The sequence below is a fragment of the Pedobacter nototheniae genome (assembly GCF_004335085.1).
GTDB classification, from domain to species: Bacteria; Bacteroidota; Bacteroidia; order Sphingobacteriales; family Sphingobacteriaceae; genus Pedobacter; species Pedobacter nototheniae.
In genome coordinates, this window is record NZ_RQRS01000025.1 from 1 (window position 1) to 57,671 (window position 57,671).

56 protein-coding genes (1 of these 56 running past the window's edge) are annotated in these 57,671 nt (G+C 35.0%); 37 read left to right on the forward strand and 19 right to left on the reverse strand.

Going from position 1 to position 57,671, the window contains the following annotated elements:
• The first annotated feature begins 177 nt into the window (after window positions 1–177).
• On the forward strand, window positions 178–1,221 hold the full coding sequence (locus EHC72_RS18720; RefSeq protein ID WP_131539240.1) for a ferredoxin--NADP reductase: 1,044 nt from the start codon (window positions 178–180) through the stop codon (window positions 1,219–1,221).
• A 55-nt stretch (window positions 1,222–1,276) separates the two neighbouring features.
• On the opposite strand, the gene EHC72_RS18725 is transcribed toward EHC72_RS18720, so the two are convergent.
• Entirely contained in the window at window positions 1,277–1,480 is a 204-nt protein-coding gene (locus tag EHC72_RS18725) for a hypothetical protein (protein WP_131539241.1), read from the reverse strand.
• Window positions 1,481–1,972: 492 nt separating this feature from the next.
• Between EHC72_RS18725 and uvrA the strand changes: the two genes are divergently transcribed.
• From uvrA to EHC72_RS18755, 6 genes are all read left to right on the forward strand, one after another.
• Complete coding sequence (gene uvrA, locus EHC72_RS18730) at window positions 1,973–4,897, forward strand: excinuclease ABC subunit UvrA (RefSeq protein ID WP_131539242.1); 2,925 nt, start codon at window positions 1,973–1,975, stop codon at window positions 4,895–4,897.
• Between the two features lie 111 nt (window positions 4,898–5,008).
• Window positions 5,009–5,776, forward strand: a complete 768-nt coding sequence (locus tag EHC72_RS18735; protein WP_131539243.1) for a TatD family hydrolase — start codon at window positions 5,009–5,011, stop codon at window positions 5,774–5,776.
• 237 nt (window positions 5,777–6,013) lie between these two features.
• Window positions 6,014–7,030, forward strand: coding sequence for an asparaginase (locus EHC72_RS18740; protein WP_131539244.1), 1,017 nt, complete (start codon window positions 6,014–6,016; stop codon window positions 7,028–7,030).
• 178 nt (window positions 7,031–7,208) lie between these two features.
• Window positions 7,209–8,621: an MBL fold metallo-hydrolase gene (locus EHC72_RS18745; protein ID WP_131539245.1), complete on the forward strand. Its 1,413-nt coding sequence runs from the start codon at window positions 7,209–7,211 to the stop codon at window positions 8,619–8,621.
• Window positions 8,622–8,681: 60 nt separating this feature from the next.
• Window positions 8,682–9,677, forward strand: a complete 996-nt coding sequence (locus EHC72_RS18750; RefSeq protein WP_131539246.1) for a YpdA family putative bacillithiol disulfide reductase — start codon at window positions 8,682–8,684, stop codon at window positions 9,675–9,677.
• Between the two features lie 898 nt (window positions 9,678–10,575).
• A complete protein-coding gene (locus EHC72_RS18755) occupies window positions 10,576–11,877 on the forward strand; it encodes an esterase-like activity of phytase family protein (RefSeq protein WP_211660335.1) in 1,302 nt (433 codons plus the stop codon).
• Window positions 11,878–12,264: 387 nt separating this feature from the next.
• Here EHC72_RS18755 and EHC72_RS18760 read toward each other — a convergent pair whose 3' ends face one another.
• Window positions 12,265–13,257 (reverse strand): alpha/beta hydrolase, encoded by a 993-nt coding sequence (locus EHC72_RS18760; protein ID WP_131539247.1) that lies wholly within the window; start codon window positions 13,255–13,257, stop codon window positions 12,265–12,267.
• A gap of 155 nt (window positions 13,258–13,412) precedes the next feature.
• On the opposite strand from EHC72_RS18760, the gene EHC72_RS18765 reads away from it, so the two are divergent.
• The 3 genes from EHC72_RS18765 to EHC72_RS18775 all read left to right on the forward strand — a co-directional run bounded on the left by EHC72_RS18765 (window position 13,413) and on the right by EHC72_RS18775 (window position 16,977).
• On the forward strand, window positions 13,413–14,384 hold the full coding sequence (locus EHC72_RS18765) for a polyprenyl synthetase family protein (protein ID WP_131539248.1): 972 nt from the start codon (window positions 13,413–13,415) through the stop codon (window positions 14,382–14,384).
• Between the two features lie 2 nt (window positions 14,385–14,386).
• Window positions 14,387–15,442, forward strand: coding sequence for a TerC/Alx family metal homeostasis membrane protein (locus EHC72_RS18770; protein WP_131539249.1), 1,056 nt, complete (start codon window positions 14,387–14,389; stop codon window positions 15,440–15,442).
• A gap of 86 nt (window positions 15,443–15,528) precedes the next feature.
• Entirely contained in the window at window positions 15,529–16,977 is a 1,449-nt protein-coding gene (locus EHC72_RS18775) for a M20/M25/M40 family metallo-hydrolase (RefSeq protein WP_131539250.1), read from the forward strand.
• Here the strand turns inward: EHC72_RS18775 and EHC72_RS18780 are convergent, their stop codons facing one another.
• Both EHC72_RS18780 and EHC72_RS18785 read right to left on the reverse strand, forming a co-directional pair.
• On the reverse strand, window positions 16,978–17,406 hold the full coding sequence (locus tag EHC72_RS18780) for a CBS domain-containing protein (protein ID WP_131539251.1): 429 nt from the start codon (window positions 17,404–17,406) through the stop codon (window positions 16,978–16,980). It abuts the gene before it with no gap.
• A gap of 303 nt (window positions 17,407–17,709) precedes the next feature.
• The gene (locus tag EHC72_RS18785; protein ID WP_131539252.1) at window positions 17,710–18,162 is read right to left on the reverse strand and encodes a hypothetical protein; all 453 of its coding nucleotides are present in this window, start codon (window positions 18,160–18,162) and stop codon (window positions 17,710–17,712) included.
• Between the two features lie 222 nt (window positions 18,163–18,384).
• On the opposite strand from EHC72_RS18785, the gene EHC72_RS18790 reads away from it, so the two are divergent.
• The 3 genes from EHC72_RS18790 (at window position 18,385) to EHC72_RS18800 (ending at window position 21,860) form a co-directional block, all read left to right on the forward strand.
• Complete coding sequence (locus tag EHC72_RS18790) at window positions 18,385–19,215, forward strand: hypothetical protein (protein WP_131539253.1); 831 nt, start codon at window positions 18,385–18,387, stop codon at window positions 19,213–19,215.
• 680 nt (window positions 19,216–19,895) lie between these two features.
• On the forward strand, window positions 19,896–21,212 hold the full coding sequence (gene ahcY, locus EHC72_RS18795; RefSeq protein ID WP_131539254.1) for an adenosylhomocysteinase: 1,317 nt from the start codon (window positions 19,896–19,898) through the stop codon (window positions 21,210–21,212).
• Between the two features lie 306 nt (window positions 21,213–21,518).
• Window positions 21,519–21,860 carry a DUF6370 family protein gene (locus tag EHC72_RS18800; protein ID WP_131539255.1) on the forward strand — a complete coding sequence of 114 codons (342 nt, stop codon included), beginning with the start codon at window positions 21,519–21,521 and terminating at the stop codon, window positions 21,858–21,860.
• Between the two features lie 123 nt (window positions 21,861–21,983).
• On the opposite strand, the gene EHC72_RS18805 is transcribed toward EHC72_RS18800, so the two are convergent.
• The 3 genes from EHC72_RS18805 to EHC72_RS18815 all read right to left on the reverse strand — a co-directional run bounded on the left by EHC72_RS18805 (window position 21,984) and on the right by EHC72_RS18815 (window position 25,163).
• Window positions 21,984–22,964 carry a polysaccharide deacetylase family protein gene (locus tag EHC72_RS18805; protein ID WP_131539256.1) on the reverse strand — a complete coding sequence of 327 codons (981 nt, stop codon included), beginning with the start codon at window positions 22,962–22,964 and terminating at the stop codon, window positions 21,984–21,986.
• A 175-nt stretch (window positions 22,965–23,139) separates the two neighbouring features.
• Window positions 23,140–23,520: a GtrA family protein gene (locus EHC72_RS18810; protein WP_131539257.1), complete on the reverse strand. Its 381-nt coding sequence runs from the start codon at window positions 23,518–23,520 to the stop codon at window positions 23,140–23,142.
• 2 nt (window positions 23,521–23,522) lie between these two features.
• A complete protein-coding gene (locus EHC72_RS18815) occupies window positions 23,523–25,163 on the reverse strand; it encodes an ArnT family glycosyltransferase (RefSeq protein ID WP_131539258.1) in 1,641 nt (546 codons plus the stop codon).
• 82 nt (window positions 25,164–25,245) lie between these two features.
• Between EHC72_RS18815 and EHC72_RS18820 the strand changes: the two genes are divergently transcribed.
• The 3 genes from EHC72_RS18820 to EHC72_RS18830 all read left to right on the forward strand — a co-directional run bounded on the left by EHC72_RS18820 (window position 25,246) and on the right by EHC72_RS18830 (window position 28,132).
• Window positions 25,246–25,962, forward strand: coding sequence for a pyridoxine 5'-phosphate synthase (locus EHC72_RS18820; protein ID WP_131539259.1), 717 nt, complete (start codon window positions 25,246–25,248; stop codon window positions 25,960–25,962).
• 533 nt (window positions 25,963–26,495) lie between these two features.
• Entirely contained in the window at window positions 26,496–27,386 is an 891-nt protein-coding gene (locus tag EHC72_RS18825; RefSeq protein ID WP_131539260.1) for an EamA family transporter, read from the forward strand.
• Between the two features lie 182 nt (window positions 27,387–27,568).
• Window positions 27,569–28,132, forward strand: coding sequence for a hypothetical protein (locus tag EHC72_RS18830; RefSeq protein ID WP_131539261.1), 564 nt, complete (start codon window positions 27,569–27,571; stop codon window positions 28,130–28,132).
• A gap of 49 nt (window positions 28,133–28,181) precedes the next feature.
• Here the strand turns inward: EHC72_RS18830 and EHC72_RS18835 are convergent, their stop codons facing one another.
• On the reverse strand, window positions 28,182–29,033 hold the full coding sequence (locus EHC72_RS18835; RefSeq protein ID WP_131539262.1) for a hypothetical protein: 852 nt from the start codon (window positions 29,031–29,033) through the stop codon (window positions 28,182–28,184).
• A gap of 302 nt (window positions 29,034–29,335) precedes the next feature.
• Between EHC72_RS18835 and gcvP the strand changes: the two genes are divergently transcribed.
• The gene (gene gcvP / locus EHC72_RS18840; RefSeq protein ID WP_131539263.1) at window positions 29,336–32,212 is read left to right on the forward strand and encodes an aminomethyl-transferring glycine dehydrogenase; all 2,877 of its coding nucleotides are present in this window, start codon (window positions 29,336–29,338) and stop codon (window positions 32,210–32,212) included.
• A gap of 89 nt (window positions 32,213–32,301) precedes the next feature.
• On the opposite strand, the gene EHC72_RS18845 is transcribed toward gcvP, so the two are convergent.
• The 4 genes from EHC72_RS18845 to EHC72_RS18860 form a co-directional block, all read right to left on the reverse strand.
• Complete coding sequence (locus EHC72_RS18845) at window positions 32,302–32,757, reverse strand: hypothetical protein (RefSeq protein WP_165585876.1); 456 nt, start codon at window positions 32,755–32,757, stop codon at window positions 32,302–32,304.
• Window positions 32,726–33,223 carry a DUF6585 family protein gene (locus tag EHC72_RS18850; RefSeq protein WP_317126360.1) on the reverse strand — a complete coding sequence of 166 codons (498 nt, stop codon included), beginning with the start codon at window positions 33,221–33,223 and terminating at the stop codon, window positions 32,726–32,728. The genes EHC72_RS18845 and EHC72_RS18850 overlap by 32 nt, the downstream gene beginning before the upstream one ends.
• Before the next feature lie 157 nt (window positions 33,224–33,380).
• Window positions 33,381–33,731: an eCIS core domain-containing protein gene (locus EHC72_RS18855; RefSeq protein ID WP_131539266.1), complete on the reverse strand. Its 351-nt coding sequence runs from the start codon at window positions 33,729–33,731 to the stop codon at window positions 33,381–33,383.
• Window positions 33,732–33,738: 7 nt separating this feature from the next.
• Window positions 33,739–34,338, reverse strand: coding sequence for a CDP-alcohol phosphatidyltransferase family protein (locus tag EHC72_RS18860; protein ID WP_131539267.1), 600 nt, complete (start codon window positions 34,336–34,338; stop codon window positions 33,739–33,741).
• A gap of 246 nt (window positions 34,339–34,584) precedes the next feature.
• Between EHC72_RS18860 and EHC72_RS18865 the strand changes: the two genes are divergently transcribed.
• Window positions 34,585–35,172 carry a YceI family protein gene (locus EHC72_RS18865; RefSeq protein ID WP_131539268.1) on the forward strand — a complete coding sequence of 196 codons (588 nt, stop codon included), beginning with the start codon at window positions 34,585–34,587 and terminating at the stop codon, window positions 35,170–35,172.
• A 352-nt stretch (window positions 35,173–35,524) separates the two neighbouring features.
• On the opposite strand, the gene EHC72_RS18870 is transcribed toward EHC72_RS18865, so the two are convergent.
• Window positions 35,525–36,289, reverse strand: coding sequence for an MBL fold metallo-hydrolase (locus EHC72_RS18870; protein ID WP_170311738.1), 765 nt, complete (start codon window positions 36,287–36,289; stop codon window positions 35,525–35,527).
• A 123-nt stretch (window positions 36,290–36,412) separates the two neighbouring features.
• On the opposite strand from EHC72_RS18870, the gene EHC72_RS18875 reads away from it, so the two are divergent.
• The 11 genes from EHC72_RS18875 to EHC72_RS18925 all read left to right on the forward strand — a co-directional run bounded on the left by EHC72_RS18875 (window position 36,413) and on the right by EHC72_RS18925 (window position 45,620).
• Complete coding sequence (locus EHC72_RS18875) at window positions 36,413–37,738, forward strand: sulfatase-like hydrolase/transferase (RefSeq protein ID WP_131539270.1); 1,326 nt, start codon at window positions 36,413–36,415, stop codon at window positions 37,736–37,738.
• Between the two features lie 113 nt (window positions 37,739–37,851).
• Window positions 37,852–39,552 (forward strand): single-stranded-DNA-specific exonuclease RecJ, encoded by a 1,701-nt coding sequence (gene recJ, locus EHC72_RS18880; protein WP_131539271.1) that lies wholly within the window; start codon window positions 37,852–37,854, stop codon window positions 39,550–39,552.
• 78 nt (window positions 39,553–39,630) lie between these two features.
• Window positions 39,631–40,365, forward strand: coding sequence for an LPS export ABC transporter ATP-binding protein (gene lptB, locus EHC72_RS18885; protein WP_131539272.1), 735 nt, complete (start codon window positions 39,631–39,633; stop codon window positions 40,363–40,365).
• A gap of 15 nt (window positions 40,366–40,380) precedes the next feature.
• The gene (locus tag EHC72_RS18890; protein ID WP_131539273.1) at window positions 40,381–41,901 is read left to right on the forward strand and encodes a GH3 auxin-responsive promoter family protein; all 1,521 of its coding nucleotides are present in this window, start codon (window positions 40,381–40,383) and stop codon (window positions 41,899–41,901) included.
• Between the two features lie 4 nt (window positions 41,902–41,905).
• Window positions 41,906–42,316, forward strand: coding sequence for a hypothetical protein (locus EHC72_RS18895; RefSeq protein ID WP_131539274.1), 411 nt, complete (start codon window positions 41,906–41,908; stop codon window positions 42,314–42,316).
• Between the two features lie 9 nt (window positions 42,317–42,325).
• On the forward strand, window positions 42,326–42,955 hold the full coding sequence (locus EHC72_RS18900; RefSeq protein ID WP_246029466.1) for a DUF2306 domain-containing protein: 630 nt from the start codon (window positions 42,326–42,328) through the stop codon (window positions 42,953–42,955).
• A 36-nt stretch (window positions 42,956–42,991) separates the two neighbouring features.
• Complete coding sequence (locus tag EHC72_RS18905; RefSeq protein WP_131539275.1) at window positions 42,992–43,873, forward strand: YARHG domain-containing protein; 882 nt, start codon at window positions 42,992–42,994, stop codon at window positions 43,871–43,873.
• Window positions 43,874–43,890: 17 nt separating this feature from the next.
• Window positions 43,891–44,319, forward strand: coding sequence for a YkvA family protein (locus EHC72_RS18910; protein ID WP_131539276.1), 429 nt, complete (start codon window positions 43,891–43,893; stop codon window positions 44,317–44,319).
• Window positions 44,303–44,626 carry a DUF2752 domain-containing protein gene (locus EHC72_RS23325; protein WP_131539277.1) on the forward strand — a complete coding sequence of 108 codons (324 nt, stop codon included), beginning with the start codon at window positions 44,303–44,305 and terminating at the stop codon, window positions 44,624–44,626. Before EHC72_RS18910 ends, EHC72_RS23325 begins: the two co-directional genes overlap by 17 nt.
• 2 nt (window positions 44,627–44,628) lie before the next feature.
• Window positions 44,629–45,099: a CCC motif membrane protein gene (locus EHC72_RS18920; RefSeq protein ID WP_199158096.1), complete on the forward strand. Its 471-nt coding sequence runs from the start codon at window positions 44,629–44,631 to the stop codon at window positions 45,097–45,099.
• Between the two features lie 110 nt (window positions 45,100–45,209).
• Window positions 45,210–45,620, forward strand: coding sequence for a BrxA/BrxB family bacilliredoxin (locus tag EHC72_RS18925; protein WP_056871840.1), 411 nt, complete (start codon window positions 45,210–45,212; stop codon window positions 45,618–45,620).
• Between the two features lie 42 nt (window positions 45,621–45,662).
• Here EHC72_RS18925 and cdaA read toward each other — a convergent pair whose 3' ends face one another.
• The gene (cdaA, locus tag EHC72_RS18930) at window positions 45,663–46,457 is read right to left on the reverse strand and encodes a diadenylate cyclase CdaA (RefSeq protein ID WP_131539278.1); all 795 of its coding nucleotides are present in this window, start codon (window positions 46,455–46,457) and stop codon (window positions 45,663–45,665) included.
• A gap of 106 nt (window positions 46,458–46,563) precedes the next feature.
• Window positions 46,564–47,415 carry a dihydropteroate synthase gene (gene folP / locus EHC72_RS18935; RefSeq protein WP_131539279.1) on the reverse strand — a complete coding sequence of 284 codons (852 nt, stop codon included), beginning with the start codon at window positions 47,413–47,415 and terminating at the stop codon, window positions 46,564–46,566.
• A 99-nt stretch (window positions 47,416–47,514) separates the two neighbouring features.
• Here folP and EHC72_RS18940 point away from each other — a divergent pair, with 99 nt between their 5' ends.
• The 5 genes from EHC72_RS18940 to EHC72_RS18960 all read left to right on the forward strand — a co-directional run bounded on the left by EHC72_RS18940 (window position 47,515) and on the right by EHC72_RS18960 (window position 51,305).
• Entirely contained in the window at window positions 47,515–48,060 is a 546-nt protein-coding gene (locus EHC72_RS18940; protein ID WP_131539280.1) for a DUF1599 domain-containing protein, read from the forward strand.
• Between the two features lie 79 nt (window positions 48,061–48,139).
• Window positions 48,140–49,291, forward strand: coding sequence for a BT_3928 family protein (locus EHC72_RS18945; RefSeq protein ID WP_131539281.1), 1,152 nt, complete (start codon window positions 48,140–48,142; stop codon window positions 49,289–49,291).
• 2 nt (window positions 49,292–49,293) lie between these two features.
• Entirely contained in the window at window positions 49,294–50,349 is a 1,056-nt protein-coding gene (locus tag EHC72_RS18950) for an ABC transporter permease (RefSeq protein ID WP_131539329.1), read from the forward strand.
• A gap of 3 nt (window positions 50,350–50,352) precedes the next feature.
• The gene (locus EHC72_RS18955; RefSeq protein ID WP_131539282.1) at window positions 50,353–50,796 is read left to right on the forward strand and encodes a DinB family protein; all 444 of its coding nucleotides are present in this window, start codon (window positions 50,353–50,355) and stop codon (window positions 50,794–50,796) included.
• Window positions 50,793–51,305 carry a shikimate kinase gene (locus EHC72_RS18960; protein WP_131539283.1) on the forward strand — a complete coding sequence of 171 codons (513 nt, stop codon included), beginning with the start codon at window positions 50,793–50,795 and terminating at the stop codon, window positions 51,303–51,305. Before EHC72_RS18955 ends, EHC72_RS18960 begins: the two co-directional genes overlap by 4 nt.
• A gap of 15 nt (window positions 51,306–51,320) precedes the next feature.
• Here the strand turns inward: EHC72_RS18960 and EHC72_RS18965 are convergent, their stop codons facing one another.
• The 4 genes from EHC72_RS18965 to EHC72_RS18980 form a co-directional block, all read right to left on the reverse strand.
• The gene (locus tag EHC72_RS18965) at window positions 51,321–51,728 is read right to left on the reverse strand and encodes an acyl-CoA thioesterase (RefSeq protein ID WP_131539284.1); all 408 of its coding nucleotides are present in this window, start codon (window positions 51,726–51,728) and stop codon (window positions 51,321–51,323) included.
• 177 nt (window positions 51,729–51,905) lie between these two features.
• The gene (crtD, locus tag EHC72_RS18970) at window positions 51,906–53,387 is read right to left on the reverse strand and encodes a 1-hydroxycarotenoid 3,4-desaturase CrtD (RefSeq protein WP_131539285.1); all 1,482 of its coding nucleotides are present in this window, start codon (window positions 53,385–53,387) and stop codon (window positions 51,906–51,908) included.
• 99 nt (window positions 53,388–53,486) lie between these two features.
• Window positions 53,487–55,190 (reverse strand): M28 family peptidase, encoded by a 1,704-nt coding sequence (locus EHC72_RS18975; protein WP_131539286.1) that lies wholly within the window; start codon window positions 55,188–55,190, stop codon window positions 53,487–53,489.
• A gap of 55 nt (window positions 55,191–55,245) precedes the next feature.
• Window positions 55,246–55,704 (reverse strand): DoxX family protein, encoded by a 459-nt coding sequence (locus EHC72_RS18980; RefSeq protein ID WP_131539287.1) that lies wholly within the window; start codon window positions 55,702–55,704, stop codon window positions 55,246–55,248.
• A 213-nt stretch (window positions 55,705–55,917) separates the two neighbouring features.
• On the opposite strand from EHC72_RS18980, the gene EHC72_RS18985 reads away from it, so the two are divergent.
• The 3 genes from EHC72_RS18985 to EHC72_RS18995 form a co-directional block, all read left to right on the forward strand.
• On the forward strand, window positions 55,918–56,028 hold the full coding sequence (locus EHC72_RS18985; RefSeq protein ID WP_131539288.1) for a phenylalanyl-tRNA synthetase subunit alpha: 111 nt from the start codon (window positions 55,918–55,920) through the stop codon (window positions 56,026–56,028).
• Window positions 56,029–56,163: 135 nt separating this feature from the next.
• Window positions 56,164–57,573 carry a 23S rRNA (uracil(1939)-C(5))-methyltransferase RlmD gene (rlmD, locus tag EHC72_RS18990; protein WP_131539289.1) on the forward strand — a complete coding sequence of 470 codons (1,410 nt, stop codon included), beginning with the start codon at window positions 56,164–56,166 and terminating at the stop codon, window positions 57,571–57,573.
• Window positions 57,574–57,668: 95 nt separating this feature from the next.
• Window positions 57,669–57,671, forward strand: partial view of a hypothetical protein gene (locus EHC72_RS18995; protein ID WP_131539290.1) — the start only. It continues 405 nt past the right edge of the window; 3 of the gene's 408 nt are visible here — the first part of the coding sequence; it begins with the start codon at window positions 57,669–57,671; the stop codon falls past the right edge of the window.

Genomic DNA, 57,671 nt, shown 5'->3' on the forward strand with positions numbered 1-57,671 from the left:
TGGACTGGCATAAATCTCAATTATTTATACTTAAATATCTGAAATTCAATACAATAAAACAAATTTTAAAACTTGAAAATTGAATCTTTTATCAACAAAAAGAGGTTGCCTTTTTGAGACAACCTCTTTTTTTATGATTCATATTTTGCGTTGCTAATTTTTTTTATTTTTGAAAAGATGTACAAACTGAAAATAGATAAAATCATTAATCAACCGGGAGAGAACATAACTTTTCAATTAAAACCTGTAGAAAAAGAGTATCCAAAATATTTAGCTGGTCAGTTTATTTCATTAATTTTTCAAGGGAAGCATAAAGAAATCAGGCGTTCTTATTCCTTTAATAGTTCTCCTGATGCTGATGAACCATTATCAATTACTGTTAAAAGAGTAGAAAATGGTGAAATATCCAGGCTTTTGCACCATAAAACTGCGGTAGGTGATGTGCTTTTGGCGCAAGAGCCACAAGGTATGTTTAGTTATGTGCCTGATGATTTAGAAAAAGATGTTTTTTTATTTGCAGCAGGTGTCGGGATTACTCCATTATTTTCCATCTTAAAAACAGCATTAGTTACCGAAAAAAAATCGCTTATTACTTTAATATATAGCAACAAATCAAAAGAAGATACCTTATTTTTTGATGAACTAAATGATTGGCAACTAAAATATCCTGAAAGATTAAAAATTATCTACGTTTTTAGCAATAGCAAAAATTTAATGACTGCTAGGTTAAATAAATTTTATATTGAGCGTTTGCTGAAAGAAAATTTAAAGTTTAATCGCAATAATGCCCTTTTTTATACCTGCGGACCAATTATTTATATGGATTTGTGTAGGATTACTTTATTGGGAATGGGCTACGATATTAAACAAATTAAAAGAGAAACTTTTGTGCTGCCAGAAGATGAAATAGATGAAGACGACGGCTCTGCAGAAAAGGTGGTCGATAAAAATACTTATTCAGTTATTTTAAAGTTTCAGGGCGAAAAATACCATTTGGATATTCCGTGGCCTAAAAGGATATTGGATGTAGCACTTGAGCATAAAATAAAGCTTCCTTACAGTTGTCATGCTGGTATGTGCAGCACTTGCGTAACCAATTGTACAAAAGGTGGTGTGCGCATGGATTATAATGAGGTGCTTACTGATGATGAACTTGCAAAAGGAAGGGTTTTGGTTTGCACCGGGCATCCTACAGAAAATGAAACTACTTTAGAGTGGTAGTTTAATAAAATATAAAAAGCAAATAAGGCTGCGATCACATCGCAGCCTTATTTTTTTATTGGTCAATTAATACTGGATGACATGGATCAGGATTGTTGGGATCATACAATACTGGGCATGGGTTTTCAACGCAGTTTTTTTGAAGGTAATTTGGTCCGATACAAAAATCGTAGCAGATTGGGCACAGCGGATAATAAGTTTCAAGGCCGCCCATAATGTTTTTCATTTCGTTGCGGGAAAGGGATTTGTTGGTTTTCATAAATTAAGTTAGCGTTTAATGTAAGTTGTTATAAATCTATTAATTATAACTTAAAAATACGAGTGCTTCTTTAAATAATTCAATTCTTAGTTTGTTGGTTTTCTTCCTCAACGGTCCAATAGTCATTTTCTTTAATGCTAATTTTATTGCGGCGATAACTCTAGAATAAAAAAGTTTGAAATAATGATTGCTGTTGTTCTGGCTGTAAACCTGTTTATACTGTTTATTACATTTCTCTAAAAACACAAAACCGTTAGCTCATTAATAGCGTTATTATGGCTTACTAGCTGCAATATTCATTTTGAAAATCGGGTTAGATATTAGGGTTTTGATGTGGTGGATAGTCTCACTAAAAATAAGCCTAAACATTATGACATTGAAACCTTAATAATGATTGGTTTAGACTTTCAAATTGATAAAATTTTTAGCAATTTTGCGGATTGGAATTTGGTTTGTTTTTGAAGCCTAATTCCTCAAATTTTTTTAAAATATATGAGCAAAGAATCTATAGATCTTGGAGAGCAAAAAGATGTTGAAGTTTACGGTGCCAGGGTACATAATTTAAAAAATATTGATGTTAGTTTTCCCCGCAATCAGCTAGTTGTAATTACTGGTTTAAGTGGTAGCGGGAAATCTTCATTAGCTTTTGATACCATTTATGCTGAAGGACAGCGGAGATATATGGAAACTTTCAGCGCTTATAGTCGCCAGTTTATGGGCGGCATGGAGCGTCCTGATGTAGATAAAGTTTCTGGTTTGAGTCCGGTTATTGCCATTGAGCAAAAAACCACCAGTAAAAATCCTCGCTCTACCGTAGGTACAATTACCGAGATTTACGATTTTATGCGATTGCTTTATGCACGTGTTGCCGATGCATACTCTTACAACACAGGGGAGAAAATGGAGCGCATGAGCGAAGATCAGATTTTGCAAAATATCTATAATAAATTTGATGGCGTAGCCGTAAATATCCTTGCTCCGGTAGTTAAGGGCAGAAAAGGGCATTACCGCGAACTTTTTGAGCAAATCCGTAAGCAGGGTTATGTTAAAGTACGTGTTGATGGTGATATAAAAGATATTACTGCAAAAATGCAGGTCGATAGATATAAGATTCACGATATTGAAGTCGTAATTGATCGATTGATTGTTGATCAGAAAGATAAAAAACGCTTGTTAGATTCCTTACAAATTGCCATGAAAATGGGCAAGGGTGTAATTAAAATCAGCGATAAGGATAATAATGTAGCCCATTTTAGTAAGTTTTTAATGTGCCCAACAACGGGTATTTCTTACGATGAGCCACAACCCAACAGTTTTTCTTTTAACTCACCTTACGGCGCCTGCGAGCGTTGTGATGGCTTAGGGTACATTTTCGTGGTGGATAAGGAAACCGTTATTCCAAATCCAAAGCTTAGTATTTTAAACGGTGGCTTAGCGCCGCTTGGCGAATACCGCGATACCTGGATGTTCCAGGTGTTAAAAGCGTTGGCAAAAAAGTATAGTTTTTCTTTATCTACACCGATTGAAAAATTGGGCGATGATGTTATTAATATTATCCTAAATGGCTCTAACGATTTAATTAACGTAGCGGTTGAGTATAATAAATGGAACGTTCAAAATTATAATATCACGTTTGATGGCATTATTAAAATGCTTGAAGAGCAAAATGAAAAAAGAGGCGAAGGTGCGGTTGATGATATGGAATCTTTCCGAAAATTAAAAACCTGTCCTGAATGTAATGGCGCCAGATTGAAAAAAGAAAGTTTGCACTTTAAAGTTGATGGAATGAATATTTTCGACCTCGCCTCTATGGATGTAAACCATTTAAGATCTTGGTTTGAAGATGTGGATCAACGTTTAACCGAGCGCCAGAACATTATAGCAAAAGAAATTTTAAAGGAGATAAAGGCACGTATTGGTTTTTTAACCGATGTGGGTTTAACTTATTTAACATTAGATAGAACAGCCAGAACTTTATCAGGAGGGGAAGCACAAAGGATTCGTTTGGCTACGCAAATTGGTTCGCAGCTAATGAATGTGATGTATATTTTGGATGAGCCAAGCATCGGATTACACCAAAGGGATAACGAACGTTTAATTAATGCGTTAAAAAACCTTCGTGATTTAGGCAATACCGTTTTGGTGGTAGAGCACGATAAAGACATGATTTTGGAAGCCGATTGGGTAATTGATATTGGTCCGGGAGCAGGTATTCATGGCGGAACGGTTGTTGCCGAAGGCACAGCTCAAGATATTCTTAAATCTAAAACATTAACAGCCGCTTATCTTAATGGAAAGAAGAGAATTGAAACGCCTAAAACCAGAAGAAAAGGTAATGGACATAAATTATCCATCATTAAGGCTACAGGACATAATTTAAAAGAAGTTTCTGTTGATTTTCCATTGGGGAAATTTATTGCTGTAACGGGAGTTTCGGGAAGTGGAAAATCAAGTTTAATTACCGAAACGCTGTATCCTATCTTAAATCATCACTTTTTTAGAGCAAAGAAACAACCGCTTCCTTATGAAAAAATTAGTGGTTTAAAGGAAATTGATAAGGTAATTGAAATCGATCAAGCACCAATTGGCCGTACGCCACGCTCAAATCCTTCAACTTATACTGGCGTTTTCTCTGATATAAGAAACCTGTTTGTGCAATTGCCAGAAGCGAAAATTAGAGGATACAAACCAGGGCGCTTCTCTTTCAATGTAAAAGGTGGTCGTTGCGAAACTTGTCAGGGAGCAGGATTAAAAGTTATTGAAATGAATTTCTTGCCGGATGTTCAAGTTCCTTGCGAAGAATGTGGTGGTAAAAGATATAACCGCGAAACACTGGAAGTTCGCTTCCGTGGCAAATCAATTAGCGATGTTTTGGATATGAGTATTGAAGATGCTTGTGTATTCTTCGAAAATATTCCAATCATTTACAGAAAGATTAAAACTTTAAAAGATGTTGGTTTAGGCTATATCACCCTGGGTCAATCATCGGTTACTTTATCAGGAGGGGAGGCGCAGCGTGTTAAACTGGCAACAGAACTATCTAAAAAAGATACTGGAAAAACATTCTATATTCTGGATGAGCCAACAACAGGTTTACACTTTGAAGATATTAATGTATTGCTGGGCGTATTAAACGAACTTGTTGATAAAGGGAATACCATTTTGGTTATTGAACATAATTTGGATGTGGTTAAAGTTGCCGATTGGGTTATTGATCTTGGAGAAGAAGGCGGTGCAGGCGGTGGAAGGATTTTATTTGAAGGTACGCCTGAAGGCTTAATCCAAAACCCAATTAGCTTAACTGGAAAGTTTTTGAAAAAGGAAATGGAAGATGGTCAAAAGCTAGAAAGCGAATTAGAAAATCAAAAACCTGAAAAGAAAGTAACTAAAAAAACAAAGAAGGCAGTTGAAAAATAAATTGTCAATGTTAAGTTCGAAGCAGTCATAAGGCGTTAAAAGAATCTACGTTTGTTAAAGATTGTTTCTTGCCCAAAACCTTGTTTCAACCAGCCATTATTTATTAAAAAAATGATTTTTACCGATACTCATACCCATATATATTACGAGCAAGATGCTGAAAAGCAAGCACAACTGATAGAGCGTTGTTTCGAAAACGATGTGAATCGCTTGTTTTTGCCGAATGTAGACGTAGCCTCAATTGCAATGATTGATGATTTGGTAGCCAAACATCCCAATAACTGCTTTGCTATGGCTGGGCTTCACCCTTGTGATGTTAAAGAGGATTATTTAACACAACTTGAGGAAATTTATAAAAGCATTGAGGGACGTAAAATATATGCAATTGGAGAGATTGGAATAGATTTATATTGGGATAAAACAACGTTGGCTATCCAACAGGATGCTTTCCGCAAACAAATACACTGGGCTAAAAATTTAGGTTTGCCTATCGTAATTCACTGTCGTGAGGCTTTTGATGAAGTTTTTGAACTGTTAGAAAGTGAGCGTGATGAAAAACTTCGAGGCATTTTTCATTGCTTTACCGGTAACATTGAGCAAGCCAAACAAGCCATCGATTTAAATTTTTATTTAGGTATTGGTGGTGTTGTTACTTATAAAAAAGCGGGTTTAGATCTTGTGCTTGCCGATGTACCTTTGCAGCATTTAGTTTTGGAAACCGATTCTCCTTATTTGGCGCCAGTTCCCTTTCGTGGTAAACCAAATGAAAGTAGTTATCTAATTTATGTAGCTCAAAAGCTTGCGGATATTTACAACGTTTCTATCGAAGAAATAGCAAGTGTAACGACAGAAAATTCAAAGAAAATTTTTGGAGTTTAAGTTTCTTACATAATCGCTATACTAAACTTGCTGCAGCACATTTCATATAGTTAAGCTACTTAAATCAGCTTCAGATAATGGTTTGTTGATTTATTATAAATGCAAAATTATATAACATTTATTATTGAATTTGTAATTTAATGATCTTTTTAGCTGTTTTTGTTGTTAATTTGAAAATTAAGCTTCATCATTTATATTTTTTTAGTTTATTTGTGCTGAGCAACTTCACTAAGCCAAATGACCAAAATTTTAATAATTTATACCGGTGGCACAATCGGTATGGTAAACGATCCAGTTAAGGGAACTTTAGTGCCCTTTAATTTTGAACAAATCAAAGAAAATGTTCCCGAGCTAAAGCGGTTGGATTATCATTTGGATGTGCACTCTTTTAATCCTGTTTTAGATTCGTCAAATATGGATCCCGAAATATGGAAAACCATTGCACAACTTATTTACGATCAATACGATCATTATGAAGGTTTTGTAATTCTTCATGGTTCTGATACGATGGCGTTTACAGCTTCTGCATTAAGTTTTATGCTCGAAAACCTGAATAAACCAGTCGTATTAACGGGTTCTCAACTTCCAATTGGAGAAATTAGAACCGATGCAAAAGAAAATTTAATTACTGCATTGGAAATTGCTGCAATGAAAAAAGGTGGCAAATCTTTTGTTCCAGAAGTTTGCATTTATTTCGATTCACAACTTTTTAGAGGAAATAGATCTATTAAATACAATTCGGAAAAGTTTGAGGCTTTTCGTTCTCCAAACTATCCAATTTTGGCAGAGGCAGGCGTTCATTTAGAGTTTCATAAAAACTTTGTACTTAAAAATTCGGGCGAAGCCCTTAAAATAAATACCAATTTCAATTCTAATATTGGCGTTTTAAAATTATATCCAGGTATAACGCCACAAGCAGTAAAGGCTATAACACACTCAGAAGTTGATGCAATTGTTTTAGAAACCTTTGGATCAGGCAATACTACAACTGCGGAGTGGTTTATTGATTGTTTGCAACATGCCATTACAAGTGGCAAAATTATAGTAGATATTTCTCAATGTAAAAAAGGTTCGGTTCAATTAGGACGTTATGAAACCAGTAAAAAACTGCAACAAATGGGCGTTTTAAGTGGCTATGATATGACTTTTGAAGCTACCGTAACTAAACTTATGTTTGTAATGGGACTAAATTTATCCATTGAAGAAAGTTGTAAATTAATGGAGCAATCGCTGCGAGGCGAATTAACACACTAAAACTGGTTAAAATAGTGCGTTAAGCTTTATTCAACTATACTTTCATTAAGTAAAACTTCTGCAATTATGACGAAAGTCATTCCGGTTGTAAGTATTTAGCCCTATTTTTGCTTGCAAAGGTTAAGGAGATGAAGCGTAAACTGTTTTGCCCTTAATTGTTGATACAGATATTCATAAAATGAAAATAGAGCAAATATATACTGGCTGTTTAGCTGAGGCTGCATATTATATAGAAAGTAATGGTGAAGCTGCAATTATTGATCCACTGAGAGAAGTTGGTACCTATTTAAAAAAGGCTGAAAAGGCTAATGCAACGATCAAATATATATTTGAAACACATTTTCATGCAGATTTTGTATCCGGTCACGTTGATTTAGCTGAAAAATCGGGTGCAGAAATTGTTTACGGTCCTACAGCAAAAACAGCCTTTAAAGCACACATTGCTAAAGATGGCGAGCAATTTAAAATAGGAGCCCTAACCATTACCGCTCTTCATACACCGGGGCACACGCTTGAATCTACAACTTATTTATTAACAGATGAAAACGGTAAAGATCACTGTATTTTTAGTGGTGATACCCTTTTTATTGGTGACGTTGGCCGACCAGATTTAGCTCAAAAAGGAAACTTAACGATGGAAGATTTAGCAGGTATGCTTTACGATTCGTTAAATGATAAGATTAAACCCTTGGCAAATGATATCATTGTTTATCCGGCTCATGGCGCAGGCTCTGCATGCGGTAAAAGTATGAGTAAGGAAACTTTTGATACTTTAGGCCATCAAAAGGAAGTAAATTACGCTTTAAAAGCAGCAACTAAAGAGCAGTTTATACAAGAAGTAACGGATGGGATTTTGCCACCACCGCAATATTTTGCTAAAAATGCCGCCATTAATAAAGGTGGAGTAGAAAGTATCGATGAGGTTTTTGAAAAAGGATTAAATGCTTTATCTCCTCAACAATTTGAAGATACTGCAAACCAAACTGGAGCCATTGTACTTGATACCCGCGATCCTCAGGTTTTTGCAAAAGGCTTTATTCCAAACTCAATAAACATTGGGTTAAATGGGCAATTTGCCCCTTGGGTTGGCGCTTTAATTACAGATTTGCAGCAGCCTATTTTATTAATTACTGATGAAGGTAAAGAGCAAGAAACCATTACCCGCTTAACCCGTGTAGGTTATGATAGCGCCATTGGTTATTTAGATGGTGGTTTTGAAAACTGGAAATCGGCTAATAAAGAAGTTGATAACATTGAATCTATCTCGGCTGATGCCTTTGAACAAGTAGTTAACAATGGAGAAATTACAGCGCTTGATGTTCGTAAACCTGGCGAATATGAATCCGAACACTTAGAATTTACATTAAGTCGTCCGTTGGATTACATTAACGACTGGACAAGCGAAATTAATTCAAAATCTACTTATTACATTCACTGTGCTGGCGGATATCGTTCTATGATTGCCGCTTCAATTTTAAAATCTCGTGGTGTAGAAAACGTGATTGATGTTGCTGGTGGCTATGGCGCAATAAAAAATACAGGCTTAAAAAGAACCGATTTTGCCTGTCCAAGTAAGGCAATGAAAGTTTAATGCTATCGATATTGCAAGTAACGAAGTAATTTTATTTACAACGATAGGAAATAAACTCTAATGTTAAACGAACAGAACACGCAATTCGATGTATTAATTATTGGTGCTGGCCCCATAGGGATGGCTTGTGCAATTGAAGCACAAAAAGCTGGCTTAAGCTATGTTATTATAGAAAAAGGCGCATTGGTTAACAGTTTGTATAATTATCCGGTGTTTATGACTTTCTTTTCCACTTCTCAGAAACTAGAGATTGGTGGTGTTCCGTTTGTAACTATAAGCCCTAAACCTAACCGTAACGAAGCCGTAGAATATTACCGACGTGTAGCTGAGAAATTTAACCTGAATATTAATTTATTCGAAAGGGTAAACCAGGTTAAAAAGAACGATGATGGTATTTTTGAAATATCAACAGCAAAGGCAAATTATAAAGCAAAGCACGTAATTGTTTCAACAGGTTTTTACGATGTTCCCCTGTTGATGAATATTCCTGGTGAGGATTTGCCAAAAGTAACCCATTATTATAAAGACCCACACTTATATGCGTTTCAAAATGTTGTGGTTGTAGGCGCAAATAATTCGGGTGTTGATGCCGCTTTGGAAACCTATCGAAAGGGTGCAAATGTTACCTTGGTAGTGAGAAGCGGAGAACTTGGTCCTCATGTGAAATATTGGGTTCGCCCAGATATTCAAAATAGGATTAAAGAAGGAGAAGTTATAGCACATTTCAATTCAGAACTTATTGAAATTAGAGAAGGTGAAGTTGATATCAAAACTCCAGAAGGAATTAAAACAATCAAAAATGATTTCGTTATCGCAATGACGGGTTATCAGCCTGATTTTAGCATGCTAAGAAAATTTGGTATCGATTTACCAGAAAGCCTTTGCCCGGTTTATAACGAAGAAACCATGGAAACCAATGTAAAAGGGTTATACCTTGCTGGCGTGGTTTGTGGCGGAATGGATACTCATAAATTATTTATAGAGAACTCTAGAGTGCATGCCGAAATGATTATGAAAAATATGGTGTCAAGTAAAAAAGTTGGGGAGCGTAATTAACTATTAGCTGCTAATTGTTTTTGTTAAGTTTTGGTTATTCTCGTTAAATATTAGAATTTGGAAATGAACGCTTCGATTGGCATGGCAATTTAAGCCCTGTCTTCCGCTGTATCCCGATAGAAAAAATCGGGGATGCCGCTGCACTCAGGTTTAGGAACGGAGAACAAACCTTTGTATCTAAACCCGGATCTGAGTGAATGCCACCGATTCTTTATCGGGGCAGTAACGGGAGCGGGACTACAATTGCCAAGTAATACCGTCTGTTCATTTCCAAATGAAACATATTAATTATTTGTAAAGCAAGCCTGTGGTTCTTCTAACGATCAGCTATAAAAATTAAAAAACTATCATTATATCGCATTGAGCAATAATTATTAAACTCAGGCTAATAGCTTGGATTTAATACTTAATAGGCTCTATTAATACCTAATAGATTCAACTTCTACCTGTGATCGGTGTTATCACCGTACCATCTAAATGGTGATCTAAGTATCCTGTTTACATTAGAAAAACTTTTTGCATAAAATCGCCTCTCCAGAAAATTGACCTGACCCAAAATATGCTCAATACATAAAACGATACAACGAGATTGTTTAAACTTAGAAACTGTTTAGATCTTGTCTAAATATTTTACTCCGTCACCCTGAATTTAGTTCAGGGTCTATTTTGGCAGGAAAGATGCTGAAATAAATTCAGCAGGACGATCGACTCAGCTAGTGGAGCTAAAATTGTTCAATATGAATAAATACTAAAAGGAACTCAGGTTATTAAACAACTTCAATCATTAATTTAATAAATATTTAATACACCTCGGTATAAACTTTAACAGTACGGTAATATAGCCTGGATAATTTTGTTCCATTCGGATTAAAATAACCAAATGCTAATTATCTACTAAATGAAAAGAAATTTATTGTTCGGCATAATGTCGATGCTAGCTATAATAAGCGCATGCAGAAAAAGTAACTCAGGTGAAATCCCCAAACAAGAAATCAGTTATCCGGCAATGGCCGAGGCATCAGATCCTAAGGTTTTACTTGAAGCTTCGAACGGCGTAAAAGTTTACAACGGAGGTTTTGGCTCTGCGGTTGCGGCTGATCCAGCCTCGCCAGATGTATTTTATATGCTAACAGATAGAGGTCCAAATGCCGATGGAACTGCAAAAGATGTAAAAGTATTCGGACTTCCGGATTTTGCGCCTCAAATTGGAAAATTTCGTTTAAAAGATGGTAAACTTATTTTAGAACAAACCATAGAATTAAAAAATGCCTCAGGTGTAAAGCTTAATGGGTTGCCAAATCCAGTAGGCTCAGGTTCTACAGGAGAAATTGCTGTAGATTTAACAGGCAAAACCTTAACACCAAGTATTGATGGTTTGGATCCTGAAGGGATGGTGCGTTTAAATGATGGTAGTTTTTGGTTAAGTGACGAATACGGGCCGCATTTATTGCATGTTGATGCAACAGGAAAAACCATAGAAAGAATAAATCCTTACGGTAATGGAACAGGTGGAAGAAGTATTCCGGCTGTATTTACCAAAAGAAAAGCCAATCGGGGCATGGAAGGCTTAACCATTACACCTGATGGAAAAACTTTGGTAGGTATTATGCAATCGCCTATGCAAAACCCAACAACTGCGGCAATGAGTGGTTCGGTTGTATTAAGAATTTTAACTTTCGAAATTGCAACTGCTGCAACCAAACAATATGTTTATCTAATGGATAATGCCTCTTTAACGGGCGTTAGTGAAATTGTTGCTATAAACGCCACTACCTTTTTAACCATCGAAAGAGATGGCGATTATGGTGGTGCACCTACATCACCAGCGACTTTTAAAAGGGTATTTAAAATTAACTTATCTGGTGCAACAGATGTATCTGATGCCACAAATGGTGCCAATGGAAAACTTTACAACGGTAAAACAGTAGAAGAATTGAAAGATCTTGCTGGACTAACCTCAGCAGGCATTGTTCCTGTTTCTAAATCGCTTGTTTTAGATTTGTTAAAAGATTTACCCTCTATTTACCCACACGATAAAGCAGAAGGCTTAGCTTTAATTAATGGGAATACATTGGTTATTTCTAACGATGATGATTTTGGTGTTGTGCCAGGTGCCAATGGTTCATTTGCTCAAAAAATACTTCCACTAACTAATACTGTTGATAGAAACAGACTTTATTTTGTTAAGATAAAACTGTAGAGTTTTTTAACTCAGAAGCAATGCTTTACACAGAAGAAGTTTTTTGTGTAAAGCCTTGTTTTTTGTACAGACTTTTGTAGCTAAACCCGATCTTAATGAATGCCCCGATTCTTTATCGGGCAGCAATGGGAGCGGGGCTACAATTTGCTAAGCACTACAAGCCGTTCATTTCCAAATAACGCTTAAAAAGAAAGGCTTTTTGGAAAGCGGAGTCAGCAACTCTATTGAAACATTGTTCCTGCTTTCCGCTATATCCCGATGAAAAATCGGGATGCCACTTCAATACAGGTTTAAAAACATTATTTAGCGTAATAATTGCCCGCAAATAATACCGAGTTGCATAGAAAAAGTTTTTTGTGTAAATCCATTTTTTAAACCGCTTCAAGTTTACCAAATAGGGATTTTTAACTGATTGCCGACAAAACTCTCTATTGCTTTTTCTACCGAAGGTAAATCTTTAGAAGTAATATAAGATCCTAATACATGATTGCCGCCATTAGGAATTGCAACTTTACGTTTCAGGTTTGATGGCGTTCCAAGGTCATCGTACATTTTAAGCATGGCATCTATACGTACGACAGGATCTTGTTCTAACTCGTTTTTATAGTAATAAATCATTAAAACTGGTTGTTTAACTTTTTCGAAAACACGTTTTGTCATGGTGGTTTCTACCAACTCTTCAAGTTCCACCACAGATTCCAATCGGTAATTTGTATACCAATATTTTTTATACTCTTCGGTTCTGCCTTCAGTTTTACGTTCATCACTTCCGGTTACTGTTCTGGCAATTTGTAATCCCCATGGATCATTTAATAGCCACGCGTTTTTATCATTAATTGCAACATTTGGCGAAATCAAAATCAGGCTATTAATCTCAGGAAAAGTAGCAGCAAGTTTAATTGCAACGGTTCCGCCGGTTGAAGTACCTACTAAAATTACCTTTTTGCCTAATTTCTGTCCAATAGCATACGCCTGCTTACTCGTTTCCCAAAGCCTATCTGCGGTAAGATATTGCATTGGTGCAATGGTATCAATGCCGTGATCTGCTAAACGAGCCAGGTAAAGATTGGCTTTTAGTTTTTTAGCAAGATTTAAATGAACAGGATTTCCCTCTGTTTTAGAGGCAGAAAAACCGTGTAAATAAACAATTGCATATTCTGTTTGCTGGTGCGAAGAATCAGCCCAAACAATTTCTGCCTCATTTCCAGGTTTAATTTTATGAAGACTCTCTATAGATTTAACGTAGTTTTCAAGATCTTTAATTTCGGGAACTTTAACTGGAGTTTCATTGTAAATTGGCTTCTTAGGCTTAGGTCCTGCAAAGTAAGTACCGATTATTATAACCGAAAGACCCAGCAGGATTTTGTAGCGTTTTTTCATTTGAGGAGAGATTGTGTTTTCAAAACTTTGAAGTACGATTGAGCATTTTTAAAGTATAAATATAATTTCGAAAGGCTTTTATCGCATAGTTTTTATTAAATGTAAACTTTTATGGGAAATTAACCTAAGTTTGCAATCAAAATTTTTTCCATTTAATGCCGGGAATAGATCAAATAAAAACACCCATTGCAGCCGATATTAAAGCGTTTGAAAAAACCTTTAAAGAATCTATGCACAGCGATGCACCATTGCTGGATAGGATAACTCATTATATTGTTAAGCAAAAAGGCAAGCAAATGCGGCCAATGTTCGTGTTTTTTGCTGCAAAACTATGTGGTGGCATTACAGAATCTACACATCGTGGTGCTGCTTTGGTTGAGCTTTTACACACAGCAACGCTGGTGCATGATGATGTGGTAGATAATGCTTATGAGCGACGTGGTTTTTTTTCCATCAATGCTTTATGGAAAAATAAAATTGCTGTTTTAGTAGGCGATTATCTTTTAGCTAAAGGTTTGCTGTTATCGGTAAACAATAACGAGCATCGTTTGTTACAAATTGTATCTGAAGCGGTAAAGCAAATGAGCGAAGGCGAATTGCTGCAAGTAGAAAAGGTACGGAGAATGGATATTTCTGAAGAATTATATTTTGATGTAATCCGCCAGAAAACAGCTTCATTAATAGCCTCTTGTTGTGCAGCAGGAGCGGCATCTTCGGGTGCTGATGATGCTACAATTGAGAAAATGCGCCTGTTTGGTGAAAAGGTAGGAATAGCTTTCCAAATTAAAGATGATACTTTCGATTTTGGTACAGATGATGTAGGGAAACCATTAGGCATAGATATTAAAGAAAAGAAAGTAACACTTCCCTTAATTTATGCTCTAAACAAAGCAGAAAAGGCCGAACGGAAAAAGATTATTAATTTGGTGAAAAACCATCAGGACGACCCAATTAAGATACAAACGATTATTGATTTCGTAAATGAGAAGGAAGGCGTTTATTATGCCAACCAGAAAATGTTAGAATATCAGCAAGAAGCTTTTGATATTTTACACCAATTTGAAGCCGGAGAAGCAAGAACAGGTTTAGAACAACTTGTACTATATACTACAGAACGTAAAAAATAATAATGAGCAACGAATTAATTTTCAGCATAGGTTTCCTTCTATTTATTGTACTAATATTGGCCTTAGATTTAGGCCTTTTTAGCAGAAAAGAACATGTAGTTAGCTTGAAACAAGCTGGTATCATGAGTTTAATTATGGTTGCCTTAGCTTTAGGATTCTATTATTTGCTATTAACAGAAGGTCATCAATTGCATGGAATAAGGGATTTTGCTCATCTTAAAGAAATTGTTGTTAAACATCAACACCACATTAAACTTATTCCTGATGATTTTGACCAGAGTTTAGCTATTTACAAGCAAAACCTTGGTTTGGAGTTTTTAACCGGTTACGTTATTGAATATGCGCTTTCTGTTGATAATATATTTGTAATTGTTTTAATATTTTCAGCTTTTGCTGTAGAAGAAAAATATTATCACCGTGTGCTATTCTGGGGTATTTTGGGCGCAATTATCATGCGTTTTATCTTCATTTTTGTTGGAGCAGCATTAATTACCAAGTTTGCATGGATATTATATGTATTTGGTGCATTCCTAGTGTTTACCGGTGTTAGAATGTTTTTCAGTAAAGAAGAAGATGAAAAAATAGATCCAGAAAAGCATCCCGTGGTTAGGTGGGCCTCGAAAATTTTCGCCATACACCCAAAATACGAAGGCAAAAATTTCTTTGTAAAAATTAACCATAAAAGAATGGTTACCCCTTTATTTTTGGTTTTACTAATTGTAGAGTTTACGGATTTATTATTCGCTGTAGATTCTATTCCAGCCATTTTTGCGGTAACCAAAGATCCTTACATCGTATTCTTTTCTAATATATTTGCCATTATGGGGTTACGTTCTATGTTCTTCCTACTGGTTAATATTATCCATAAATTCCATTATTTAAAAACTGGTTTAGCGGTATTGTTAAGTTTTATTGGTGTAAAAATGCTTGGGCATAATTACCTAGAAAAGTGGGGCTTTACAACAGAACATTCTCTAATTATTATAGTAGCCATTTTGGTAATTAGCATTGTAGCATCGCTGGTTTTTCCGAAAAAGAAAGTGAAGCACATAGTTTAAATATTTGGCTTGCAAAAGCAAAATAACCGTTACAGCTAAAATTACGAAACTAAAATTTGTACTTTCAGCCCACTAAACTATTCTTTATGAAATACCTTTTCGCCGCAGGCTTAATTTGCACTTCGTTATTTGTTAAAGCCCAAGATAATTTCAGCACTGCTTTTACTCAGATTAATGCAGGTGTTCAAAAGAACTCCAAAGCTTACCAAACATTAAGATTCGAAACAGAAACCATTGGTCACCGTTTAACAGGCTCATCAAATGGAGCACGAGCAGAAAAGTATGCTTTTGATTTATTGAAATCTTATGGTTGTGACGTTAAATTTCAACCATTTGAAGTAGAAAGTTGGAACAGGAAAACCTTGAGTGTAGAAATAGGTGCCGATAAAAATAGCTTAGTAAAAATTAAAGCCGTTACGCTTGCACATTCACCAGTTAATGCGGATGTAAGCGGAAACATTGTTGACGCTGGTAATGGATTGGAAAGCGATTATCAAGCTAATCCCGATCAGTTTAAGGGTAAAATAGCGCTAATTTACTTAGGTGTTTTACCAGGCTCTCCCGCCGGAACGAAATCTTTGCATCGATCAGAAAAAACAGCAATAGCAACCAAACATGGCGCAATTGGTGTAATTATTATTAATACAGTTAAAGATGGTGTGCTTTTAACAGGAACCGCTTCGGTAACGGGCAAGCTTATTCCTATTCCTGCAGTTTGTATTGGATTAGAAGCAGGTATGGCACTTAAAGAGAAACTGAAATCTCAGCCTCAACTAGCACATATTACAATGACCAACTTTTCTGGAATGATTAAAGCTAGAAATGTTATTGCAACTTTTAAAGGCACCGAAATGCCTAATGATAAAATTGTTGTTGGCGGCCACCTGGATAGTTGGGATTTAGCTACAGGCGCTATTGATAATGGAATTGGTTCTTTCGCAATTATGGATATGGCTCGTACCTTCAAAAAGCTAAACTTAAAGACAAAACGTACTGTAGAATTTGTTTTATTTATGGGTGAGGAGCAAGGCTTACTAGGCTCAAAGGCTTATATAGAACAGGCTAAAAAAGCAGGTACTTTAAATCAGGTTAAGTTTATGCTTAATTACGATATGACAAATGATCCTAAAGGTTTTTCAACTTCACGTGCTGAAATGAAAGAACTATTTACTACTTGGGGAGCAGAAATTGTTAAAATAGATACAGGTTTTAAAAACTTATTTCAGGCGGGCGCAGGTTTACACAGCGATCATCAACCGTTTATGTTAGAAGGAATTCCTACTGGCGGTGGCTTTGGTGGTAAATTGCCTAATAATTCAGGTCCGTATTACCATTCAGATGGGGATAGCTTTAAATTGGTTGATGAACAAGAATTAAAAAATACAGTACGTTATAGTGCTATGCTCGCTTATGCTTTGGCAAATACACCAAATATTCCAGTTGGCATACAAAATGATGAAGAGTTAAAAACCTTTTTAGAATCCCAAAATTTGAAAGAGCCATTAACCATCGCAGGCGAGTGGAGGTGGAAATAGTTATCCACTAATATAGCTTTCCAATTGAGAAATAGTTTGCTTTTGATCTGCAATAATAAACTTTACAACATCACCAATTGATACCATGCCTTTAACTTCATTGTTTTCTACAACGGGTAAATGACGAATGTGTTTGTCTGTCATTAATTCCATGCAGTAATCAATGCTATCGGTCATTTTTATAGCGATTGGATTAGCCGTCATGGCTTCCTTGATTAGTGTATCTTTTGAAGATTTACCATGAAGAATGATTTTTCTGGCATAATCCCGTTCAGTAAAAATGCCCGATAACTGATTGCCCTCCATCACCAGCAAAGCGCTAATGTTTTTTTCTGTCATTACTTTTAATGCATCCAGAACAGAAATTTGTTCACGTACAGAAAATATTTGAACTTGTTTAGTGTCAAGAAGCTGTTTAACGGTTTTCATAACTTTAGATTTGGTTATCTCAATTTAAGAAATAATTACCTGAAAATCAAAGTTTTGTTTTCTGTTGTTGGTTTTTGTAGAGGGATTGATCTTAATGGATTGTACCATTAAATTTTATTTGCATTGATTTGAATAAGCCTTTTTTAAAGGTTTAAAAGTAAAAATTGAAGAAGCTGTTTGCCGAAATCAGTTTAAAAGACTATATTTGCAGCGTCCCTGAAAGCTTCCACTTTTCAGGAATACTAAAGCCTATCAGCAATGACAGGCTTTTTTTATGCTTTATATTTTAGGTTTTCCTGCTGATTACCAAGCGGTATAAGCGTTGCTCGGCATGGCAGTTACGTTTTTCTTAACCGGAACAAACGCACCAGCTTTAAGTGAGAAAGAGGTAAATGAATAAGCAGATTTTGGTGCTTCGGTATCATCAGTAAGAATAGCTAAAAAATATTGACCAGCAGGTAGCTCAATTACCTGACTTTTTATATTTGCGAAGGTATAATCCGCTGCAACATTTGTTTTCGAAACATTATCGTAAGCGTTTGCTTTATCTGTAAGTCCATTATAGGTGAAACTTTTTCCTTCAGCTTTCCAAATTAACATTGTGGCTACATTAAAAGGTCTGTTGGCGCTTACACCATCAGTAAAAGTGTAATCTTTGGTAAATTCAACATCAATGCCTTGTCTGGTAACAACATTATCTTTTTTACTGCAACCAAATAATGTGGTAATTATAATAAGTAGGAATAAGTTTTTCATGTTGTAAATATATTAAAATATTGGCCTCAGTGTTAATTCAGAATTGTTTGAGAAAGGTAAATGGACATATTAGATCGAAATAAAAATTATCTCATTTAAAAAACGGATAGACTATTAATTATAATGATATTTCTGATACAGGTTTTGGTGTAAAATAGTCGTTACTGCGTATTTTTTATTTTACTTTCTTGTATTTTGTTAGAAATTTTATATTTAAAGTTTATGAGAAAAAATCTAATTTTAACGGCCTTCGCTGGGCTATGCTTAATCATTTCATGTAAAAAAGACATGAATCAAACAGAATCTTATTCGTCAGCCTCAATTAAAAACGGACGGAAGGCGACATTACCTGGTGATAATCCAGGTGCTACAGCCGTGCCAGTTGTCTATGAAAATGGCGAATACAAAACAGCTTACGCAGGAGGATTAAACTTTGGTTCTAGTTTTACTTATCCAATATCGGTAACAGCCGCCGAGTATGGTCAGAGTTGGGCTCCATCATTTGGTGGGCCAACTAGTGCCAATAATTTAATAACATTTATGCAAGAAGACTCTCGCTTTTCAGCTTTTTTTGGAACATTTGTAAATGGCATAGGAACAGCATTAAGCATGTATTATAATGATTGGCATTACTGGATATTAAATGCTCCTGCAGGAAATCTCTCCGCACCATCTTTTACAGTTGCAAGATATGGAGGTGCCGCAGATGGTATAATTTTAATTACCGGTCAGTTTATTAAAGATCCAACTTCACCAACACATGTTAGTATTGTTAGTCAAACCTACATTCCACCAGGTCAACCATCTAATCCAACAATTATAAATGGCTATTTAGGAACAATTACATTAACTAGTGGCATTTATCAGGTAGAAGGACAGGATGGTGCTATTACAAGCGTTGTTAAAAACACCAATGGTGTATTAACCGAAATTACTGACTACTCAGGTATTTATTTAATTGGACTAAAAGGAAATTTTATTGATGTAGATTTAACACTATTCCCAAATACACCGAACGAAGAAGTTTATACAGGTGTGAGAGTTCAAAGATAATTTTCTAATACCAGTTATTGGGCATGTAAGCAACTTATATGCCCATTTTGTTGCAAAAAAATCAAATCTATCTAATAATCTGTAGGACTATCACCTGCACTTCAAAATGGCTTTTAGAAAGAGGCACCACAACTATTAGCATCAAACTTTAACTCCAATCATCTAGTCTAATTTGATAAAAGCCGATTTTTAAAATGAGTATTTACTCCTATCTGATTAAATAAAAGCATTTTTTGTAGTTAATTAGCTGCATATAAGACTTATTTATATCTGTTATTTTGTAAATTCAATTAACTAAATATTCAAAACCTAAATTACACTTCATGAGAAATTCTAAAAACAAAACGCTCACAAAAAGTGAGATGAAAAAAATTTTAGGAGGTAACGACCAATCACAAGCACTTTGTGAACCTCCAGAATGCGCATTGCCTATACAATATCTTAAATGTAACTTTATAAGTTGCCCACCGCTGGAGCCTGATCCAGATTGAGCATAAAATAATAACCTGTTAAATGCCCTAAATAGCTTCTTGCTTTTTGGGGCATTTTACATAAACGACAAAACCAAATATTTTTCTTTATCAATCGTTTACAGCTATTTTACATTTATCAAACCCGCTATAATTTGGCTTTCACAAAGCTATGTGGTAACTTTGCATCACATTTAAAAACAATAAATTATGTCATCAGTAGAGACAACTTATATCCCTTACAAAGTTAAGGACATTTCACTGGCAGAATGGGGCCGTAAAGAAATCGAATTAGCCGAAGCAGAAATGCCAGGTTTAATGAGTTTACGTAAAGAATTCGGTCCAACACAACCGCTAAAAGGAGCTCGTATTGCAGGCTGTTTGCACATGACTATCCAAACTGCGGTATTAATTGAAACATTAGTGGCTTTAGGTGCTGAAGTTACCTGGTCATCATGTAATATTTTCTCAACTCAAGATCACGCTGCGGCTGCAATTGCTGCTGCTGGTATTCAGGTTTATGCTTGGAAAGGTTTAAATGAGCAAGAATTTGACTGGTGTATTGAACAAACTTTACACTTCGGTCCGGAGCAACAACCATTAAATATGATCTTAGACGATGGTGGTGATTTAACCAACATGGTTTTTGATAAATATCCTGAGTTAATTGCGGCAATCAAAGGTTTATCGGAAGAAACTACAACTGGTGTTCACCGTTTGTATGAGCGTATGAAAAACGGAACATTGCACTTACCTGCAATCAATGTAAACGATTCAGTAACTAAATCTAAATTTGATAACAAATACGGATGTCGCGAATCATTAGTTGATGCAATTCGTCGTGCAACAGACGTAATGATGGCTGGTAAAGTAGCTGTTGTTTGCGGTTATGGTGATGTAGGTAAAGGTTCTGCAGAATCTTTAAGCTCACAAGGTGTACGTGTTATCGTTACTGAAATTGACCCAATTTGTGCTTTACAAGCTGCAATGGAAGGTTACGAAGTTAAAAAATTCGCTACAGCTGTTAAAGAAGCTGATATTATTGTAACCACTACAGGTAACCGTGATATTGTTCGTGGCGAACATTTCTTAACCATGAAAGATAAAGCGATCGTTTGTAACATCGGTCACTTCGATAACGAAATTGATGTTGCTTGGTTAAACGCTAATTACGGTTCAACTAAGGTCGAAATTAAACCTCAGGTTGATAAATATACAATTGAAGGTAAAGACATTATTTTATTAGCCGAAGGTCGTTTAGTTAACTTAGGCTGTGCAACTGGCCACCCAAGTTTTGTAATGAGTAACTCATTTACTAACCAAACTTTAGCTCAATTAGAACTTTGGACAAACACAGATAAATACGAAAACAAAGTTTATGTTTTGCCTAAGTATTTAGATGAAAAAGTTGCCCGTTTACACTTAGAAAAAATCGGTGTAGAGTTAGATGTTTTAGATCAGCACCAAGCTGATTATATCGGTGTTCCGGTAGAAGGTCCGTTTAAATCAGACGAATATCGTTACTAATAAATCCTGATTCTGTTTTCAGAATCGAGATTCTTAATACCAAAAAAGGGATGTGCATTTTGCATATCCCTTTTTTATTTTGCTTGTCATCTTGAGCCTGTCGAAAGATTTGAACTTCCGTGCCTTCTGTGGCTAAAAAAATATTTTGAAAATGATCGTTCAGTAATGCTTGGTAATTTGCAGCCCTGCTTTATGTTACAAGTTTCGATGAAGAATCGAAATCTTTTCACGGCAATCAGGTTTATTTACAAAAAACTGCGATTCTTTTGCAACAGAAAAACCTACATTTGAAAAAAAATAATCAACATGAAAAACTTAATATTCACATTTGTTATAGGTTTATTTAGCCTTGCTGCAAGTGCTCAAACTGCACCAAAAAAAGCTGAAGCAACAAAAGTTGTTAAAAATCAGGTGGTGGAAATTGCCTGTGGCGAATGTCAGTTTAAAATGAAAGGTAAAGATTGTGAGCTGGCTGTTCGCATTGATGGTAAACCTTATTTCGTTGATGGCAAAAGCATTGATGATTTTGGAGATGCACATGGCGAACACGGTTTCTGTAACGCGGTAAGTAAAGCAGAGGTAACAGGCGAAATTGTAAATAATCGCTTTAAAGCAAAAGAAATTAAATTATTGCCACTTAAAAAGTAGTTTTACTGAAAGCAAAATAAAGTTTTACGCAAAGATGGGCAAGCTAGATTTTAGAATCATCTAAACCCAGCTTTGCGTTATTCATTTCTTTTCTTCTGTGTTTTATGCGGTTAAAACACAGAATCAATCAAATTCCTTTTCTAGCCCTTGCCTTAAATCAAAAAGTAACCACTGTTTGTTTTTTACATCCGTTTGCTTACTTTTCAATAGCTGAATAAAATCTTTAACGCCAATTTCTTCGTTGCCATTACCGTGAATAAGTACAATGCTTCCGGCATTTGGCTGTTGGCCCTTAGCTAACCAAGCGTCGCTACCAATAGGAATTAATCCATAAGCTTCGATTTTTTCTACAATAGTTTTATCAGATACCAAACCGGGAAAACGGAAAAATACAGATGGTGTTAAGCCATTTTTTAACATCAGCTTTTCATTTTCCAAAACCTCAATATCTAAGTTTGTTCCTGGCGCCAACAAAAAATTTTCTGCAAGGGGCAATTTATTTACTTCATGGTTATAAGAATGGTTTATCCAGGTAATATCCAATTCCTTTCTATCGGCAAAACCCTTCAACCAGTTTAAATCGTCTTGATGTTTAATCATCCACTTACCCGAAACTGAAATAGCTAGCGGCGCAGGCTGTTCTATCTTTTTAAACTCTTCAAAAACAGATTGAAAAATTACTCTATCCAATGTTTTGTGTGATGGGCAAAGATCAATGGTTAAGGTAATTCCCTTTTCATTGGGAATAGAATAATCTATACCCGCATTTTGAAGTTGAAGATCCTTTTGAGCAGCAGCTTCTATGGATTTAATATAGGCGGTGTTTTTAAAAATTGCTAAAACATTCGAATATTGTAAGCTACTGGTGGTATACTGATTGGCTAAATCAACTTTTGTTGCAAAATTTTGTGGATTAACGAGTAGTAAATATTTCTGATTATCGTTTACAAAACTGCGCAGTGCTATTAACTTTTCGTTGTTTTTAGTTGCCAGCGCATAGTTTACTTTATACCGTTTTATGGCATCAAAGTTTTGGGCTACAACATAATTTGTTAACGTGAAGAAACAGAGTAAGAGAAGGAGCGGGGCTTTAGATGAATTCATATTTCCTTATTTAAAATCTTTCTAATTTAGATCAAATCTATTATCTTTACCAGCATCGCCATGAATAAAGAAAAAGTTAAATTATGGTTTAAAAGGGTAGGACTTATAGGCTTCCTATTCTTCCTTATAAAGGGATTAATTTGGCTTGTTGTTTTTTACTTTATTGGTAAAAATGTTACTTAAATGTAAACAACATATTCGCTAGGAAGTTCCAAATAAATACAATTACAATCGCGAAAAATTTAGATACATAAAAATTTGTACCGTTTTTTCTTTGGTGAAAAAGGTAAATAATAAACGTATTTAGTCCTAAACCAATAAGGCTTACTACCAAAAACTTACTAAATTCTGTTCCCCAGTGTGTATTTGTACTCTCGAAAGTCCAAACGCGATTGATTAAATAATTATTGGTTACAGCAAGCGTAAAGCCAATTGCATTGGCAATATATTTATTTATTTTAAGTTGCTCTTTACAAAGCCAAGTTGCGCCAAAGTCTATCGCCATACCTAGCAAGCCTGTTAATCCGAACTTTAAAATGCGGTAAAATAAGTTCATGCTTAATGTATTTTTACCAAATAATATTTAACCAGAGTTTCTGCACGTGTTTTAGGATTAATGAAATTACCACTTAATTTTGTGACACGGTAATAATCAAAATCTTTTAAAACCTCTACCTGATACTTGTTTTTAAGATTTGCTATTTCTGTTTCAGGCAGGTAAATAATAAGCTCATTTTTATTTTGTGCTTGATCGAGTTGTTCATAACTCCAAAAGTATTTGGGGTCGCCTTTAGCATAAAAATCAAACGAATAAGAGTCTCCATTCATCAGTACGGCTGCTTTGCCTTCGGGATGGTTTTTATTTAACCACTTTGCTGCTTGCATTCCTGCTTCGTATTTCATTACCGAAGGGTAGAAAAAACCTGAAAGAAAAATCATTAAGCTTACCGATAAAAGGGTATTCCTGGCAATGATACGATCAACAGAGTTACCTTTAAATAATGCAAATGCAACTCCAGTAATTAAAACTAATATTCCAATTACAACATACTTATAGTCTAGATTGTAAAAAATAGCCAGAGCCGAAAGTAAAATTACAACCAAAATATAGATTGAATTTTGAATAACTGAAAATATCTTCGATGCCTTTTCTCCTAATCCTTTAAGATATAATGCGGTTATAATTGCAAACTGCGGAAATATGATTAAAATGTAATGTGGAAGTTGAAATTTTGACAACGAAAAAATTAAGAAAGTTACGGCAGCACTTGCCCAAATAATAATGGTTTCGGCGGGTAAAGTAATTCTGTTTTTCTTTTTTAAAAGATTAATCACAGCTGCATAAAACAATATAGACCATGGTAAGAAAGCCCATAAAGTTGTGTGAAAGAAGAAAGAAATATCGCCCCTGCCTTTGATTGGACCATTATTAAAAAAACGACCAAACTGGCTATCCCAAAAGAAAAATTTTAAGCCCGATACATTTGTTTTATCAAATACCAAACGCTCTGGATGTAAATCAAACTGAGTGTATAAAGTGTATAATTCTGGAATAATGAAAACGAATATAAGTAGCACGGCAAGCCACCACTTCAGTTTTAGTAATTGCTTAAGCTGACCTGTAAATGCCCAATAAATAATAAAACCTGCAAAAACTGGAATTAAAACAAATATTCCTTTAATCATAATGGCACAGGCAGCGGCAAGTGAGCCTGCAATAATGTGCCAAAAAGAAAAATAATGTGCCTTGTAATAATGGTAAATAGATGCTAATGTAAAAGTAGTAATGTAAACCTCGGCACGTACATCAAAGGTAGATACCAAAATATGCAGTGCAGTTAAAAAAATCAATGCACTAATTAAGCCAATTTGCTCATCATATAAATCTTTGGCAAATTTATATAAATACCACGCTCCAAGTAAACCAAATAGAAATGATGGAAGCTTAAAAGCAAAAGCATTAATGCCGAAAAACTTAAAAGAAATGGCAGAAAGCCAAAAGGTTAAGTGTGGTTTATCAAGCCAATCTGCCCCTCTAACATATAGGTTAGACCAGTCGTTTCTTAAAACCATGTTTTTGGCAATAGATGCATAAAGTGACGAATCGTTCTCCATTACATCGCCAAAAAGCGCAATTACACTCACGATTACAATAAGCGCAATTAAAAATTTATATAATTTATTCTCAGCTATATTCATTTGAAATAACAAATATGAGAATAAAAATGTCAAAATTCTTGAAGCAATTAGATTAAGAAAGCTAAAGCCCTATCTTTGCTTCATGACAAAGCTTTCCGTTAATATCAATAAAATTGCAACCCTTCGCAACAGTCGTGGCGGCAATAATCCTGATTTGGTAAAAGTTGCACTTGATTGTGAGCGTTTTGGCGCACAGGGTATCACGGTGCACCCACGCCCCGATGAACGCCATATTCGCTATCAGGATGTTTACGATTTAAAAGCAGTTATTGCAACAGAATTTAATATTGAAGGCAATTGTAAGGAAGATAAGTTTGTTGATCTTGTGCTTGCAAATAAACCTGCACAAGTTACTTTAGTGCCTGATACTGAAGGACAAATTACCTCCAACCACGGTTGGGATACCCTAAAGCATAAAGATTATTTGAAAGAAATGGTTGCTGTTTTTCAAAAGGAAGGCATCAGGGTTTCTATTTTTGTTGATCCTGTTGTTGAAATGATAGAAGGTGCTGCAGAAACAGGAACAGATCGAATTGAGCTATACACCGAGGCTTATGCACATAATTATTATGCTGATCGTGAAAAGGCAATCGTTTCATACATCGCGGCAGCGCATAAAGCAAATGCATTGGGTTTGGGCATTAATGCCGGGCACGATTTAGATTTGCATAACCTGCACTATTTCGGACAAAGTATTCCAGGTTTGTTGGAAGTTTCAATTGGGCATGCTCTAGTTAGCGATGCACTTTACCTGGGGTTAGAAACCACTATTCATAAATATTTGCAACAACTGGCGTAAATAGTAGAGTCTTTCTATAGGCTTTAACCAAGATAGGCACAAATATGGTGTCGGGAGCTTATCTGAGGCTCCGCTGGAGAGAATCCGGTCGTCGGGAGCTTATCTGAGGCTCCGCTGGAGAGAATCCGGTCGTCGGGAGCTTATCTGAGGCTCTGCTGGAGAGAATCCGGTCGTCGGGAGCTTATCTGAGGCTCCGCTGGAGAGAATCCAGTCGTCGGGAGCTTATCTGAGGCTCCGCTGGAGAGAATCCAGTCGTCGGGAGCTTATCTGAGGCTCTGCTGGAGAGAATCCGGTCGTCGGGAGCTTATCTGAGGATCCGCTGGAGAGAATCCGGTCGTCGGGAGCTTATCTGAGGCTCCGCTGGAGAGAATCCGGTCGTCGGGAGCTCATCCGAGGCTCTGCTGGAGAGAATCCAGTCGTCGGGAAGGTTCTTTAGGGGTACAACGGTATAATCTGGTCGTTGGTAGGTTAAAGAAGCCATTATTAAATAAATAAACACCAGGTTTTAACTCTGGTAATCAATAAATTGTTATATGTTAAAAGGAATTCTCCTTGTATTTTTCGGTGCCTGTAGTTTCGGTATCCTCTCTACATTTGTAAAACTAGCTTACCACGATGGTTATAATTTGGGTGATGTAACGGGTGCTCAGGCATTTTTTGGTGCTGTAATTTTATGGGTACTATTTTTTTTTCAAACTAAAACATCTGCGTACAAAGCAAAAGAAATAACTATTAAAACTCCGTGGTGGAAAATGATGCTTGCCGGATGTTGTACAGGTTTGGTTAGTATATTTTATTATCAATGCGTAAAGCTGGTGCCCAACTCTGTAGCCATTATTTTGTTAATGCAATTTATATGGATGAGTATTTTAATGGAGCTGATTATTTTTAAGAAAAAACCAACAGCATTGCAATTTGTGGCTATTTTATTGGTATTGGGCGGCACTGTTTTAGCAAGCGGAATGGTAGAGGCAAAGTTAGAAACCCTTAATTTAGTAGGTATTGGTTTTGGTTTACTTGCAGCACTTTGCTATGCAGGATTTTTAATGTTAAGCGGTAGAATAGGTACAGAATATCCTGTATTAAAGAAAAGTGCGTTAATGATAACTGGCGCTTGTATATTAATTTTCATAATTTTTCCACCAGCATTTTTATTTAATGGCGCATTAGGCGGAAGTTTATTAAAATGGGGTTTAATTATTGCTGTTTTTGGCACTGTAATTCCTCCATTATTTTATGCAGAAGGTGTGCCCAGAGTAGGTACGGCACTAAGCTCTATTTTGAGCGCTGCCGAATTACCTGTTGCCATTGTTATGGCGGGATTGGTATTGCAAGAACAGGTTTCGTTTTTACGGTGGGTTGGAGTAGCCATAATTTTATCTGCCATGATTTTGCCTAATTTAGCGTATCTCAAAAGGAAATAATTCCGTTTTTTAATACAAAGCGAATATAGTGAAGGCGCAAAGGCGCTGAGTTTTTTTTGGATGCTCTCTGTGAAATCTCTTTCTCTCTGTGGTAAAAAGCTTCTTTTCCTTAGCGAAAAACTTAGCGTTCTTTGCGGTTAGAATAAAAAATTAAATATCTTTAAACAGCTTAATATAAAAACATGAAAAAATATACCATTTATATTCTATCCTTTATCATAATTGGTTTAGCCGCGTGTAAAAACAAAACTACCATTAACCAAAATGAAGCCGGAGAGGTAATTACTGATTATTTAAAGGCTAACCCTGAATATAAAACCGCCAGATTTAAGTTTGGTGAAATAAAATTTAGCGGTACAAATGATTTGTTTGAACTTGGCAAGTATAAAACATTAGCCAGCAAAGGTTTGGTTACCTTGAGTTTGAAAGAGGCAAAGAAAAAGTTTCTATCAAAGGATAGCAGCTATGTTTATCAAATTACATTAACGGATAAAGCAAGCCCCTTGGTTTTAAAACAAGATGGTGATAAAGCCACAGTTAGGGTTATCGAATATCTTTTATCAGATGAGAAACCTGTAGATTTTGAACAGGTAAATTCAAGCACTGCTAAAGTAACGGTTTCATTAAAAATGAAAACAACAGATTTTGAACCTTTTGATAAAGAAGCAAACAAAAACAGCAACTTCATTACCAAAACTTATAAGCTTAAGTTAAGTAAGGATGAAGGCTGGAAAGTGCAGAAATAAGATTAATGAAATTTAAAGCTAAGCCTAATGATACTTGTAAAATGTATGGTTAGGCTTTTTTATTTAAGAACCAGTTTTTAAATCTCTTAAAAATATCTTGCTTTTGTGGCTTCGGCTTACCATCGTGAGTAAGGTTGTTATCATAATGATTTTGCAACTCGGCAGCATATTTTTTCTGCTCAGCTTTAGCCCCATTTAACCTTTTTATATACTCCAAAACATTAAAATTTAAAGTGCTGTTAAATGAAACAGCAAAATATTCACTTCTAACATTCGCTTCCTTGTTCTGATTAATTTCCCTGCAACCATTCTCTGCAAAGTAATCAATGTGGAAAATTTGAGGATTTAACTTTTTCAACCGTTTAGTACCCTTTCTTTCATTGCGCCAAGGGTGCTCATTTTTATGCAGCTGAGCAAGCAAATAGTCCTTTTTCCAAAGTGTAATTTGGTGCGACATTAAAAAGTCTGATCTATGGTTATCTACCTCAGCCACATTTAATCCATCAATAAATATTGCAGTTTGGTTGGTTTTATAAATTTCAGTGCTATGGAGCTTAACTTGTTTCCAATCATTTTTTATCGCTAAATCAAAAAGTTGATTGAAAAATTGAGCATCAACAGGCTTGCTTAACCACATATCTTCCTGAAAATATAAAATGTAGTCTTCCTTTATTTTATTTTTTAATAAAAAGGCAAGGCGATCTGCCCATGCACCTTTCCCTGATTTAATATTTTCAAAGTTGTTAACCGTTGTATCAATTTCTTCAGTAGCAAAATAGTAATTGCAATTGGCGTTAAAATCCCAGTTTGAAGAAAAAAAGTAATCAAAGCCTTTGTATAAAAACTCGTATCTGTCGCATGCGTGCACCAAAAGTGCTACATTATTTGTGTTTTTTGACATTTTAAAATGGCAGATTATTTTTTTTAAAGATATAAAAATCGAAAAGCTTTGAATTAATTCAGCAACAAAAATGAAGATTATAGATTATTAATTCATTAACAAAATATTTAATCTTTCCATTAAAAGTATATTTTATAAAACATTGAGCATATAATAGAATGTTTTTTATAACTAAAGCCTACTGAAAATATAGATTTTACAGTTTATTTTATGTGTCAAAATATGACGTTTTAGCTCATCCTTGATGCTTAAAAATAGGTGCTATTTACGTATCTTTGCACGAAATTTATTATTCATACCGCATGAGCTTAAATATCCATTACAAGGAAGATTTTCAAAACCGTCATATTGCGCCAAATGAGGCAGATACTGCCGAAATGTTGCAAACTGTTGGCGTAAATTCTATTGATGAGCTAATAGAACAAACTGTTCCGCAAAAAATCAGGTTAAAACAAGCTTTAAATTTGCCTGCAGCGAAATCAGAAACTGAATATCTGAATACCTTAAAGCAAACTTCATTATTGAATAAAGTTTTCAAAAGCTTTATTGGTCAGGGTTATTACGATACCATTACACCAGGAGTAATTCTGCGTAACGTATTTGAAAATCCAGGATGGTACACTCAATATACGCCTTACCAGGCTGAAATTGCCCAAGGTCGTTTACAGGCTTTATTAAATTTCCAAACAATGGTTATTGATTTAACAGGTATGGAAATTGCAAATGCATCTTTATTAGATGAGGGTACTGCTGCGGCAGAGGCTATGTTTATGCAATATAGTACACGTAAAAACCAGGCTGCGAAGAAGTTCTTCGTGTCAGAATTGGTTTTTGCTCAAACAATAGATATTTTAAAAACACGTGCTAATCCTTATGGCATTGAGCTTGTAATTGGCGATCATAAAACTTTTCAACCAACTGAAGATTTTTTTGGTGCAATTATCCAGTATCCAGCTGGTAATGGTGAGGTTTATGATTACGCAGCTTTTGCTTCATCATTGCACAACCAAAATATTAAATTAACCGTTGCCGCTGATATTTTAAGCTTAACGCTATTAACGCCTCCGGGCGAGTGGGGTGCGGATATTGTAGTAGGTACAACGCAACGTTTAGGTATACCAATGGGCTTTGGTGGCCCACATGCTGCATTTTTTGCAACAAAAGATGAGTATAAACGCTCAATCCCAGGTCGTATTATTGGTGTAACTATTGATAGCCATGGCGATTATGCTTTACGTATGGCTTTACAAACACGTGAGCAACACATTCGTAGAGATAAAGCAACATCAAACATTTGTACAGCACAAGCTTTATTAGCTATTATGGCTGGTTTTTATGCTGCTTATCATGGTCCTAAAGGTTTAAAAGCCATTGCTGAGCGTACACATGCATTAGCAATTAGCTTAGCTGCAACACTTAAAAACTTAGGTTTCGAGCAATTAAATTCAGCTTATTTTGATACCATCCGTTTCGATTTAGGCGAATTAAAAGGAGGCATCCACTCTGTATGTTTGGATAACGAAATCAATTTAAATTATACTGGCAATACAGTAACCATCTCTTTTGATGAAACCAGCACTTTCGAAGATGTACAGCTTTTGGCTAAAATCTTTGCTAAAGTTAAAGCAGTAGCAGCAGATCAGGTTGAGGTTATTGAACAAGTAGAAACTGTAATTCCTTCGGCTTTACAACGTACTTCTGCTTATTTAACACACCCAGTTTTTAATTCGCACCATTCAGAACATGAAATGTTGCGTTATATTAAATCATTAGAAGCAAAAGATTTATCGCTTTGCCACTCTATGATTGCTTTGGGTAGCTGCACCATGAAATTAAATGCTACAGCAGAAATGATTCCAGTTACCTGGTCTCACTTCGGTCGTGTACACCCATTTGCGCCAGCAGATCAGGTATTGGGTTATTATTCAGTTTTTAATGAATTGGATAAATGGTTAAGTGAAATTACGGGTTTTGCGGCTATGAGCTTGCAGCCAAATGCAGGTGCACAAGGAGAATATGCTGGCTTAATGGTTATTCGTGCCTATCATCAGGATCGTGGCGATTTCCACCGTAACGTAGCGTTAATTCCTGCTTCAGCACACGGTACAAATCCAGCTTCAGCAGCAATGGCTGATATGAAAATTGTTGTGGTTAAATCTTTAGAAAATGGAAACATTGATGTTGAAGATTTAAAAGCTAAAGCCGAATTACATGCAGCTAATTTATCATGCTTAATGGTAACTTATCCATCAACGCACGGTGTATTTGAAGAAAGTATTGTAGAAATTTGTGAAACTATCCACGCTAACGGCGGACAGGTTTATATGGATGGTGCAAATATGAACGCACAAGTTGGCTTAACAAGTCCGGCTAATATTGGTGCTGATGTTTGCCACTTAAACTTACATAAAACCTTCTGTATCCCTCACGGTGGTGGTGGTCCTGGTATGGGTCCAATCGGTGTTGCAAAACATTTGGTTCCTTATCTTCCTGGTCACGCTGTGGTAGATATTGATAAAGGAAAATCAATTTCAGCAGTTTCATCTGCACCATGGGGTTCTGCATCAATTTTAATTATTTCTCACGCTTATATTGCAATGATGGGTAGCGAAGGTTTAACCAATGCAACCAAATACGCCATCTTAAATGCAAACTACATGAAAGCCCGTTTAGAGCAGCATTATCCTGTACTTTACTCAGGTGCTCAAGGGCGTTGTGCGCACGAAATGATTTTAGATTGCCGTTCTTTCAAAGCTTTTGGAATTGAGGTAACTGATATTGCAAAACGTTTAATGGATTATGGTTTCCACGCACCAACGGTTTCATTCCCAGTTGCTGGTACTTTAATGGTTGAGCCTACAGAATCTGAGCCTAAGCATGAGTTAGATCGTTTCTGCGATGCTTTAATTTCAATTAAGAAAGAAATTACTGAAGTAGAAAACGGTACACTTGATAAAATTGATAACCCTTTAAAAAATGCACCACATACCGTTGCTGTAATTACTGCAAATGAATGGGAGCACGCCTACAGCCGTCAAACTGCTGCTTTCCCGCTTCCTTATGTGTTAGAGCGTAAGTTCTGGCCATCGGTTGGTAGAGTAAATGATAGTCATGGAGATCGTTCATTAATTTGTGCTTGTCCACCGGTTGAAAGTTACTTAGAGGAAATTGTACCTTAATAAAGGAGAATTTAGAGGATTTTAAATAACCATCTGCAAGTTTTGTGAATTCATTTCATAAAACTTGCAGATTTTTTTTGATTAAAAAATTAGCCTTTCAAAAAGAACTGCTGTGTTTTCTTATCATATTTTAATGTATACTTTTTGCCAGGCTCAGTAAAAAACTTCTGTTGCACTTTACCATTGTAGGTATAAGTTATCTTATTTAGCACAACATTATGGCTTTGAGAAATCCATTCAATTTCTAGTTCAACTTCGCCAGCGTTTACAGTAAAACCACTCATTTGTCCTAAGGCGGTTCTTTTGTACTCGTTATCCAAGCTTTGGCTTAAAACCCGATGCACATAAACGCCCTCTCGGCGTTCGCTACCAAGAAAGGCAATAAAAGCCTTTGAGGGGTTGTTTTTTAAAAAGTCGTTTAATTTTTTGCCGATAAAAAAGCCGTATGCAATGGGCACGGCGGCAACAATAACAATTAGGGTAATGATTAATGAAAGAGGCATATATTTAAATTTATTGGTTACTGAAAGAGGTTCTAAGTTCAAAATCAACCATTTTGCCGTATTTATCAAGCGAAGTGGTTAAGTTTTCATAATCATCAGAACTTAGTTCGATAGTACTATCATCCGTTTTGGTGAAAATGAATTCAAATTCATCACGTTTCTGAACATATTTATAGCTTTTAATATCTGCTAGCATTAATGTTTTTGTAGATGATCCTTTATGAATAATCATTCCATCACTATAAAAGGAAATTTTACTTTTTAAGGTATTTACCCTATCGTAGCCATACCACAAGCATAATGCAGCTATAAGTAGTACAAAAATTTTAAAGCCAGTTCCCATTTGCGCCCATACAGAAACGCTGTATCCAATGGCTATAAGCGCTACAGCAAAGGAAATAATGCAATGAACAATTATTAAGGATTTTCGACTTTTAATTTCGAATAGTAGTTCTCCCATTATCTTATGTTTTAGTTTACAATAAGCAATATTAATCCGGTTGGCGATTAAATATAGGTTTAGATATAATTAAAAAAATAATTAGTAAATGATACACTAATATATGAAATGAGCCTATAAAAAGAAGAATCTATACCGATGAAATTCTTGGTAGATACCCATTATTAGATTTTGATTTTCAGTTTTTTACACCTGAGGGGAAAACTTACTCCCTGGATATTTTTACCGCTTTCTTACCCATTTCATCGGCAATTTTTTCCAGATCATCACGCTCATTTACTTCTGTGTTTGAAGATTGTACAGCTCCTGTTGGTTTAACTCTGCCTTGCTTCTGTTGTACTACGTGCCAGGCTTCGTGAGGCAGATGATTTTCCTGATTAGGCCCCACATGAATATTAGCTCCTTGAGCAAAAGTATCCGCACTAAGTTTTTCTGGCTTGTCAGAATTATAATGAACTCTTACGTTATCCATTGATACGCCAGATAGCTCTTCTATTCCTTTTTTAAGATTGGCCGAAAGATTATTCTCACTTGCTTTTTTAGAAGGTTTCATCATTTAATATTTAACCGTTAAATAATTTATTTCGTTTAATTTCTTTCCCTTTTCGGATTTGAATGGCGTGATAAAAACTTGGAATATCATGTTTCCACTCCGGAAGAATTAAAATAATAAGTATAACATCTAAGTGGCTAATCAATCCAACAATAAGTGTTAAGTAGAACGTAAAACCTGCCTGATTAAATCCAATTAAGCCTGTAAAGGCTATAAGAAGTGTAATACCCCATATTTTTGAAATGATGGAATGCGTACAAGTTTCTTTTTTAAACTTAATGAGGCTTATTACGTAGCAAAGTGCTTCCATCATCAGGATAATCCAGATGCCTGTTAAATTATCTTTAAGAATATCTGCTCGTAAAATCCACGTAGCAACAGCAATAGAAAGCCAAAAAATTAAGTCTGTTTGACTATCTAATCTTCTTAGTTTCTCCGTTGATATATTTTGTTTACGTGCAATAATTCCATCAAAAATATCTGTTAGCAATCCAATATACATCAGCACAACAATTAAAATTTTTGAACTTTCGCCCATAAAGTATGCAGAAGCAATAATTATTGGCGCACTTAAAAACCTGGATAAGATTAAAATTTGAGGTAAATTCATGATTTGCGTTAAAAGATAGAGCAATATAGATGATAATTTTTATAGCTACTAATTGTTATGTAATGTTTCGATGCACTTGTTTTAACTAAAAATTAAAAATAGCGTACAACCAATTAAACCTTCAGGATAATTTTTTAGTCTATCCACTTAATTAAAATAATTCTAATTAATTTTAAAATCTTAACATAGGTCAATAACAAGAGATAGACCATTTGCATACCTTTACAAAAATTAAAAAACCAGAAAATGAAATTAAAAATCAGCTCAATCTTTTTATTAGTGGCAGTAGTAGCATTGTCAGCTTTTAAAAACCCTACAAAACCAGTTACTTACACTGTTGATGCAGCAAAATCAACCATCACTTGGATTGGTAAAAAAGTAACAGGTTCTCACAACGGAACAATCACTTTAAAATCAGGATCATTAAATGTTGATGGTAAAAATGTTACTGGTGGTACTTTCACCATTGATATGAACTCAATTAAAGATGCTGATGGTAGCGAAAAATTAGAAGGCCACTTAAAAGCAGATGATTTTTTCGGTACAGCTAAGTTCCCAACTTCAACTTTCGTAATTACTAAAGTTGCGGGTTCAGGTGCAAACGTAACAGTTTCAGGTAACTTAACTATTAAAGGCATTACTAAACCATTAACTTTCCCTGCAACTGTAGCAGTAAATGCTGATGGTACTGTTTCTGCTTTAGCTGGTAAAATTTTAGTTGATAGAACTAAATATGACATCAGATATGGTTCAAAATCTTTCTTCGATAGCATTGGCGACAAAGCGATTGATGATAACTTTGAAATAAGCGTGAAATTAGTAGCTAAAAAATAAGGCCCTATCTCATCCTTGAATGATGAGCGTTAAAGGTAAAAGATCTCGGTGTTTGTCGAGATCTTTTTGTTTTTATAGTTTTTAAGATTATGAAAAGCAATTGCAGAATAATTATTAATGTTTGTTCCCGCTCTCCATTAAATCTTTTGTCTTATTCTTCGCAAGAGCTCATTATAACAGACAAAAGTATATCGCTACGATCAGGTTTAGGAACTTAATTCAATACAAGAAACTAAGGTTGCAAAGTTCCCCATTAGCTAAAGTAAGGTTTTAACTAATTCATGTTTAGTTGCTTTTCTCTTTAGTCTTGGCTCTTTAGTCTTTTCTCTTTAGTCTTTCCGCTTTGGTCTTCTTATCTTATTCTAAAACCACCTTCAACTTCATCAACAAAACCTGTAGCAGCACTTTTACCATGATAAAATAGACATTCCCAGTTTTCTGCAGCAGCTCTTTTACCAAATTCCTTGCGAAGTTCCATGGCTTTTCGTCCGTCGAAATCATATTTAGCAATAAAGTTTTTAACGAGTTCTTCAGGTTCAGGCAAAACATCGCCACCAAAAAATACCTTCTGATTACCTTCTGTTAATAGAAAAACCTGATGGTTTGGACAATGTGCTCCTGTAAACTCGTAGCTTATTGTTTCATCCAAATTACCATCTCCCTCAATAAAATGTAACTGGGCATTTCGCTGTACAAAATCAAAAATATCGGTATGGTAAGAAGTAGAAGTGCTACTAAAAGCCGTTTCCCATTCGCCGCGATTGATTACATATTCCGCATCAGGAAAACTCAACTCCGTTTTATCTCTCAGTTTATGCACCATGCCACCAGAATGATCGTAATGTAAGTGCGACATTAAAACTTTGGTTACATCGGTAGGATCGAAGCCAGCATTTCTAATATTCTTATGCAAAATCAATTCACCCTGTTCATCACTAAAACCTAAACCGGTATCAAATAAAACAAGGTCATTTTTAAGCTCAACTAAAAAGGGTTGAACATTTATAAACAAAGATGCTGGTCTATCTTTAAAACTATGTATGGCGGGGTCAAACGGAACAAATTTTTTGCTGGCATCAACAGAATAAGTTCCTTCGAATAAGGTGTAAACTTGCAAAATATTAAGATTTATTGTTTCAGTGCAAAGTTAACAATCTATTTGCACTATCGTTTTGGTAAAAGCCTGGTTACTTCCTTTTATTGTAAAAAATCATTCCTAAATTTCAAGCAAATTATTTTCATGAAAAGAGCTTTACCAATTTTTGTACTCCTTTTTAGTTTAATTAACGGATTATTTGCACAACAAAAGCCTAATGTAATTATTGTTTTGGCTGATGATATGGGCTATAGTGATATCTCGTGCTATGGAAACCCCTTAATAAAAACTCCCTTTTTAGATGGCATGGCAAGTAAAGGTGTTAAGGCTACCAATTTTGTAACTACCTCACCAACCTGTACGCCATCACGGGCCTCACTATTAACGGGCAGATATTGTAGTCGTATGGATTTGCCTTTTCCAATTGGCCCAGGCGATAAGCGTGGTATGCCTGAGGATGAAGTTACCATTGCCCAAATGTTAAAAACATCAGGTTATAATACCGCTTTGGTTGGTAAATGGCACCTGGGAGATCATGGTATTTCATTGCCAAATAAAAAAGGTTTCGATGAATTTTATGGCATGCTTTACAGTCATGATTACCGAGCACCTTATGTAAAAACAGATACAACGATTAAAATATTCAGAAACACTAAACCCGAAATTTATAAACCTCAGGATAGTGCTTTAATTGGTTTATACACAAAAGAATCAATCGATTTTATAAAGAGGAGTACGAAGAGTAAAAAACCTTTCTTTTTATATCTGGCTCAAAATATGCCACATTTGCCTGTTGCTTTTGCCGCCCAAAAAACTAGAAAAAAACCATCTGCTGGGGGCGAACTTGGCGATGTGATTGAAGATATGGATGCCGCTTTAGCACAAATTTGGAAACAGGTTATGGCATCCGGACAAGCCGATAATACCATTTTTATCTTTACAAGCGATAATGGACCTTGGATTAATGCGCCATCAAGAATGTATGAAGATGGTTTTACCAAGTTTTATCATGTAGGTTCTGCAGGTATTTTTAGAGGTTCAAAAGCAATTTCTTATGAGGGCGGGCATCGTGTTCCATTTATTGTATATTGGAAAGGACATACAATAGCCGATGGACAGCTAACAAAGCCATTTTCTAATTTAGATGTTTTTCCTACAATTGCCGAGTGGACAAAGACTAAACTTCCGGATAAAGTTTATGATGGAGAATCGGTTTCGGGTTTATTAACCAATAAAAATGATCAAAAAGTACACCGTCCAATTTATTATCACAATTATGTTTTGGAAGGCGTAAAAGATGGTGATTGGAAATTACGAATCACTAAAAAGGATAATCAGGAATTAGTTGAGCTTTTCAATCTATCCTGGGATCCATCCGAACGAGTAAACTTGATTGATGAAAGCAAATTTGCAAACCAAAAAGAGCATCTTTTAAAACTTTTTAAAGAATATCCAGGCAATTCTAAATAAGTAAATACCAATATTTTCCGTATTATGTTTTTGAATTGTATATTTTGAACCACCTGAAGGGCTGGTAAGAGTATCAATTAAAATGTATATTTACTGTTCGGAAACAATAATAGATGGAAAAAAGATGGGTGCTGGCATCAAAGTGTAATGATGATACCGTAACAACAATAGCTGAACAACTTAACATAGATCGCTCACTTGCTGAAATTTTAGTTAATAGAAATATTTGCGATTTCGATCAGGCTAAGGATTTTTTCAGACCACAAATCGATCATCTTCACGATCCTTTTTTAATGAAGGATATGGATATAGCCATCAATCGTATTGAAAAAGCAATGACTAATGGAGAGAAAATTCTTATCTATGGTGATTATGATGTAGATGGAACAACCTCTGTTGCTTTGGCTTATAGCTTTTTTTCTCAACTTACTAAAAATATAGAATACTATATTCCAGATCGCTACTTAGAAGGTTATGGTATCTCTACCGCTGGAATTGATTATGCACGCGCCAATGGATTTTCGTTAATTATTGCCTTAGATTGCGGCATAAAGTCCATTGATAAAATTGATTACGCCAACAGTTTTAATATAGATTTTATTATTTGCGATCACCACTTACCAGGTGATGAATTGCCGAAAGCAATTGCCGTTTTAGATCCAAAAAGAAACGATTGCGAATATCCTTTTAAAGAGCTCGCTGGCTGCGGAATAGGTTTTAAATTGGCTCAGGCTTACGCTCAGAAACATAATTTACCCCAAAACACTTATCTGCAATATCTTGATTTAGTTATGGTAAGTATTGCTGCAGATATTGTTCCTGTTGTTGGCGAAAATAGGATTCTGGCTTATTATGGATTACGGAAACTGAATACGAACCCTTGCCAGGGCTTAAAATCCTTAATGGAGATTTCTGGTAAAACCGAAAATTATACCATTACAGATGTTGTTTTTACTTTAGGACCTAGAATTAATGCTGCAGGGCGCATAGATCATGCAAAGCATGCTGTGGCAATGCTGCTGTGTGATGAAGAGGTAAATGCTGCTGAACAAAGTGAATTAATTAATCTAAAAAACACAGAACGAAAAACTTTCGACCAGGATATTACCCGTGAAGCCCTTGCTTTAATTGATGAAAGTGAGATTTTAATTAACCGGAAAACAACCGTTGTTTTTAATGAAAACTGGCATAAAGGTGTAATTGGAATTGTGGCTTCCCGATTAACGGAAAAATATTATCGACCAACTATTGTACTTACAAAATCTAACGGTTTGGTGGCTGGTTCGTGCCGCTCGGTTGCTGGTTTTGATTTATATGAAGCATTAAGCGGCTGCGCAGATTTGCTCGACCAATATGGTGGGCACAAATTTGCTGCGGGCTTAACCATGCAACAAGATAATGTAAATGCATTATCTGATAAGTTTGAAGAAATTGTAGCCGCCAGCATAACGAAAGAACTATTAACGCCAATGATTAAGATTGATGCTGAAATAGAACTAGCTCAGATTGATGGTAAGTTTTTTAGAATTTTATCGCAAATGGGTCCATTTGGACCCGAAAACATGTCGCCAGTTTTTGTAACACACAATGTATACCTCGCACAACGAGCCATGGCAGTTGGAGCAAATCATTTAAAAATTAATATAAAACAACAAAATTCCAGTATTTTTGAAGGCATTGCATTTGGTTTAGCAGAATTTGAAAACCTTTTACAACCAAAAGTTCCTTTTTCTGTTTGTTATACTATTGAAGAAAATATATGGCGGGAAAAAAGACGTTTGCAGCTAAATATTAAAGGAATAAAAGTTATTTAAAATATAAAATAAATCATCAACTGAAATTGTTTCAGCTCCTTTGTAATTAGGTAGTTTTGATGGTTACTAATAAAATATATGATCTTAAGAGCCGAAAACCTCGTTAAAAAATATAAGCAACGTACCGTTGTTAATGATGTTTCTTTTAACGTAAGTCAGGGAGAAATTGTTGGACTTTTAGGTCCGAATGGTGCGGGAAAAACGACTTCATTTTATATGATTGTAGGTTTAATCAAGCCAAATCAAGGTCGTATTTATTTAGAAGATGAAGATATTACCGAAGATGCCATGTATCGCCGGGCACAAAAAGGTATAGGTTATTTAGCGCAGGAAGCTTCGGTTTTTAGAAAACTTACTGTTGAAGAAAATATTTTGGCCATTTTGGAAATGAGCAAAATGAGCAAAGAAGAGCAACGCGATAAGTTAGAAGAGCTAATTAATGAATTTAGCTTGCATAAAGTTCGTAAAAATCGTGGCGATTTACTATCAGGAGGAGAGCGCCGTAGAACGGAAATTGCTAGGGCATTAGCTGCAAATCCTAATTTTATTCTTTTGGATGAGCCATTTGCCGGGGTAGATCCAATTGCGGTAGAAGAAATTCAATCCATAGTAGCCAAGCTAAAACATAAAAACATAGGCATTCTGATTACCGATCACAATGTGCAAGAAACTCTTTCTATTACTGATAGAGCATATTTACTTTTCGAAGGGAAAATTTTGGAGCAAGGAGTGCCCGAAGTTCTGGCAGAAAATGAAATGGTTAGAAAAGTATATTTGGGCTCTAACTTCGTTTTAAAACGAAAGAATTTTTAATTTTCTTTTAAGCACATGGCATTTGTAAATTCGATTTTTACCTGGTTAATGAAAAAGCGGATCCATCAGATCGAGCTTTTTATGAAATACCCGCACGATGTTCAGGAAGAGTGGTTTCATACACTTATTGATAGTGCGGAAAATACAGAATGGGGCAAACTATACGATTACAAATCTATTTTAACGCCCCAACAATATCAGGAACGTGTTCCAATTCAAAATTATGATACCCTAAAACCTTACATCGAAAGGATGTTGGCGGGGGAGCAAAATATTCTTTGGCCTTCCGATATTAAATGGTTCGCAAAATCATCAGGCACAACGAGTGATAGAAGCAAATTTATTCCTGTTTCAGAAGAAAGCCTCGAAGAATGCCACTTCAAGGGCGGTAAAGATATGCTTTCCATTTACTGTAATAACCGCCCAGATAATCAAATGTTTACTGGAAAAGGTTTGGTTTTAGGCGGAAGTCATCAGGTAAATCAATTAAATGAAGATTGCTTTTATGGTGATTTATCAGCTGTTTTGATTAAAAACCTGCCAATTTGGGCTGAATATTATCGTACACCAGATATGTCCATCGCTTTGATGGATAATTACGAAATAAAAATGGATCGGATGGCCGAAGCCACCATTCAGGAAAATGTAACCAGTATTTCTGGCGTACCAACATGGACAATTGTGCTTGCTAAAAAAGTTTTAGAACTTACTGGTAAAAGCAATTTACTAGAAGTGTGGCCAAATTTAGAGCTTTATGTGCACGGGGCAGTAAATTTTGCGCCCTACCGAGAGCAGTTTAAACAACTCATTCCATCAGATGAAATGTATTATCTGGAAACTTATAATGCATCCGAAGGTTTTTTTGGTATTCAAGATCAGGATAATTCTGAAGAAATGTTGTTAATGCTGGATTACGGCATCTTTTATGAATTTATTCCAATGGAAAATATTCATGACGAAAACCCTGCTGCTCTACTTTTGGGAGAAGTAGAACTTTATAAAAATTATGCAATTGTAATTTCTACAAACGGTGGTTTATGGCGCTATATGATTGGCGATACCATTCAATTTACGTCTTTATCTCCTTATAGAATAAAAATTACTGGAAGAACTAAACATTTTATTAATGCTTTTGGCGAAGAAGTAATTATTGATAATGCTGAACAGGCGCTAACAAAGGCATGTTTAGAAACTGGCGCCGAAATTAAAGATTATACTGCTGGGCCAATTTATTTTAAGGGAGAGCAAGCGGGGGGGCATGAGTGGATTATTGAGTTTGATAAACAACCACATGATTTTGAAAAGTTTGTGGATGTAATGGATCAAACCTTAAGAGAGGTAAATTCTGATTACGATGCTAAACGTTTTAAAGATATGGCTCTGCGTCGCCCTCAAGTGCATAATGCACCAGAAAATACTTTTTATAATTGGTTAAAAGCTAAAGATAAATTAGGTGGACAGCATAAGGTGCCACGCTTGGCAAATGAGCGTAAATATGTAGATGATATTTTAGAAATGATTAAATCTAATCGTTAATTATATGACCAGAGGAATTTTCATTTTTTTGATGATCTGCTTTTTATCAATCCGTGTTTTTGCCCAAACAAAAGAAAGTTATAAAGCTAGTATTGCTTATAAAATTGTAGAAAGTTCATCCAAATACAAGCAATATACCAAAGGCCTTTACGAAAGAGTTGTTAAAAATGGCGGTCAGTCATTTGGTTTAATGTTGGAAAGTAGTCCTAATCCTAAGGCAGATTTATCTCAAAATTATTCTAAAACATACGATTTTAACCTTCACGAAAGTTATACGGACCGAATGCCGATTATAGCAAGATTTGTTTTCGACCCTGTTAAAAAACAACTTTATGAAGATGACGTAGTTAATGCAACGCTTGTTCCAATAACGTTTGATAGAAAATTACTTCTCCTTTTTAATAAGAAACCTTAGAAATGGCGCATGAAGAAATACCTAAATTATACACAACTTATATGGGTGCTATTTTTTGCGTATTTCTTTATTTTAATGCTCCAAATAACATTGCGTTACATCCCGGCGGATAGTGAAATCGCCTTCCTGCAAATAAAACAAACAGAAGTAAACAGTATAAAAGCTTATTTACCTATATTTTACATTCATGTTTATAGCGCTATTTTTGTGCTGTTTGCAGGGTTTACACAATTCAATTCTAAAATTCAATTTGGCTACAAAAGAGTTCACAGGGTTTTAGGTTATTTCTACTCAGCAGTAGTATTGCTACTTGCAGCACCATCTGGCATATTTATTGGTTGTTTTGCAAATGGTGGCATAATATCAAAGGTTTCATTTGTTTTACTTGGTATTTTATGGTTTTATTTTACAATAAAAGCCATTATTCTCATTTTGAAACGTGATGTTATTAATCATAAAAAGTACATGTGGCGAAGTTTTGCATTAACTTGTTCTGCTATCACTTTACGCCTGTGGAAGGTAATTTTAGTATATTTATTTCATCCGGCGCCAATGGATGTTTACCAAATTATAGCTTGGTTGGGCTGGATACCTAATTTATTACTTGCCGAATGGCTTATTAAAAGACAAATTATATAACTAAGTACATCATACTCTACGTAATTAATCTAACTAATGAAAAAACTCTTATTTATCGCACTCCTCTCAATCGTTATATTTTCTTGTAAAGAGAAGAAAAAAACAAATCAGAAAACTGAATCTCCTGTAGCACAAGCAGAAATCCATAAAGAATTATATGGTTTTTGGGTGGGTGATTTTCTTGTGGATACAGAAGATGAATACGAAGGAGACATGTCTGACGCTACGCCTAAACTAAACCTTGTAATTAAAAGAATAACCAAAGATACTGTAATTGCACAAAGCGTGGTATCAGGCAATAGCCGACCTTTATTGGGCAAACTTTCTGATGATGGGGGCAAAATTACCTTTATTTTAGATGAGCCGGGAACAGATAAATACGACGGGCGCTTTGAAATTAAATTAGATGGAGATACTTTAAAAGGTGTTTGGTCTGCTTATAAAACCAATTTAAAGTGGCCAAAAAAGAAATATAAATTGCAGAAAAAACAGTTCGTTTATAATGCAAACCTTATGCTTCCGAATGAAATTGACTATATAGATTGGACAGATCATAAAGTGATTGATCGTTTAGATACCCTAGATGATGGCAAAGTAGACACTATGACTAACGCTTTTTATCGAAGCGCTTCCAAACAAATTTTTGTATTAAATGCATCAACTATGGCGTTAAAGGAGAGTGACTTAAAAAACCTTCGTAAATTGGATTTACAAATTATTAAGAATACTATTTTTGCCAGACATGGTTATGCTTTTAAGAAAGTAACTTATAGAAACTTTTTCGATCCCGTGGATTGGTATGTACCCATCTCAAATAATGTAGATAACGATATAACGCCTTTAGAAAGTAAGAATATAAAGTTGATTGATCGTTTTGTGAAATATGCCGAAGACAATTATGATGCTTTTGGCCGTTAATTTGTAATAGACTTATTATGAAATTGAACAGGCAAAAAATATTAGATTTCTTTAAAAAATCAGAAGATAAAGCTACGGTTGTATTGAATGATAAAAATAAGGCTAAGCAGACCATTCAGGATGCATTGGGTAAAGCGGTAACCAATAAAGGAGATTTGGAGGGGATTTGGACTAAACTGTTATTATTGTTTGCAGTTTCTAAGGATTATGTAAATGGTAATTACACCGAGATACCTAAAAGATCTATTATAGCAATTATTGGCGGCTTAATTTATTTCCTCTCGCCAATTGATGTGGTTCCCGATTTTATTCCTGTATTGGGTTTTATAGATGACGTATTTATTTTAAATTTGGTTTATAAACAAGTTGTAAAAGATTTGGAGAAATATAAAATCTGGAAAGATCAGCAAGACAATATCATTAGTTTAGATGGCGCATCAGGATAGTGGTTTTTTAGATTGGCTGAGTCATCACCTTTTAACTTGCCCGTTAAAGGCTCACTTTGGGGTAGATTGCCCGGGTTGTGGTTTGCAGCGGTCTGTTATAAGTTTGTTTAAAGGAAATATTGTTGAGTCATTTAAATTATATCCGGCAACTATACCCTTAATTTTTATCGTTATTTTTACGCTATTACACCTTAAATTCGATTTTAAATTTGGCGCACAGTTGATAAAAATTGTATTTGCAGGTGTTGCAGTAATTATTATAATCAATTACATTTACAAAATATACAACCACCAATTACTAAATTAGCTATGTCTGAAGAACAAGAAAATCAACCAATCGAGCCAATTAGGAACGAATCAAATGCTGTAGAACCAATAAGTAATGGTCCTGGCCAGCCACCACCATTTCAACAACCACCACCATTTGGTCAGTTCGGAGGAGGAATGGGACAACCGAATTTGCCTAATGCTACTATTGCATTAGTTTTAGGTATTTTATCTATTCCAGGCTGTTGCTGCTACGGTATAGGTTTGGTATTTGGAATTATTGCTTGGGTTTTATCAAATGGGGATATTAAAAAATATAACCTTAACCCTAATGGCTATTCATTATCATCTTATAAAAATACCAAAGCAGGTAAAATTTGTGCCATCATAGGTGTTGTTTTAAGCGCATTATACATCATTCTTTTAGTTGTATCTATTGCAATTTTTGGATGGGCTGCACTTAGAGATCCTCAGATGATGAAAGAGTTATTGCAACAAAAAGGTCTTCAGTAAGAGACTTATAACTTTTTAATTTTACCTTAAAAATATAAATCGAACAGTTTCTACTGTTCGATTTTCTTATTTTTGTACGTTGAAATTGTAAATAATAAAAACGAAGATAAATGTATCCAGAATATTTAGTAGAACCAATGCGTAAGGAATTAACTAACGTAGGTTTTGAAGAATTAAAAAATGCAGAAGAAGTAGATCAGGCAATTAAAGGTGAAGGAACCGTTTTAGTGGTTGTAAATTCAGTTTGTGGTTGTGCGGCAGCAAATGCTCGCCCTGCAGCAAGAGCAGCAGCAGCTCATGAAAAACACCCTGATAAATTGGTTACTGTATTTGCAGGAATGGAAAAAGAAGCAGTAGATCAAGCTAGAAATTACATGATGCCTTTCCCTCCATCTTCGCCAGCTATGGCTTTGTTTAAAGATGGTAAATTGGTGCATATGATTGAGCGCCATCAAATTGAAGGTAGACCAGCGCAAATGATTGCTGATAATTTAATCGGTGCATTTGAGCAATATTGCTAAAAGTATTTTCCCAAATCTCCTGAAAAGGGGATTTGGGATTGATTAAAAATCTTTATTGAGCAATTTTTCAAGCTCACCAAAAGAAACATTCATTCTTACTCTACCTTGCTTAGCGTAAGATATTTCTCCAGTTTCTTCTGATATAATAACCGCCACAGCGTCTGTAGTTTCCGAAACACCAATGCCAGCTCTATGTCTTAATCCGAATTGCGCAGGCAGTTGGTCGTTATCCGTTAAAGGTAGAATGCAACTGGCACTTTTAATTTTATTTTCTGAAATAACAACAGCTCCATCATGCAGCGGGCTATTTTTTTGAAATATACTTTCTAATAAGCGTTTTGAAATTTTCGCATCCACAACCTCACAGCTATTGGCGAAAAATTGTTCATCGTAAAACTTAACAAACACAATTAAAGCACCCGTTCTGGTTTTTTTCATGCTTTTACAGGCATCAATAATTGGTTTTATACGGGCCAGGTTGTTTCTTTCTATTTCCTTACGCCCAAATAAATAACCCCACCAAGCTTTGTTCTTTTGTAAAAAAGCATTTTTTCCAATCAATAAAAGGAAACGTCGAATTTCTGGATGAAAAATTACAATTAATGCAATAATACCCACGCTCATAAATTTCTCTATGATGGCAGTTAAAAGCTTCATATGCAAGGCATCAACCACTCTATAAAAAATGGCGATGATAAGCATTCCTACCAATAAATTTACAGCTAACGTGTTGCGAATAAGCGTGTAAACATAGTAGATGAGCAGTGCAACCAGTACAATATCTATAACATCGGTAACTGTAAATTTTACAAAATCGAAATCTAATGCTGTTTTCATCACAGGCAATTTATGAAATTAAGTCCTTAGTCCAAAGTAAGAGCATCTTTGTATGCTTAAAATGGTTGTTTTGCTTTAAGAAATTGGCTTAAAGCAATGAGTGAATTTAACCTAACTGTGCAATCAATTCTACGCACTCTACAGCTTCTTTAACATCATGAACCCTTAAAATACCAGCACCTTTTTGCAAGGCAATGGTGTTTAGTACACTGGTTCCGTTTAAGGATTCTGCAGCTGTTATTTTTAAAACTTTATGGATCATGCCTTTTCGTGAAAAGCCAACCAGCACAGGCAACTGCAATATTTTAAATTCCTGCATTTGATTTAGTAGTTCATAATTATGCGCAATCGTTTTACCAAATCCAAAACCGGGATCAATAATTATGTCATGAACTTTTAAGGCTTTAAGCGCTGCAATTTTCTTTGCCAAATAATCAATAACTTCTAATAAAACATTTTGATAAACAGGATTTTGCTGCATGGTTTGAGGCGTGCCCTGCATATGCATTATAATATAGGGTACTTGTAAACGCGCAACGGTTTCAAACATCAATTCGTCCATATCACCAGCAGCAATATCATTTATGATGTGCGCACCGGCTAAAATTGTATTTTCAGCAACCTTTGCTCTAAAAGTATCCACAGAAATTATAGCTTCAGGAAATGTTTTTACTAAAGCTTCAATAACTGGAACAAGCCTGTCAATTTCCTCATTCGCTTCAACATCTTTAGCACCTGGTCTGGAAGAATAGCCACCAATATCAATAAAAGTAGCGCCCTCATTTAAAAACTGTTCGGTCTTTTTTAAAGCTTCATCAATAGAATTTGTTCGGCTGTTACTGTAAAAGGAATCAGGAGTAATATTTAAAATGCCCATTACTTTGGGCTTAGACAAATCAATTAGTTTGCCTTTGATATTAATACTTTGCTTAGGTTCAAAAAAGTTTTTTTGTGGCATAATAAACCCTTTCGGGATTTGGGTTTCGCTTTAAAAATGTATCTTTAGCTTTTGTTTTTTCGATACAAAAATACACTAAAAACTAAATAATAATTGGCTTTGGCAGAAACAAATACCTCTACAGAATTTGATCAAGTAATCAGCGTTTGCAGATCATTATTTTTAAAGAAAACTAAAGATTATGGTACCGCATGGCGCATTTTAAGACCAAGCTCTATCACCGATCAGATTTTTATTAAAGCACAAAGAATCCGTACTTTAGAAGAAAAAAAAATTAGTAAGGTTGGAGAAAATATCACTTCAGAATACATTGGTATTATTAACTATTGTGTAATTGCGATGATGCAATTAGAGTTAACAGATACCGACCCAACAGAACTTCCTTACCAATTTGTTGAAGATTCTTTTAATGAAAAAGTAACCGAAACAAAGGATTTAATGTTTGCTAAAAATCACGATTACGGAGAGGCTTGGAGAGATATGCGAGTGAGCTCTTTAACAGATTTGATTTTAATGAAGATATTCAGAGTTAAACAAATTGAAGATAACGAAGGGCAAACACTTGCTTCAGAAGGGGTAAAGGCAAACTACCAGGATATGTTAAACTATTCGGTATTTGCTTTGATTAAGCTAGGAACCGCTTAGGTTTTTAATAAGAAGCACATCACGTTGGTCGTGTTTCCAGAATTTAACCGTAAAGAACCATAAAAAATAATTGTACTCTATGAAAAATACGCTATTAACCATTTCAAGAATTTTTGTAGGTGCGCTTTTTATTTTCTCAGGATTAATAAAAGCAAACGATCCACTTGGGTTTGGCTATAAACTGCAAGAGTATTTTGAAGTTTTTCATATGGATTTTCTCAGTGGAATGGCTACAGGTATTGCTATTTTACTGTGTACTTTAGAAATTGTTTTAGGTGCCTTACTACTTTTAGGTTTCTGGGGTAAAAAAGTAGCTTGGGGTTTATTACTTTTAATTATATTTTTTACCCTTTTAACATTTGTTTCTGCAGCATTTAAAGTGGTAACTAGTTGCGGTTGCTTTGGTGATGCCATTCCGCTTACCCCGTGGCAATCTTTTGGTAAGGACTTAATTTTGCTGGTTTTAATCCTCTATATTTTCTTTAAAAAAGAGTTTATTAATCCAGTAACAATTAAACCTTCAACACAGCGAAATATAGCTCTTATAGTTACTTTTGCCTCTTTATTTTTTGGCTTGTTTACTTACAACTTTTTACCGATTATAGATTTTCTCCCTTATAAAGTGGGAGTACATATTCCGTCACTTATGGTTATCCCTCCAGGAGAAAAACCCGATGAATATCAGATCATGTATCACCTGAAGAATAAAAAAACTAAGGAAGAGAAAGATATGAGTGATAAGGATTACCTTAAAACGGAGATTTGGAAAGATAATAATTGGGAAATTATAGGTGAGCCGACTAAAAAATTAATTAAAGAAGGCTTTTCTCCAAAAATTAAAGATTTAATTATTACCGATGCCTCAGGTACGGATTATACCAAAGAATTAATTGAAAACCCATATTACAGCTTGGTTTTTGTTGCCTATAACTTACACGATACTAATTTAAAAGCAATAGGCGATTTAAATGCTTTGGCTATAAATGCAACGCAGCAATTTAATATTCGTACGGTTTTATTAACCTCTAATTCTGCACAGGACGCTGCTGAATTTATAAAGCAAAATAATCTTTTCTCAGAAGTGTTTTTTGCTGATGCTGTTCCTTTAAAAAGTATGGTGAGGGCAAATCCTGGTATATTACTTTTAAAAAATGGTGTAGTAGTTAATAAATGGCATTATCATAATATGCCGTCATTTGATGAACTTTCTAAAAAATATTTCGGTAAATAATGATGTTTCGTTATGCCTTAAAAAAACTTTTATATGGATTAGCTGTAATGGCTGGTGTTGTGCTAATCGTTTTTTTATTGTTTAATATTTTACCCGGCGATCCGGCAAGAATGACGATGGGGCAGCGAGCCGATGTTCAATCTTTAGAAGCCGTTAGAAAAGAATTTGGCTTGGATCGATCCAAACCTGTACAGTTTATTCTTTACGTAAATGATCTTTCTCCTGTAAGTGTTTTAGATAATAATGCTGCAACACAACAAAAATATCATTATGCAAAAATATTAGGCTTTGGTGAAAAAGCTTTAGTATTTAAATGGCCATACCTGCGAAGTTCTTATCAAACTAAAAGAGATGTTACCGCAATACTTTCTGAAACGGTACCCAATACTTTTGTACTGGCACTTACCGCCATGATTTTTGCAACGTTAATAGGAGTTTTCTTAGGAGTATTATCTGCCGTATACAAAGATAGTTGGATAGATAAAGCCGCAAATAGTTTTGCCATTTTAGGAATATCCGCCCCATCGTTTTTCGCAGGAATTATTATTGCCTGGCTCTTTGGCTTTGTTTTAAGTAATTACACAGGTTTAAGAATGAGTGGTAGTTTATATAGTTACGATCCTTTTAAAGGTGAAATACTTACCCTAAGAAATTTGTGGCTACCCATGGTTACTTTAGGCCTTAGACCTTTAGCTATAATTGTGCAATTAACCCGAAGTGCAATGCTCGATGTATTGGCTCAAGATTATATCCGTACAGCAAGAGCAAAAGGACTTAGTAAAAATGCTATAATATATAAACATGCCTTAAAAAACGCATTAAATCCAGTAATTACAGCAATTTCGGGTTGGTTTGCTTCTTTGCTGGCAGGCTCATTCTTTGTAGAATATATTTTTGGATATAATGGGCTAGGTCGCACAACGGTAACAGCTTTAGAAATGTCTGATTTTCCTGTGGTAATGGGTTCTATATTATTTATTGCTTTTGTGTTTGTAATAATTAATATTCTGGTAGATATTTTATATGCTTACGTAGATCCAAGAGTGAAATTAAGTTAAGGCATGTTAGAAGAAATTGTAAACTATACTGAAGCTGCAGATCAAAGGATTATTTCTGTTTTCAACTCCACAATTATTGCCATGCCCGAGGCAGAAAAATTATTTAGTCATGTATTAAATGCGCAACATATATGGGGCAAGCGTATTATTGGAGACAAACCGCTCTACGATGTGTGGCAAATTCAGCCTAAAGATTCCTTTGAAAAAATGTCAATAGATAATTTTATTCAAATCAGAGAAATACTAAAAAACATCCCTTTAAATCAGGTAATTAATTATTCTAATTCCAAAGGCGATCAATATCAGAATAAGGCAGAAGAAATTTTATTTCATTTATTAAATCATTCTACTTATCATCGTGCCCAAATTGCTACTTTATTTAAAAAAGCAGGTTTAAAACCACCGGTAACGGATTATATCATGTTAAAACGAGATCATCAATTATGAAGATTTTCCTTATAGGATTTATGGGCTGCGGTAAAAGCACAAAAGCAAAGCAACTGGCAAATCATTTAAATTGCCCAGTGATAGATCTTGATGCAGAAATTGTGCAAGCAACGGGTAAAACCATTGCAGAATATTTTGCTGAATTTGGCGAAAGTGGCTTTCGAAATTTGGAGCGCGAAACTTTAAAAACTTTTAATTATCCTGAAACCTGCGTGGTTGCAACTGGAGGCGGTTTACCATGTTTTTTTGATAATATGGAATGGATGAACCAAAACGGTGCAACAATTTATCTGCACATGGAGCCTGCTGCTCTGGTATCAAGATTACACAACCGCCAAAAACGCCCATTGATAAAAGATATGGACGATGAACAACTTCTTGAATTTATAAAAATGAAACTTCAGGAACGTGATCCTTTTTATACCAAAGCGCAAATTATTGTCAATGCATTTGATTTGGATGCAGAAAAGCTGGAAGCAGAATTAAAAGCAAAGCACAAGCTTACCTAAATCTGCTTTACACAACTAAACTTTACTCTCGTTTTCCTGCTCAAATTGCTCCTCAATATATTTAATTTTCGTTTTTCCATGAGGCGTAGGTTCACCGTAATCGTTAATATTTACAAAAACAATCTTATCAATAGTCAGAATGCTTTTGCGGGTAATTTTATTTCTTACCTCGCAACACATAGTGATTGATGTATTGCCGAAATTTGTTGCCGTTATACCCATTTCAATAATGTCACCTAGCTTTCCTGAGCTAACAAAGTTAATTTCAGACATATACTTTGTCACAACTTTTGGATTTTCTAATTGAACAATAGCATAAATAGCCGCCTCTTCATCGATCCATTTTAAAAGACTACCACCAAACAAACCGCCATTTGGGTTTAAATCTTCAGGTTTTATCCATTTACGTGTGTGAAAATTCATATTATTTTATTTTGAATGAAAACATGCAAATAATGCATGGACAGTACACAAATTTAACTTTTTAAAAATTATTGTTTTTCAAATTAGCGTAATTCTTATTATATTTAAGAATGGAATATGTTGTAGCTCTTTTATTTATGGTGTTATCCACTGGGTGGATAAAATTTTATAAAGCGATTAAAAAGCTTTAATCTCGTTATCAATAATCTTAGCCGATAGTAAAGCCAATGGGATTCCTCCACCTGGGTGCACGCTGCCGCCGCAGAAATAAAGATTTTTTATTTTTGAAATAAAATTAGGATGCCTTAAAAAAGCCGAAAATTGATTGTTAGAACTATTTCCATACAATGAACCTTGATAAGAGCCCGTTTTACTTTCTATGCTTCTGGGATCAAGAATTTCTTCGCAAACTATGTTTTGTTCAATATCTGCTTTTAAAATTCTATTGATCTTTTTTATGATATTTAATTTGGCTTCCTGAATCAGTACATCCCAATTCTGACCATTATTAGATGGTACATTAATCATCACAAACCAGTTTTCACAATCTTTTGGTGCATCACCTTTAATATGTTTTGATGTGATGTTAATATAAATAGTGGGGTCATTACAAATAGTTTTGTCTCTCCATATGGCATTAAATTCATCCTGATAATTTGCTGAAAACAAAATGTTATGAAGCCCCAGGCTGTTATAATTGCCCTTTATACCCCAGTAAAAAATTAAGGCAGAACTACTGCGCTCCTGCTGTAAAAGTTTTTTTGGATGAGGTATTTCTTTAAGCAGATTTTTATAAGTAAACCAAATATCAAGATTAGAAACCACTACATCCGCTAGCAAAACCGAATTTCCTAACTTTATGCCCGTTACCTTTAAAGGTTGTTCATCCGAATAAAGAATTTCTTCAACCTTACAGTTATAATGAAATTTTACACCCAAATCTTCTGCCAATTTTACCAGAGATGTAGTTATGCTATACATTCCCCTTTTTGGTAAAAATGCGCCAAAATGATATTCGAAATGAGGGATTATATTTAACGTAGCTGGAGCTTGATATGGATTTGAGCCATTATAAGTGGCGTATCTATTAAAAAGTTGTACTACTCTGTCGTCATTAAAGAAAACTTTATTTGCTTGGTTTTGCGTTCTAAAAGCATCAATTTTACTAAAACTTAATATAGATTTGATTGTGTCAAAATGCAAATAGCTTTTAATTTTATGTAAACTCCTTTTCAGGAAAACCTTATGTGTAACGTTGTAAATGGTTTCACTTTTCTTTAAAAATTGAGCAATTTCCGCTGCGGTCGAATTTGTTTTTTCCTGTATCTCCTGTGCAAATAAGTTAAGGTCAGCGTAAGCCGTTAACTTCAAACCATCTTCGTAAAAATATCTGCAAATTTCATCCAGTTTCTCATACTCAAAATATTCAGCAGGATTCTTATTTGCTATTTTAAAAAGTTCATCCACATATTGGGGCATCGTAAAAAGACTAGGCCCGGCATCAAACCTAAAATCATTTAAATTTAGCTGGTTAAGTTTTCCCCCTGGATTATTGCTCGCTTCGTAAACATCAACAGAATAGCCTTTTGCAGCCATACGTATAGCAGAAGCAATGCCAGCAATACCTGCACCAATAATAATCGCTTTTGATTGAGACATTTAACTAAGGTAGATTAGCAGATTTAAAGTAATAGTTAGCCGTTTTTAAATAAGTTTGCCACGTAATAGACAGACAAAGAATTATCGCAATTAATTTGTTTACTTCAATGCTTCTAAATAAATATTAGTTTGCTTCTCAACTTCGTTAACGGCAAATTTTATTGCAGAACCTACTCTGGTTGTTTCGGCTTTAACAGGCATTTTATTAATTGTTGCCAATGCATTTACATACCATTTGCTCCAAACTTCGATAATATGCCTTTCTTCTGCTGCGGATTTACCTTCAGAAATTGCTTTTTTACTCAGTTCAAACTCGGTTTTTAAACGAACTAAAGCGTCGTTTTTAACTTGTGTTACTGTTGCGCTTGCAGTATTTTCATCTGCATTAACTAAGGTATAGGCCGCTGTTAAACCACTTATGCCAACATTTTTCATTTCAATAGGCGATACTTTATCAATGCGGTCGTTATCGGTATGGTAAAAAACATCAGTAAAATGCCACATCAATAAACCAGGTATTTTATTTTGAAGAAAAGGAGTATGGTCGCTTCCACCCTCAAAAGGATTATAGTTTACTGTCCAGTTGGCAAATTTGCCTTGTGCTTTACATATATCGAAAATAAAATCATTAAAGTAATGAGGGAAAAGATCTTTTTCCTTAACATCTCCAGCACCCCATTCTGTATGTTTATCCGTTCCACGAGTCCATATTGCTGAAGGATCAGGCATCTTTTCTATGAGAAATGAACCTCCTGTTTTTTTAGTGTCCTCTCCAACCATGTCAAGGCTCATACCCCATAAAATTCCTTTTGCCCTAACGGTGTCGTCGGTAATATAGCGTCTGGTAGAAACAATTTCATCGCCCCATAAAAATGTTAGTGTACGTAAAGGTTTTATCTTTTTCGCCTGATATAATTCAGCAGTTAAACGAGCCATTTCCGCTAAAGTACCAACTCCGCTTGCGTTATCATTAGCACCAGGCTCTTGTACGTGTGCACTAAATACAAAACGTTCATCCTGTTTTACACTTCCTTTTACGTTGGCAACTATTGTTAACTCTTCCGAAGGATAAATTTTAGTTTCAATATTTACCTTAAGTTTAACAGTACCTTTTTCACAAGCTGATTTTAACTTTTCCTTTGCGGCGTATGATAAAAGTAGCGTCCAAACTTCGCTATTAGCTTTCATACTGCTAAACTGTATGGATGTTTGATGAATTTCTGGTTGTGTATATTTCGGCATAGAATAGCCCAAAACACCAATAGCTCCGGCTTTTGCTGCAATAGAAAGTAATCTGCCAGGATGTGATTCAGAAAAAATGATTTTTCCTTTTAAGTCCATTTTCTCAATTTCTGAAGGCACTATTTTGGAAATGAAAACAACTTCTCCAATAGCACCGCCAGCAGGAGTAGAGCCACAATTGATCGGAATCATATTGCGATTTGTTTTATAAGAAATTAAAGGGGTAGATTCTCCAATTATTTCAATGTTTGCATCAACGGGCTCCCAAGTGTTGTTTTTCATTGCCCGTTTCTCAATTCTATATGTTAACGGAGCTTCAAACTCATTTTGTTTTTGCTCTACAAAGCCTGCTTTTTTTAAAATGCTTTCTACTTGTTTAATACTTGCATTAAACCCTGTATTGCCTGGTACCCTGAAATATTTTTCTACAAAAGCCGTTGTTTCAAAGGCGTTCTTTTCATTAAAACCCGCTCGGGTTAATTTAAAATATGGGTCTGCCGGACTTTGGGCGTACGTTGCTATTCCCGCAAAAAGCAGTGCTAAAAGTATCTTTGTTTTCATATTAAAACTAAAGCCGAAAGATACTAAGAAAAATTATAGCAATTAATCCTGAGGACTAATCGTAACGTTTTCCGGTTTTATTTTTTAAACCTTCATCTACTGAAAGTGGTCCGGAGCCAACTACCCAAAACAATATTAACATAAATAATACCAATATGGATAACCATAACTCTGAATTGAGCATGGAAAAACCATGGGTAAGGTTAACAAAAAAGACAGCAAACAGTAAAATTGGAATTTGAATTACTACAGCAAAACGCGTAACTAAGCCTAAGGTAATTAAAATACCTCCAACCAAGTGTGCAAACGCTATAATGTGAATGGCAACACTAATTAACATGCTAGAAAAACCAAATACATTGTTTTGGGTAATTAGATTTTGCAAAGTAGAGGTATCACTAATAAATGAAACACCTTTGCCAAAGATAACCAGACCGAGAATGATTCTTAAAAAATCAAGCCATTTTGATTGATGAACATCGCCCCAATGTTCAATTTTACGGATAACGTTCATGATGAACCTCCTTTTTATGTGAAATGATACATTAAGTTACAAAATAATATTAAGGAATCAAATAACTGTTTGATAATCTGTAGTGTTATATTTTTTTTGATTTCTTAACGATGAAATAGAATCCTAACGTAAAATTAACTAAAAATTAATTTGTACCGTTTCGGTTTTTGGTCTGAATTTTGTATAATTGTGCAAATAGGGAGGTTTTTTATCATGAGCAAAGAAGTTTTAGAGTTTTCAGTACAGATCGATGAGAAATTTGACCTAAATTTTAATTGGTTAGGCGGCTTTTGGGGTGCAGCATTAAAATTTATTGGTCAATAATCATTCATTTTATTAGAAATAACAAGTAAAATTTTACTTGTGTGGTAGGTTATTGCTATTATTTTAAGTTTAAAATAAGATCGTTATATCATCAGCCCTTAACCTTTAAGGCCTTTTCCTTATATTTGCGGTATAATGAGCAGAAGAAAACCCGGTACGGTAACTATAATTCCTAGTGTACACATTATTGATATTGCAGAAGAAGGAAAAGGTGTAGGCAAGGCAGACGAATTAGTTATTTTTGTTGATAAAGCCGTTCCCGGCGATATTGTTGATGTAAGATTAACTAAAAAGAAAAAAAACTTTGCGGAAGCAGTAATTGAACAACTGCATGAAAAATCTGCATTAAGAACAGATCCTTTTTGCCCTCATTTCGGAACCTGTGGTGGTTGCAAATGGCAACATATGGGCTACGATTCTCAATTAAAATTTAAGCAAAAAAATGTTGAGGCTGCTTTACAACGTCTTGGCAAAATCGATACTTCTTCGGCCGAACCCATTTTAGGTTCTGTTAAAAACAGGTATTACCGTAATAAATTAGAATTTACTTTTTCTAACAAACGCTGGTTAGAAAAAACAGATATCGAACGTGAAGAGGATTTTGATATGAATGCCCTTGGTTTTCATGTGCCTTTACGCTTTGATAAAATTTTAGATATAGAACATTGCTATCTGCAAGATGAACCTTCGAATCAAATTCGTAATGCAGTTCGTAAATATGCAACAGAAAATCAATTGTCGTTTTACGATTTGCGTAATCACGAGGGCGTTTTACGTAATCTGATTATTCGTACTTCAACAACTGGAGAAGTGATGGTGGCAGTTATATTCGCTTACCCTGAGCAGGAGCAAGTTGATGGTTTAATGAACTTTTTAAAGTCAGAATTTCCTCAAATTACTTCACTACTTTATATTATCAATCAGAAGAAGAATGATACCATTTTTGATCAGGAAGTAATTACCTTCTCTGGCAGAGATCATATTTTTGAAGAAATGGATGGCATCCGATTTAAAATTGGAGTAAAATCTTTTTATCAAACAAACTCTGATCAAGCGTTTGAGTTGTATAAAATAACTAGAGAATTTGCCGATTTTAAAGGTGATGAACTGGTTTACGATTTATACACTGGCGCTGGAACAATTGCAAACTTTGTAGCCAAAAATGTAAAACAGGTTGTTGGTGTAGAGTATGTACCTACGGCTATTGAAGATGCTAAATTTAATTCTGCCTTAAACGGAATTGAAAATACCATTTTTTATGCAGGCGATATGAAGGATATTTTGACAGCCCAATTTATTGTAGATCATGGTAAGCCTGATGTGGTAATTACCGACCCGCCGAGAGCTGGTATGCATGCTGATGTTGTGCAAAGATTACTAGAAATGGAAGCCGAAAAAATTGTTTATGTGAGTTGTAATGCAGCTACACAAGCACGCGATCTGGAATTGCTAAGTTTAAAGTATAATGTTGAACGCATTAAACCAGTAGATATGTTTCCGCATACGCAACATGTGGAAAATGTAGTGCTATTAAGATTGAAATAAAAAATAAATTGAGAGAAGAGTTGAATTTAAGATTGAGTGACTTGTTATTATACATTTAACAAAGCATTCATTCAAACTTCAATAATTAGCTAAGTATG

Excerpts from the sequence above, each read along its gene's own strand:
- EHC72_RS18720 (WP_131539240.1), top strand. The coding sequence starts at position 178 with ATGTACAAACTGAAAATAGATAAAATCATTAATCAACCGGGAGAGAAC.
- EHC72_RS18725 (WP_131539241.1), bottom strand. The coding sequence starts at position 1,480 with ATGAAAACCAACAAATCCCTTTCCCGCAACGAAATGAAAAACATTATG.
- uvrA (WP_131539242.1), top strand. The coding sequence starts at position 1,973 with ATGAGCAAAGAATCTATAGATCTTGGAGAGCAAAAAGATGTTGAAGTT.
- EHC72_RS18735 (WP_131539243.1), top strand. The coding sequence starts at position 5,009 with ATGATTTTTACCGATACTCATACCCATATATATTACGAGCAAGATGCT.
- EHC72_RS18740 (WP_131539244.1), top strand. The coding sequence starts at position 6,014 with ATGACCAAAATTTTAATAATTTATACCGGTGGCACAATCGGTATGGTA.
- EHC72_RS18745 (WP_131539245.1), top strand. The coding sequence starts at position 7,209 with ATGAAAATAGAGCAAATATATACTGGCTGTTTAGCTGAGGCTGCATAT.
- EHC72_RS18750 (WP_131539246.1), top strand. The coding sequence starts at position 8,682 with ATGTTAAACGAACAGAACACGCAATTCGATGTATTAATTATTGGTGCT.
- EHC72_RS18755 (WP_211660335.1), top strand. The coding sequence starts at position 10,576 with ATGAAAAGAAATTTATTGTTCGGCATAATGTCGATGCTAGCTATAATA.
- EHC72_RS18760 (WP_131539247.1), bottom strand. The coding sequence starts at position 13,257 with ATGAAAAAACGCTACAAAATCCTGCTGGGTCTTTCGGTTATAATAATC.
- EHC72_RS18765 (WP_131539248.1), top strand. The coding sequence starts at position 13,413 with ATGCCGGGAATAGATCAAATAAAAACACCCATTGCAGCCGATATTAAA.
- EHC72_RS18770 (WP_131539249.1), top strand. The coding sequence starts at position 14,387 with ATGAGCAACGAATTAATTTTCAGCATAGGTTTCCTTCTATTTATTGTA.
- EHC72_RS18775 (WP_131539250.1), top strand. The coding sequence starts at position 15,529 with ATGAAATACCTTTTCGCCGCAGGCTTAATTTGCACTTCGTTATTTGTT.
- EHC72_RS18780 (WP_131539251.1), bottom strand. The coding sequence starts at position 17,406 with ATGAAAACCGTTAAACAGCTTCTTGACACTAAACAAGTTCAAATATTT.
- EHC72_RS18785 (WP_131539252.1), bottom strand. The coding sequence starts at position 18,162 with ATGAAAAACTTATTCCTACTTATTATAATTACCACATTATTTGGTTGC.
- EHC72_RS18790 (WP_131539253.1), top strand. The coding sequence starts at position 18,385 with ATGAGAAAAAATCTAATTTTAACGGCCTTCGCTGGGCTATGCTTAATC.
- ahcY (WP_131539254.1), top strand. The coding sequence starts at position 19,896 with ATGTCATCAGTAGAGACAACTTATATCCCTTACAAAGTTAAGGACATT.
- EHC72_RS18800 (WP_131539255.1), top strand. The coding sequence starts at position 21,519 with ATGAAAAACTTAATATTCACATTTGTTATAGGTTTATTTAGCCTTGCT.
- EHC72_RS18805 (WP_131539256.1), bottom strand. The coding sequence starts at position 22,964 with ATGAATTCATCTAAAGCCCCGCTCCTTCTCTTACTCTGTTTCTTCACG.
- EHC72_RS18810 (WP_131539257.1), bottom strand. The coding sequence starts at position 23,520 with ATGAACTTATTTTACCGCATTTTAAAGTTCGGATTAACAGGCTTGCTA.
- EHC72_RS18815 (WP_131539258.1), bottom strand. The coding sequence starts at position 25,163 with ATGAATATAGCTGAGAATAAATTATATAAATTTTTAATTGCGCTTATT.
- EHC72_RS18820 (WP_131539259.1), top strand. The coding sequence starts at position 25,246 with ATGACAAAGCTTTCCGTTAATATCAATAAAATTGCAACCCTTCGCAAC.
- EHC72_RS18825 (WP_131539260.1), top strand. The coding sequence starts at position 26,496 with ATGTTAAAAGGAATTCTCCTTGTATTTTTCGGTGCCTGTAGTTTCGGT.
- EHC72_RS18830 (WP_131539261.1), top strand. The coding sequence starts at position 27,569 with ATGAAAAAATATACCATTTATATTCTATCCTTTATCATAATTGGTTTA.
- EHC72_RS18835 (WP_131539262.1), bottom strand. The coding sequence starts at position 29,033 with ATGTCAAAAAACACAAATAATGTAGCACTTTTGGTGCACGCATGCGAC.
- gcvP (WP_131539263.1), top strand. The coding sequence starts at position 29,336 with ATGAGCTTAAATATCCATTACAAGGAAGATTTTCAAAACCGTCATATT.
- EHC72_RS18855 (WP_131539266.1), bottom strand. The coding sequence starts at position 33,731 with ATGATGAAACCTTCTAAAAAAGCAAGTGAGAATAATCTTTCGGCCAAT.
- EHC72_RS18860 (WP_131539267.1), bottom strand. The coding sequence starts at position 34,338 with ATGAATTTACCTCAAATTTTAATCTTATCCAGGTTTTTAAGTGCGCCA.
- EHC72_RS18865 (WP_131539268.1), top strand. The coding sequence starts at position 34,585 with ATGAAATTAAAAATCAGCTCAATCTTTTTATTAGTGGCAGTAGTAGCA.
- EHC72_RS18875 (WP_131539270.1), top strand. The coding sequence starts at position 36,413 with ATGAAAAGAGCTTTACCAATTTTTGTACTCCTTTTTAGTTTAATTAAC.
- recJ (WP_131539271.1), top strand. The coding sequence starts at position 37,852 with ATGGAAAAAAGATGGGTGCTGGCATCAAAGTGTAATGATGATACCGTA.
- lptB (WP_131539272.1), top strand. The coding sequence starts at position 39,631 with ATGATCTTAAGAGCCGAAAACCTCGTTAAAAAATATAAGCAACGTACC.
- EHC72_RS18890 (WP_131539273.1), top strand. The coding sequence starts at position 40,381 with ATGGCATTTGTAAATTCGATTTTTACCTGGTTAATGAAAAAGCGGATC.
- EHC72_RS18895 (WP_131539274.1), top strand. The coding sequence starts at position 41,906 with ATGACCAGAGGAATTTTCATTTTTTTGATGATCTGCTTTTTATCAATC.
- EHC72_RS18900 (WP_246029466.1), top strand. The coding sequence starts at position 42,326 with ATGAAGAAATACCTAAATTATACACAACTTATATGGGTGCTATTTTTT.
- EHC72_RS18905 (WP_131539275.1), top strand. The coding sequence starts at position 42,992 with ATGAAAAAACTCTTATTTATCGCACTCCTCTCAATCGTTATATTTTCT.
- EHC72_RS18910 (WP_131539276.1), top strand. The coding sequence starts at position 43,891 with ATGAAATTGAACAGGCAAAAAATATTAGATTTCTTTAAAAAATCAGAA.
- EHC72_RS23325 (WP_131539277.1), top strand. The coding sequence starts at position 44,303 with ATGGCGCATCAGGATAGTGGTTTTTTAGATTGGCTGAGTCATCACCTT.
- EHC72_RS18920 (WP_199158096.1), top strand. The coding sequence starts at position 44,629 with ATGTCTGAAGAACAAGAAAATCAACCAATCGAGCCAATTAGGAACGAA.
- EHC72_RS18925 (WP_056871840.1), top strand. The coding sequence starts at position 45,210 with ATGTATCCAGAATATTTAGTAGAACCAATGCGTAAGGAATTAACTAAC.
- cdaA (WP_131539278.1), bottom strand. The coding sequence starts at position 46,457 with ATGAAAACAGCATTAGATTTCGATTTTGTAAAATTTACAGTTACCGAT.
- folP (WP_131539279.1), bottom strand. The coding sequence starts at position 47,415 with ATGCCACAAAAAAACTTTTTTGAACCTAAGCAAAGTATTAATATCAAA.
- EHC72_RS18945 (WP_131539281.1), top strand. The coding sequence starts at position 48,140 with ATGAAAAATACGCTATTAACCATTTCAAGAATTTTTGTAGGTGCGCTT.
- EHC72_RS18950 (WP_131539329.1), top strand. The coding sequence starts at position 49,294 with ATGTTTCGTTATGCCTTAAAAAAACTTTTATATGGATTAGCTGTAATG.
- EHC72_RS18955 (WP_131539282.1), top strand. The coding sequence starts at position 50,353 with ATGTTAGAAGAAATTGTAAACTATACTGAAGCTGCAGATCAAAGGATT.
- EHC72_RS18960 (WP_131539283.1), top strand. The coding sequence starts at position 50,793 with ATGAAGATTTTCCTTATAGGATTTATGGGCTGCGGTAAAAGCACAAAA.
- EHC72_RS18965 (WP_131539284.1), bottom strand. The coding sequence starts at position 51,728 with ATGAATTTTCACACACGTAAATGGATAAAACCTGAAGATTTAAACCCA.
- crtD (WP_131539285.1), bottom strand. The coding sequence starts at position 53,387 with ATGTCTCAATCAAAAGCGATTATTATTGGTGCAGGTATTGCTGGCATT.
- EHC72_RS18975 (WP_131539286.1), bottom strand. The coding sequence starts at position 55,190 with ATGAAAACAAAGATACTTTTAGCACTGCTTTTTGCGGGAATAGCAACG.
- EHC72_RS18980 (WP_131539287.1), bottom strand. The coding sequence starts at position 55,704 with ATGAACGTTATCCGTAAAATTGAACATTGGGGCGATGTTCATCAATCA.
- EHC72_RS18985 (WP_131539288.1), top strand. The coding sequence starts at position 55,918 with ATGAGCAAAGAAGTTTTAGAGTTTTCAGTACAGATCGATGAGAAATTT.
- rlmD (WP_131539289.1), top strand. The coding sequence starts at position 56,164 with ATGAGCAGAAGAAAACCCGGTACGGTAACTATAATTCCTAGTGTACAC.